The organism is Klenkia sp. PcliD-1-E, assembly GCF_024124375.1.
GTDB lineage: Bacteria > Actinomycetota > Actinomycetes > Mycobacteriales > Geodermatophilaceae > Klenkia.
This window is the reverse complement of record NZ_JAMXRZ010000023.1, coordinates 1-44122: the sequence shown is the minus strand read 5'-3', so window position 1 is coordinate 44122 and position 44122 is coordinate 1. Positions and strand designations below refer to the sequence as shown.

The 44122-nt window shown below is 69.2% G+C and carries 48 protein-coding genes and 1 pseudogene; 31 read left to right on the top strand and 18 right to left on the bottom strand.

The window, feature by feature from the left end; genetic code table 11:
* Positions 1-239: 239 nt before the first annotated feature.
* Positions 240-1133 carry a hypothetical protein gene (locus tag NH342_RS06845; protein ID WP_253013028.1) on the bottom strand — a complete coding sequence of 298 codons (894 nt, stop codon included), beginning with the start codon at positions 1131-1133 and terminating at the stop codon, positions 240-242.
* Positions 1134-1728: 595 nt separating this feature from the next.
* On the opposite strand from NH342_RS06845, the gene NH342_RS06840 reads away from it, so the two are divergent.
* The 6 genes from NH342_RS06840 to NH342_RS06815 all read left to right on the top strand — a co-directional run bounded on the left by NH342_RS06840 (position 1729) and on the right by NH342_RS06815 (position 10539).
* Complete coding sequence (locus tag NH342_RS06840; protein WP_253013027.1) at positions 1729-2811, top strand: conjugal transfer protein; 1083 nt, start codon at positions 1729-1731, stop codon at positions 2809-2811.
* The gene (locus NH342_RS06835) at positions 2811-3224 is read left to right on the top strand and encodes a hypothetical protein (RefSeq protein ID WP_253013025.1); all 414 of its coding nucleotides are present in this window, start codon (positions 2811-2813) and stop codon (positions 3222-3224) included. The genes NH342_RS06840 and NH342_RS06835 overlap by 1 nt, the downstream gene beginning before the upstream one ends.
* 723 nt (positions 3225-3947) lie before the next feature.
* Positions 3948-6467, top strand: a complete 2520-nt coding sequence (locus NH342_RS06830) for an ATP-binding protein (RefSeq protein WP_253013023.1) — start codon at positions 3948-3950, stop codon at positions 6465-6467.
* A 98-nt stretch (positions 6468-6565) separates the two neighbouring features.
* Positions 6566-8806 (top strand): hypothetical protein, encoded by a 2241-nt coding sequence (locus NH342_RS06825; RefSeq protein WP_253013021.1) that lies wholly within the window; start codon positions 6566-6568, stop codon positions 8804-8806.
* A 42-nt stretch (positions 8807-8848) separates the two neighbouring features.
* Positions 8849-9979 (top strand): peptidoglycan DD-metalloendopeptidase family protein, encoded by a 1131-nt coding sequence (locus tag NH342_RS24125; RefSeq protein ID WP_253013019.1) that lies wholly within the window; start codon positions 8849-8851, stop codon positions 9977-9979.
* Positions 9976-10539: a hypothetical protein gene (locus NH342_RS06815; RefSeq protein WP_253013017.1), complete on the top strand. Its 564-nt coding sequence runs from the start codon at positions 9976-9978 to the stop codon at positions 10537-10539. The genes NH342_RS24125 and NH342_RS06815 overlap by 4 nt, the downstream gene beginning before the upstream one ends.
* A gap of 494 nt (positions 10540-11033) precedes the next feature.
* Here NH342_RS06815 and NH342_RS06810 read toward each other — a convergent pair whose 3' ends face one another.
* Both NH342_RS06810 and NH342_RS06805 read right to left on the bottom strand, forming a co-directional pair.
* Positions 11034-12101 carry a BsuBI/PstI family type II restriction endonuclease gene (locus tag NH342_RS06810; RefSeq protein ID WP_253013015.1) on the bottom strand — a complete coding sequence of 356 codons (1068 nt, stop codon included), beginning with the start codon at positions 12099-12101 and terminating at the stop codon, positions 11034-11036.
* A 29-nt stretch (positions 12102-12130) separates the two neighbouring features.
* Positions 12131-13879, bottom strand: a complete 1749-nt coding sequence (locus tag NH342_RS06805) for an Eco57I restriction-modification methylase domain-containing protein (RefSeq protein ID WP_253013013.1) — start codon at positions 13877-13879, stop codon at positions 12131-12133.
* Positions 13880-14836: 957 nt separating this feature from the next.
* On the opposite strand from NH342_RS06805, the gene NH342_RS06800 reads away from it, so the two are divergent.
* From NH342_RS06800 to NH342_RS06775, 6 genes are read left to right on the top strand one after another with little or no spacing between them, the layout of a single operon-like run.
* A complete protein-coding gene (locus tag NH342_RS06800; RefSeq protein WP_253013011.1) occupies positions 14837-16942 on the top strand; it encodes an FtsK/SpoIIIE domain-containing protein in 2106 nt (701 codons plus the stop codon).
* Positions 16939-17238 carry a WhiB family transcriptional regulator gene (locus tag NH342_RS06795; RefSeq protein ID WP_253013008.1) on the top strand — a complete coding sequence of 100 codons (300 nt, stop codon included), beginning with the start codon at positions 16939-16941 and terminating at the stop codon, positions 17236-17238. The genes NH342_RS06800 and NH342_RS06795 overlap by 4 nt, the downstream gene beginning before the upstream one ends.
* A gap of 38 nt (positions 17239-17276) precedes the next feature.
* Positions 17277-17585 carry a hypothetical protein gene (locus NH342_RS06790; RefSeq protein ID WP_253013006.1) on the top strand — a complete coding sequence of 103 codons (309 nt, stop codon included), beginning with the start codon at positions 17277-17279 and terminating at the stop codon, positions 17583-17585.
* On the top strand, positions 17582-17950 hold the full coding sequence (locus NH342_RS06785; protein ID WP_253013004.1) for a hypothetical protein: 369 nt from the start codon (positions 17582-17584) through the stop codon (positions 17948-17950). Before NH342_RS06790 ends, NH342_RS06785 begins: the two co-directional genes overlap by 4 nt.
* Position 17951: 1 nt before the next feature.
* Positions 17952-18377, top strand: coding sequence for a hypothetical protein (locus NH342_RS06780; RefSeq protein WP_253013002.1), 426 nt, complete (start codon positions 17952-17954; stop codon positions 18375-18377).
* Between the two features lie 43 nt (positions 18378-18420).
* The gene (locus NH342_RS06775; protein ID WP_253013000.1) at positions 18421-18738 is read left to right on the top strand and encodes a hypothetical protein; all 318 of its coding nucleotides are present in this window, start codon (positions 18421-18423) and stop codon (positions 18736-18738) included.
* 43 nt (positions 18739-18781) lie between these two features.
* Here the strand turns inward: NH342_RS06775 and NH342_RS06770 are convergent, their stop codons facing one another.
* The gene (locus NH342_RS06770; RefSeq protein WP_253013029.1) at positions 18782-19132 is read right to left on the bottom strand and encodes an Lsr2 family protein; all 351 of its coding nucleotides are present in this window, start codon (positions 19130-19132) and stop codon (positions 18782-18784) included.
* A 227-nt stretch (positions 19133-19359) separates the two neighbouring features.
* Here NH342_RS06770 and NH342_RS06765 point away from each other — a divergent pair, with 227 nt between their 5' ends.
* The 4 genes from NH342_RS06765 to NH342_RS06750 all read left to right on the top strand — a co-directional run bounded on the left by NH342_RS06765 (position 19360) and on the right by NH342_RS06750 (position 20943).
* On the top strand, positions 19360-19857 hold the full coding sequence (locus NH342_RS06765; RefSeq protein WP_253012998.1) for a hypothetical protein: 498 nt from the start codon (positions 19360-19362) through the stop codon (positions 19855-19857).
* 6 nt (positions 19858-19863) lie between these two features.
* A complete protein-coding gene (locus tag NH342_RS06760) occupies positions 19864-20112 on the top strand; it encodes a helix-turn-helix domain-containing protein (RefSeq protein ID WP_253012996.1) in 249 nt (82 codons plus the stop codon).
* A gap of 56 nt (positions 20113-20168) precedes the next feature.
* Positions 20169-20501, top strand: a complete 333-nt coding sequence (locus NH342_RS06755) for a hypothetical protein (RefSeq protein WP_253012994.1) — start codon at positions 20169-20171, stop codon at positions 20499-20501.
* 76 nt (positions 20502-20577) lie between these two features.
* A complete protein-coding gene (locus NH342_RS06750) occupies positions 20578-20943 on the top strand; it encodes a hypothetical protein (protein WP_253012992.1) in 366 nt (121 codons plus the stop codon).
* Positions 20944-21013: 70 nt separating this feature from the next.
* Here the strand turns inward: NH342_RS06750 and NH342_RS06745 are convergent, their stop codons facing one another.
* The 3 genes from NH342_RS06745 to NH342_RS06735 all read right to left on the bottom strand — a co-directional run bounded on the left by NH342_RS06745 (position 21014) and on the right by NH342_RS06735 (position 22182).
* Positions 21014-21202 (bottom strand): hypothetical protein, encoded by a 189-nt coding sequence (locus NH342_RS06745; RefSeq protein ID WP_253012990.1) that lies wholly within the window; start codon positions 21200-21202, stop codon positions 21014-21016.
* Positions 21203-21280: 78 nt separating this feature from the next.
* On the bottom strand, positions 21281-21676 hold the full coding sequence (locus tag NH342_RS06740) for a hypothetical protein (RefSeq protein ID WP_253012988.1): 396 nt from the start codon (positions 21674-21676) through the stop codon (positions 21281-21283).
* A gap of 5 nt (positions 21677-21681) precedes the next feature.
* Positions 21682-22182: a hypothetical protein gene (locus NH342_RS06735; RefSeq protein WP_253012986.1), complete on the bottom strand. Its 501-nt coding sequence runs from the start codon at positions 22180-22182 to the stop codon at positions 21682-21684.
* A gap of 250 nt (positions 22183-22432) precedes the next feature.
* Between NH342_RS06735 and NH342_RS06730 the strand changes: the two genes are divergently transcribed.
* The gene (locus NH342_RS06730; RefSeq protein ID WP_253012984.1) at positions 22433-23014 is read left to right on the top strand and encodes a hypothetical protein; all 582 of its coding nucleotides are present in this window, start codon (positions 22433-22435) and stop codon (positions 23012-23014) included.
* Positions 23015-23069: 55 nt separating this feature from the next.
* On the opposite strand, the gene NH342_RS06725 is transcribed toward NH342_RS06730, so the two are convergent.
* Positions 23070-24077 carry a zinc-binding alcohol dehydrogenase family protein gene (locus tag NH342_RS06725; RefSeq protein WP_024476678.1) on the bottom strand — a complete coding sequence of 336 codons (1008 nt, stop codon included), beginning with the start codon at positions 24075-24077 and terminating at the stop codon, positions 23070-23072.
* A 71-nt stretch (positions 24078-24148) separates the two neighbouring features.
* Here NH342_RS06725 and NH342_RS06720 point away from each other — a divergent pair, with 71 nt between their 5' ends.
* The gene (locus NH342_RS06720; protein WP_024476679.1) at positions 24149-24499 is read left to right on the top strand and encodes a helix-turn-helix domain-containing protein; all 351 of its coding nucleotides are present in this window, start codon (positions 24149-24151) and stop codon (positions 24497-24499) included.
* Positions 24500-25536: 1037 nt separating this feature from the next.
* Here the strand turns inward: NH342_RS06720 and NH342_RS06715 are convergent.
* From NH342_RS06715 to NH342_RS24480, 4 genes and pseudogenes are all read right to left on the bottom strand, one after another.
* Positions 25537-26451 carry an alpha/beta fold hydrolase gene (locus NH342_RS06715; protein WP_253012982.1) on the bottom strand — a complete coding sequence of 305 codons (915 nt, stop codon included), beginning with the start codon at positions 26449-26451 and terminating at the stop codon, positions 25537-25539.
* Positions 26452-26467: 16 nt separating this feature from the next.
* Positions 26468-27190 carry an alpha/beta fold hydrolase gene (locus NH342_RS06710; protein WP_253012980.1) on the bottom strand — a complete coding sequence of 241 codons (723 nt, stop codon included), beginning with the start codon at positions 27188-27190 and terminating at the stop codon, positions 26468-26470.
* 161 nt (positions 27191-27351) lie between these two features.
* Complete coding sequence (locus NH342_RS06705) at positions 27352-27558, bottom strand: IclR family transcriptional regulator C-terminal domain-containing protein (protein WP_256479630.1); 207 nt, start codon at positions 27556-27558, stop codon at positions 27352-27354.
* A gap of 55 nt (positions 27559-27613) precedes the next feature.
* Positions 27614-27706: pseudogene (locus tag NH342_RS24480) on the bottom strand (IclR family transcriptional regulator C-terminal domain-containing protein); the annotation flags it as partial.
* On the opposite strand from NH342_RS24480, the gene NH342_RS06700 reads away from it, so the two are divergent.
* Both NH342_RS06700 and NH342_RS23875 read left to right on the top strand, forming a co-directional pair.
* Positions 27684-28133 carry an aldo/keto reductase gene (locus tag NH342_RS06700; protein ID WP_024476682.1) on the top strand — a complete coding sequence of 150 codons (450 nt, stop codon included), beginning with the start codon at positions 27684-27686 and terminating at the stop codon, positions 28131-28133. The pseudogene NH342_RS24480 and the gene NH342_RS06700 sit on opposite strands and share 23 nt — an antisense overlap.
* Positions 28134-28170: 37 nt before the next feature.
* A complete protein-coding gene (locus NH342_RS23875; RefSeq protein ID WP_120298671.1) occupies positions 28171-28365 on the top strand; it encodes a hypothetical protein in 195 nt (64 codons plus the stop codon).
* Between the two features lie 154 nt (positions 28366-28519).
* Here NH342_RS23875 and NH342_RS24475 read toward each other — a convergent pair whose 3' ends face one another.
* Genes NH342_RS24475 through NH342_RS06685 form a run of 3 tightly spaced genes read right to left on the bottom strand, consistent with a single transcriptional unit; the run spans position 28520 to position 29540 of the window.
* A complete protein-coding gene (locus NH342_RS24475) occupies positions 28520-28945 on the bottom strand; it encodes a hypothetical protein (protein WP_231734932.1) in 426 nt (141 codons plus the stop codon).
* 44 nt (positions 28946-28989) lie between these two features.
* Positions 28990-29307 (bottom strand): type II toxin-antitoxin system RelE/ParE family toxin, encoded by a 318-nt coding sequence (locus NH342_RS06690; protein WP_024476684.1) that lies wholly within the window; start codon positions 29305-29307, stop codon positions 28990-28992.
* Entirely contained in the window at positions 29304-29540 is a 237-nt protein-coding gene (locus NH342_RS06685) for an addiction module protein (RefSeq protein WP_024476685.1), read from the bottom strand. Before NH342_RS06685 ends, NH342_RS06690 begins: the two co-directional genes overlap by 4 nt.
* 127 nt (positions 29541-29667) lie before the next feature.
* Between NH342_RS06685 and NH342_RS06680 the strand changes: the two genes are divergently transcribed.
* From NH342_RS06680 to NH342_RS06670, 3 genes are all read left to right on the top strand, one after another.
* A complete protein-coding gene (locus tag NH342_RS06680) occupies positions 29668-34062 on the top strand; it encodes a PA14 domain-containing protein (protein WP_253012976.1) in 4395 nt (1464 codons plus the stop codon).
* A gap of 14 nt (positions 34063-34076) precedes the next feature.
* Positions 34077-34625 carry a hypothetical protein gene (locus tag NH342_RS06675; RefSeq protein WP_253012974.1) on the top strand — a complete coding sequence of 183 codons (549 nt, stop codon included), beginning with the start codon at positions 34077-34079 and terminating at the stop codon, positions 34623-34625.
* 177 nt (positions 34626-34802) lie between these two features.
* Positions 34803-35111, top strand: a complete 309-nt coding sequence (locus tag NH342_RS06670; protein ID WP_253012972.1) for a hypothetical protein — start codon at positions 34803-34805, stop codon at positions 35109-35111.
* Here NH342_RS06670 and NH342_RS24120 read toward each other — a convergent pair.
* Positions 35082-35852 (bottom strand): DUF4839 domain-containing protein, encoded by a 771-nt coding sequence (locus NH342_RS24120; RefSeq protein WP_253012970.1) that lies wholly within the window; start codon positions 35850-35852, stop codon positions 35082-35084. The genes NH342_RS06670 and NH342_RS24120 overlap by 30 nt on opposite strands.
* Positions 35853-35963: 111 nt before the next feature.
* Entirely contained in the window at positions 35964-37094 is a 1131-nt protein-coding gene (locus NH342_RS06660; RefSeq protein WP_253012968.1) for a hypothetical protein, read from the bottom strand.
* A gap of 156 nt (positions 37095-37250) precedes the next feature.
* Between NH342_RS06660 and NH342_RS06655 the strand changes: the two genes are divergently transcribed.
* Positions 37251-37484 carry a hypothetical protein gene (locus NH342_RS06655; RefSeq protein WP_253012966.1) on the top strand — a complete coding sequence of 78 codons (234 nt, stop codon included), beginning with the start codon at positions 37251-37253 and terminating at the stop codon, positions 37482-37484.
* 220 nt (positions 37485-37704) lie between these two features.
* On the opposite strand, the gene NH342_RS06650 is transcribed toward NH342_RS06655, so the two are convergent.
* Positions 37705-38502, bottom strand: a complete 798-nt coding sequence (locus NH342_RS06650) for a hypothetical protein (protein WP_253012964.1) — start codon at positions 38500-38502, stop codon at positions 37705-37707.
* Between the two features lie 291 nt (positions 38503-38793).
* Here NH342_RS06650 and NH342_RS06645 point away from each other — a divergent pair, with 291 nt between their 5' ends.
* The 7 genes from NH342_RS06645 (at position 38794) to NH342_RS06615 (ending at position 43954) form a co-directional block, all read left to right on the top strand.
* A complete protein-coding gene (locus tag NH342_RS06645) occupies positions 38794-39243 on the top strand; it encodes a hypothetical protein (RefSeq protein ID WP_253012962.1) in 450 nt (149 codons plus the stop codon).
* A gap of 10 nt (positions 39244-39253) precedes the next feature.
* Positions 39254-39745, top strand: a complete 492-nt coding sequence (locus tag NH342_RS06640; RefSeq protein WP_253012960.1) for a hypothetical protein — start codon at positions 39254-39256, stop codon at positions 39743-39745.
* A 173-nt stretch (positions 39746-39918) separates the two neighbouring features.
* Positions 39919-40857 (top strand): DNA-processing protein DprA, encoded by a 939-nt coding sequence (locus NH342_RS06635; RefSeq protein ID WP_253012947.1) that lies wholly within the window; start codon positions 39919-39921, stop codon positions 40855-40857.
* Positions 40858-41164: 307 nt separating this feature from the next.
* Positions 41165-41437 (top strand): hypothetical protein, encoded by a 273-nt coding sequence (locus NH342_RS06630; RefSeq protein WP_253012945.1) that lies wholly within the window; start codon positions 41165-41167, stop codon positions 41435-41437.
* A gap of 239 nt (positions 41438-41676) precedes the next feature.
* A complete protein-coding gene (locus tag NH342_RS06625) occupies positions 41677-42033 on the top strand; it encodes a hypothetical protein (RefSeq protein WP_253012943.1) in 357 nt (118 codons plus the stop codon).
* A gap of 231 nt (positions 42034-42264) precedes the next feature.
* Positions 42265-42699 carry a DUF3846 domain-containing protein gene (locus tag NH342_RS06620; protein WP_253012941.1) on the top strand — a complete coding sequence of 145 codons (435 nt, stop codon included), beginning with the start codon at positions 42265-42267 and terminating at the stop codon, positions 42697-42699.
* 163 nt (positions 42700-42862) lie between these two features.
* Positions 42863-43954: a DUF4192 domain-containing protein gene (locus tag NH342_RS06615; protein ID WP_253012939.1), complete on the top strand. Its 1092-nt coding sequence runs from the start codon at positions 42863-42865 to the stop codon at positions 43952-43954.
* The last annotated feature ends 168 nt before the right edge of the window (positions 43955-44122 follow it).

Sequence of the window (44122 nt, the reverse complement as noted above, 5' to 3'; positions counted from 1 at the left end):
CCGCCACCGTCACCGCCCAGGGCCTCAGCTCACGATCGACACGACGAGCGAGGGACGGGGACCTACCTGGCCATCAGCGGGGACTTCTCGATGGCCACCCGTGGGGACTTTGGCACGGCCACGGACAGGGCGCGCGCCCACCCACCGTAGGAGGTGCAGACCGGCGCCGGGAGGACGTGGCGCAGCCCCGAACGTGACCCAGCTGGGCGGGCGGCGTGGGTCGCTGCTCGTGACCGACGTCAGCGGGAGAGGGCAGCCAGTTCACCGGCCTGGTCACCCGGAGCCGTCGCGGCAGCGGCCCCGACCTCGGCGGCCAGGGGCAGCCCGTGGCGCTCAGCGTGCACCGCGGTGACCAAGCGACGTCGAGCTCGGCTGCAGCGCTGGCGAACGGTGGCGGGGGACAACCCCAGCTGCTCAGCCGCAGCGGCCGTGCCGTTCTGGCCCGGCTGCGGGAGGTACACCTGCACCAGCATCGCGGCGTCTGCCTTCGTGAGTACCTCGGTGTCCAAGCCCCAGGCGATCACCTCGAGCAGGTCGGCATCGGCGCTGATGGAGCCGGCCGGACCGGGGATGTCCTCCACCTGCTCCTGCACGGCGACGGTGAGGTGCTGGGGGTCGACCGGCACCTCCTCGAACGTGTTGCCGCGCAGCTCGGCGGTGAGCTTGTTCAGGGTGTCTAGAGCCAGACCGGAAGCCACGCTGGTCGCCCGCCGGTCGATCGGGTAGCTGGCCAACACCGACCAGAACGTCGCCACGATGACCTGCCTGTGGTCCGCGCCGGCACCGCCGTCCCGGGTCGGCCGGGTGGTTCGGGCGAAGCGGATGAGCTTGGGCAGCATCGCCTGCAGAACGACCCGGCCGGCCATGGTCTGACCGGCGTGGAAGAGCCGAACAAGGGCTCCCAGCATCGCGTCGTCGACCTGGCGGGATCCCTCGTCGATCTGCATGAGCAGTTCCTGCAGCGAACCGGCGTCGGCCAGAGCCGGCTCGCTGATCGCCCAGCGGCGCAGCTGACGAGAGGTCGAGGGCTGAGTGCACAGCCGCGACCACTCCTCGATCAGCTGGCCGTAGATGCTCGAGCTCTCAGCTGTATCGCCGTTGCGGGCGGTGCTGGGGGCGGGAGAGATCGACACGATGGGCTCCAATCCACGTGCGGGTCTGTGGTCCCTCCGAACAATGGGCATGCACCCTTGCCCAACCCCTTGCCCGCAGCCCCACACCGCACCGACTAGGGCGCCTTCACCGCGCCTGCCGCCTTGCCCTTGTTCTGCGGCGCCTGCATAACTGCACGTCAACACGCCGTCGGCCCGTAGAACGCGGTGCTGGAAAAAACTTCGCCACCGCTGTCACACCACCGTGCCACCACTGACCTTCCGCAGGTGTCAGGACCTCCACGGTGGAAGGCAGGGGCATGGATCAGGACTTCGAGACCGGCGCGCGCAGCCTGTCCGAGGCGGCCGCGATGCACGCTCTCGTGCGTTCGACGACGTCGCAGCACAGCTCGGTCGAGGCTGCCCTGCAGGGCTGGCAGCAGGAGCTGCAGGTCCCACTCACCGACCCCAGCCAACCGAAGACCACCGCCTCCCCGAGGCCCATCGAGGGCCCGGGCTCTGCTGCTGGACGTCTGACCCAGACCGCCGGCGGGATGCCCCGCTCGGCCGAGGCTGCTCCACCTCGGCCGAGGGGTGGCACCCGCCGGTGCTCCACCGATCCCTCCTCGAGGCCGGCATGAGCCGCACCCTCCTGGGCCGCCGTGGCGCCGGGGACAAGCAGCCCGTCGACACCGCGGCAGACCCGGCCGTGACCGACGAGCCCTCCATCCCCGACACCGACGTCCGACTGCAGGGTCAGTGGACGGGTGGATCAGCGCTCGCCACGAAGGCAGCCACCGCAGGCCTGTGGGCGTGCCTGGTGTGCGGCCCGATCGGCGCGGCGGTCGGCGTGCTGGCCGTGGCCGGTCAACCGGCAGCGGCTACGCCAGTAGCAGCTGCAGCCACCGACAGCAGCGCCGAGCAGGCGGCGGTGAGCGAGTTCGCGCAGCGCTTCGTCACCACCTGGCTGACCACAGCCCGAGGCAACGAGACCGCGCTGGACACCTTCATCAACACCACCGGACTCCGGCTGGCCCAGGTGCCCTCCACCGTCACCGATCCAGCCACCTCGAGCATCACCCGCACGGCGACCGGCGACTGGGCGGTCACGGTGGCCGCCACGGTCACCGGCCCGTCGGCCGGGGGAGAGGCCCCCACCTCGGGCCGGCAGTTCTTCCTCGTCGCCGTGCACTACGACGGCGGATCGCTGATCGCCCCCACGCTGCCGGCGCCGGTGGCAGCACCCACCCGGGCCCAACCGCCTTCGCTGGACTACCCGTACACCGCAACGCCCAGCGACCCGGTGGCCGTCGCCACCGGCGAGTTCCTCAGTGCCCTCCTAGCCGGCGTCGGTGACGTCACCCGCTACGTCACCCCCGGCGTCGACATCGCCGCCATCCAGCCCGCTCCCTACGTCGCGGTCGACCAGCGCACCGTCCGCGTGGACCAGGAGCTCGGCGAGGACACCCAAACCCCGACGACCGGCGACACCCTGCGCGTGCTCACCACCGCTGACGTCACCTCACCGGCCGGCCAAGTCATCGCCGTCCAGTACGCGCTGACCCTCACCGCCCGCGAGGGCCGCTGGGAAGTCACCGCGATCGACCCCAGCCCTGCCCAGTCCACCTCGGCTCCCCAGCCCTCTGCCACCACGGCGACCTCGACCGCCCCCAACACCAGCTCGGAAGCCCCTCCGGCTGAACTGGAAGGAACCCCCTGATGAACCTCACCCCTTCTCTGGCCCAGCACGGCACGACCGTGCTTGCCGCCGACGGCGACGGTTTCCTGGACCTGATCAACAACGTGACCGCCGACGCCGGCACCACGATCCGCAACGTAGCCATCGTCGCCGCCGCGGCCCTGGTGCTCTGGAAGTCCTGGCAGGCCAAGGCAGCGCTGGGAGCCGTCGTCACCGCAGGCCTCGTCGCTGCGCTCCTGATCTACGTGGTCACCCACGTCGACGACCTCGGGAACCGGGTCAACAACGAGGTCAACAGCAGCAGCGCCGTCCAGATGCCCACCGCGACCATCGACCCGCCCACCGCGACCATCGACCCGCCCACCGCGACCATCGACCCGCCCACCGCTGCCGGCAGCCCGCTCGCCCCCGACACCGTGCCCCTGACCCTCTGATCGGGATGCGGGTGACCCAGAGCCGATGAGCAACCAAGATCAGCAAGTCGTCAAGTGGTACACCCTCGCCCGCAAGTTCCCCCAGCTCATCGGGCGAACCCACGACGGCACGCGACTGCCGGGTGGGCCCTACACCGTCACCCAGATCGTGGCCGCCGGCGGCGTGCTGCTCGTGGCCTCCAAGACCTCGTCCCTGTGGGCGAACTTCGGGCTCCTGGGCAACGCCGCAGTCCTGCTCGGTGTCACCGGAGTCATCGTCTTCGCGCTGGGCAAGATCCCCCTGGGGGCCCGCAACCCGCTAGCGATCCTGGCCGGCGGATGGCGCGCGGTCACCGCTCCCCGCACCGGGCGCATCGGGGGGCGGCCTCTGCGACTTCGGCCCCCGCACCAGGTACGCCACCGGATCACCGTCATGGTTCCCGGCCCGCACCACCCCGCGCCTGTCCCAGCACAGGCCCCCGCGCCGGCGCCTGCCTCAGCTCCGGGCCCCGCGCCGGCATCTGCCCCGGCCCCGGGCCCCGCGCCGGCATCTGCCCCGGCCCCGGGCCGCGCGCCGGCACCTGCCCCGGCGCCGATCCCGGCATCGCCCCCCAGGCGAGCTCCGCAGGAGCCCCCCACCTCGACGCCACCGCAAGCTCCGGCGCGTCCTGCGCTGACCGGATTGCAGTCCCTGCTCGCCCAACCCATTCCCTCGCACCGACCTGAACCCGCCAGGAGACGCTGATGCACTCCCCGATCCACAGCATCGCGAGCAACCTGCGCTGGACCCGGACAGGAACGGTCTGGGCCGACTTCCTCCTCCGCCCCCTGCCCTACGGCTTCCGGCCGACCAAGGACAAATCGGTCGTCCGCAGCTACCACCAGGCCCTGCTCCGCGCACTGCCCGGCGAGTCGCTGCTGCTGGGGGTGTGCGCCAGCCTCGACCCAGCCGCCGTCGTAGACCGAATGATCACCAACGTCGACCTGGATGCCTGCCCGGACTGGGCCGCCGAGTGCGAAGCGACCCTGCACACCCTGGACCAGATCGGACCCGGGGAGCGCATCTTCTGGCTCAGCGTCCCGCTGGGCAACGCCTCACCCTCCGACCGCCTGCGGGCCCCCGTACGGGCTGCGGCAGCCAACCTGCGCGACGCCCTTGCACTGCCCCGCGCCGGGCAACCCACCAAGGAGATCTCCAGCCGGCTCGAGCAGGCCGACAAGATCATGGCCGGGATCCCCGCGCCCTTCCGTCCGCAGCCGGCCACCCCAGCCCAGATGCTCTGGTTGCACCTGCACAGCCAGCAGCGGGGGCTGTTCCTGGACCTGGACCTCCCACAGCCGACCTCCGACTCCACCGAGGCGGTGCTGATGACCGCGGCCGGCGGCGGCCTCCCCGAACCACTGCTCGATGAAGGTGGCCAGACCGACCAGGACCGCCGGACGCTGCGCACTCTGAACCCCCTGGCCAACCGATTCCTCAAGGTCGGGCAGCCCGGAGCTCCCACCTTGGCGCCGGCCTCCTACCAGGCGCTGCTCGTGCTCAGCGACGTCCCGAGCGAGGGCATGTTGTTCCCCGGCTCGGAGTTCGTCGGGCGCATCGACGAGAGCGGCCTGGAGATCGACTGGGCGATGCGGCTGCACGTGCGGTCCTCGGCCGAGGTCTCCAAGGCCAACAGGCGAGCCCTCATCAACCTCAACGACCAGTACGGCCAGCGCGAGGGCGAGATGAGCCACGGGCTCAACACCCTGGACCGGGCCGCGGCCGACCTAACCGAGTACGCAGCAGTGCTCGAGAGCGACAAGCTCGAAGTCGAGGTCCAGGCCACCACCGTCTTCTGCGTCGCCGGACCCAACGGGGAGATCGCCCTGGCCCAGGCCCGGGCGCTGGCGGACTACCTCGGCGGCGCTGGCTACAAGGTCACCCAGCCGGTGGGGGAGCAGGAGAGCCTCTGGTGGGCCATGCAGCCAGGGGTGCCCACCAGCCCGGTGGTCCGCCAGTTCGCCCAGATCGCCACCTCACGCGGACTGGCCGCCACGGTCCCGTTGGCCTCCAGCGCACTGGGGGACAGCACCGGCTCCCTGCTGGCGCTCAACATCTCCACCGGACGCACCGGCGTCGTGCTGCACGACATCGCAGGAGCCTCCGCCCGAGACGTCTCGGGCTCCCTGGCCATCGCCGGCGAACTGGGATCGGGGAAGTCCCTCACCTTGAAGAAGCTCGCCGGCGACGTCGTCGACCGCGGCGGCCGGATCATCGCCGCGGACCGGACGCAGATGGGCGAATACGCCCACTGGGCCACCTCGGTCACCGACGCCGTCGTCATCGACATCAACCGACCCGAGTTCAGCATGGACCCGCTGCGGATCTTCCCCGCCTCCGACGGCGGACGCATCGCCCAGAGCTTCCTGACCCCCCTGCTGAACATCCCCCCGATGAGCGAGCAGGGCGTCCTGCTCTCCGAGGTCACCGACCCGAACTACCTCGAGCAGCACGGGCTGACCTCGCTGGGTGCCCTGCGAGCCCACCTGGAGGGCGGTGGCCTACCGGGGTCCACCGAGCTCGCTCGACGCATGAACGTCTTCGCCCGCCGGGACTTCGGGCAGGCGATCTTCAACGAGAACCTGCCCGCCCCGCCCGAGGCGCCAGCGATCATCGTGCGCACCCACACCCTGGCGTTGCCCACCCGCGATGAGCTGCAGCACCGGCACCTGTTCGAGCAGCTCAAGCTGGAGAAGATGTTCGGCCGGGCGATGTACGCCCTCGTCGCCGCCCTCGCCCGCGGCATCTGCTTCCAGGACCGCAGCACCCTGGGCGCCTTCATCGTCGACGAGGCCCACCACGTCACCGCCAGCCCCGAGGGGGAGAACGAGCTCATCGAGTTCGTCCGCGACGGGCGCAAGCACACCGCCGCGGTGGCCATGGGGTCCCACGACCCAGAGGCCGACTTCGGCAGCCCCACCCTGCGTGGCCTGATCCCCACCCGCATCCTGATGCGCCACCGCGACAAGACCCTGGCCAAGCGCGGGCTCGCCTGGCTGGACCTCGACCCAGACGACGACGAGCTCGTGGCCATGCTCGTCGAAGAGACCTCCCCGGTAGGCCCGCAGGGGGTGCCCGAGGCTCGCCGCGGCGAGGCCTTCATGCGCGACTCCTCCGGCAACGCCGGCCGGATCAAGGTGCTCCCGCCCTCCCTCCCGGCGCGCAACAAAGCTGTCCGCACCTCCCCTCCGGAGCTGAACACCAAGAGCGGACACGCGGCATGACCCCGCGCCCGCTCTGGACACCGTCGGCGGCCGCACGCCCCCGGCCGGCGATGCACCCCGCCGGCCGAATCTCCAGGGCTGCGTCGCGATGGGTGCTGGTGGTGCTGGCAACGGTCTGCTGGTGGGCCTGGCGACTCACCCCAGCCCGCGCGGACGGCGGGGCCCAGGCACCCATCGCCCTGACCTGGATCGAACTCAACGACACCCGCGGCATCTCGGTGTGGAACTACGAGCTGTCCCTGGACCGCGGCGGCATCACCAGCCCGGACAAGCTCATCTGGTCGTTCTTCATCGACATCAGCTGGGGCATCTACCGGCTGTGCGTAGTGATCGCGGTCTGGTTCATCGACTGGGTCCTCGGCTTCGCCTGGCTACCCATCGTCACCACCCCGCTGCTGACCCTCTCCGACGCTCTGCAGACCGTCGTCGACCAGTTCGGCGTGCAGCCGCTCTTCGCCACCGCCGCCGCAGCGCTGGCGGCCACCTGGATGGCCCGAGGCAAATGGGCCCTGGGCATCTTCGAGCTGTTCACCAGCCTGATCATCGCCGCCCTGGCCGTCGGCCTGTTCGCCAACCCTGTCGACAAGGTCGCCGGCGACGACGGTCTACTGATCAGCACCCGCGACACCGGCCTGCAGCTGGCCGCCGGTCTGGCCAACAACGGTGACACCAGCGGGGATTCCACCGAGCTCCGGGAGCAGATCACCGGAACCCTCATCGACACCTTCCTCCGCCTACCCACCGAAATGATCAACTTCGGCACGGTCGTGGACGGAGGGGGCTGCGAAGCCACCTACGACGATGTCCTGCGCAAGGGCCCCTACGGCACCGATGACGACATCCGCGACGCGATGTCCGACTGCGATCTGCGACTGGGCGCGGCAGCGGAGAACCCCGGCCCGGGCCAGCTGCTCAGCACCTTCGTCATCGGCCCGGCCGCCGCATTTCTCATGATCTTCGCGCTCGTGCTGGCCGGAGCGCTGCTGCTCGCAGCGGTCTATGCCCTCTATCAAGCCTTGCGCGGCATCGTCACCGTCGTCTTGGCGATCTTGCCTGGAGGGGCACGAGGGACCTTGTGGCAGACCCTCGCCGAGCTCGCCACGGCCCTGGCGACGGTGGTCTTCACCGTCGTGTTCCTCACCGGCTACATGCTCTTCCTGCAGGGCATCTTCACGGGTAGCAGCGACGGGTCCTTCGGGATAATGGCCACGTTCTTCCTGGTCGACGTGATGATCGTCGTGGGCATCATCATGTTCTGGAAGGGCCGCAAGAAGCTCCGCAGAGGAGCGGACCGCCTGGCTGCCGCGATGGCCAAGCGGCCCGGGACCGGCCCCACCGCGCTGCCCTCTCGCAAGCAGTTCAACCCAACCGACCTCTACTACAAGTCCCGCATGGCGATCGGCGCGGGCCGGCTGGCCGTCGGCGGCGCCTCAGCGATGGGCCGGGGCATCGGGGGCGCCGCGGGTGCTGCGGGCGGGCTGGCCGGCAAGCTCGGCGCAGCGGTGTCGGGATGGCGAGCCCGAACCCACCAGGACGCAGCAGGGGCCTCCAGCCCGAGACAGTTGGCGATCGGGGCATCCCGCTCCTCCGACCAGGACTTCGGGCCCGGCTCGGCTCCGACCGGCTCACCCGGCGGCGGCCCCACTGGCTCACCCGGCGGCGCGCCCACCACCTTGCCCGGCGGCGCCGCGGCCGCCGTGCGCCAGCGCGTAAGCGGGGCGCGGCTGGCGCAGAGCGCCGGGGGCCGGCTGATGGCGTGGGGCGCCCGGGCCGCGGCGGCCTACATGACCGGTGGCACCTCGAGCGCCGTACTGGCCGGCGTTCAGGTCGCTGGAGCAGCTCACCGCATGCTCCCCCCTTCCCCGAGACGAACGGCCCTGGATGGGCGCCTGGTCAGGAAGGCGCTGCCTGCGGGCTCTCCGGGCACCCAGCCGACGTCGGGGCCGCAGGCCCCCTCCAGCGGGCACGGCGGCTCCCCTGCCACCTCCCGCCCCGCAATGAGGTCCCAAGGAGCAACCGGCAGCCCTGCGGGGGGAGTACCCGCGCCCACTGCTGCCCGTGGTCCCCACCGTGCCGACGCCCCGGTGGCCACCGGAGCCAGCTCACCGGCGCCGACGGCCCCCAGCTCGCCCACGCACCGAGCTCCAGGGGCCGGCGGGGTGACCCAAGCGATCGCCGGTGAGGTCATGGACAGCACCTCGGCTCGACCGTCTCGGTCCCCCAGCCCCGGCGCGACCAGCCCCGGCGCGACCAACAACGCCGCGCGCCTGCGCGCCGAGCTCGCCGGCCGGCGAGCAGCCACCACCAGGCACCGGTCGGCACCGAACCCCGGTCGGTGACCCCCGATGCGCAAACGGTGGGTGGCGCTGACCGTCGGTGTTGTGATCGCCGCCGCCGCGGTCGTGGTAGCGCCGCCTCTGCTCGTCGCCGCCCTCGTGGCGTCTGACTCCGGCTCCTCCGGCGGCACCTGCGCCTTGCCCGGAGGAGACCCGGGCGGAGCGTTCCAGGCCGGCTACCTGCAGACCATCGACGCCGACGGGCTCAGCGCCAGCCAGCTCGACATCGCCGCCACGATCGTCTCGGTCGGCGAGCAGATGCAGATCCCCAGCCGCGGCATCATCGTCGCCCTGGCCACCGCCTCCCAGGAGTCTGGCTTCAAGAACTACGCCAACGACGGCAAGGGCGGCGACCTCAAGCCCGACCAGGTCGACGTGGGGCGCTCCATGGACTTCCCGCACGACGCGGTAGGCACCGACCACGGCAGCGTCAACGCCTTCCAGCAGCAGTACCCCTGGTGGGGCACGCTGGAGGAACTGATGGACCCTCCGACCGCAGCGCGGAAGTTCTACGACGCCCTGCTCGCGGTGGACGGCTGGGAGTCGATGCCCGTCACCGTCGCGGCTCAGCGAGTGCAACGCAGCGCCTACCCGCTGGCCTACGCCGACGACGAGGTGCTCGCCACGACCCTCTACGACCGCCTCGCCGGCGCCAGCGGTCACGTCGAGGGCGGGACCGCCGGCGGGACGCCGACGTGCGGGGGTGGTGGCGCCGCCGGCGGGGCGGGGGGTGAGAACTCCACGGGCTCGTGGTCCCTGCCGATCGACCTCGGCTCCTACACCCTGACCTCGGGCTACGGGCCCCGCGTCAGCCCCACCGGAGGGTCGGGCAACTTCCACGCCGGCCTGGACTTCGGTGCCCCCGGTGGCACCCCCATCCATGCCGCCGCCGGCGGCAAGGTGACCTTCGCCGGCTGGAACAACGGCGGGTACGGCAACCTCGTGATCATCCACACCGAGCCCAACATCGACACCTACTACGCCCATCAGGCCAACGGCGTCATCGCCGTTGCCGTGGGCGACACGGTCACCTCAGGGGCCGTCATCGGTGGGGTCGGCAGCACCGGGGACAGCACCGGCAACCACCTGCACTTCGAGGTCCGGATCGACGGAGCGACCGTCGATCCGCTGGTCTACCTCCAGCAGCAGGGCCTGCAGCCAGGCAACCTGCAGTGAGCACGCCGGGCAAGGGTCGTCGCGCACTGCTCCCGGCAGTCGCCGCGATCGCGCTCGCGGTACTGGGCGTCATCCTGCTGCAGCCATCCACCCCGGCATCCACGCCGTCCAGACAGCCCGCCAGCGACCTTGCCCAGACCGCCGGACCACCCTCGACGCAGACGCCTTCACCGTCTACGCCATCACCGGCACCGCCCCCATCGATCGTCGACGGCGGTACCGACGAGGACGGCCATGAGGCCCCTGCATGGAAGCCCGGGCAAGAGCCGTGGCGCGCGATCGCCACCGGGTTCCTCACCGACTTCGGACAGCCGGGCCCGGACTGGGTTGCCCGGATCACCCGCTGGACCGCGCCAGCTCTAGGTACCCAGTACGCCGACGTCGACCTGTCCCGAGTTCCCTCCGCCACCTTCGTCAGCCTCGAGGTCATCGACGCCGGTGAGTCCCTCGTCGACGTCGCCGGCACCTACGGCGACGGCCAGGTGCTGCTGGTGCGGATCGAGAACTCCGCCCAGGCGTGGCAGGTCACCCGGGTAGAGCCGGGTGCCGGACCAGGCTGAATGACCCGTATGGCTACCGATTGGCACGGACGGCGCAACTGGTCACGACGCCGCGGCCGACGGCCATGCCCTGGCCGACATCGCCCAGGCCGCTGGCGTCGCGGGGCCAATCCAATCCCCACCGCGTTGCCACAGGACGATGCCGGCGCCGATGCTGGCCCCCCACGCACCCGTGGCTCGGGACCGGCCGGGCCCGGGCGGAAAGGCCGCGCCCAGCGCCGCGAGTTCGTCGACGTCGTCGGGGCCGGTCACCTCGAGCATGGCGCCCGTGGGGGACGTCTCCCGGACGGGTGGCCTGAGCGGGGCAGGGTGATGTGCCCCTGCCCGCGGTGCGCTGCGTGGGTGGCTGGGGAGGCTTGCGGTCCAGGGAGGAAGCCGGGAATCTGCGCCGGGATGGGAGCGACGTCAGAAGCCCCCGGTCGAGATCGTTGGCGGCCCTGGTCTGTGAGGCCGGCTGCGCCGCACGCCACACCCCGAGCAGGTTCGGTGCCGCCCTATGGGCGGTCAGGTATCTCGTCCCATGCGAGTTCTCGGCTTGGCTCGTTGAGGAACCAGGCGAAGGTGCCGACCGCGAGGTCCTTCAGCCGCCGGCGAGCTGGTGGACTGTTTCGTGAGGTGAACGCGGACAGGAAGCGGCAGCTAGCTGGGTCGATGTACTGCTGCTCGGCCCAGCCGAGCAGGGCCGAGCGACGCGCTTCACTGACCTCCCCGTCCGAGGCCACGGCCTCGACTAGCCAGAACGTGGGGGGCTTGGTTGCGGTGTCGAGCAGGATGGCGTCGGGAAGTACCTCGGAAACGTTGATCGAGATGCCGACGGCGGCCATGCGGGCTGCATCGACGACCCACACCTTCGCGCCTGGTTCGGAGATCGCGACAACCATGGGGGATCCCAGGCGCCGGGGTGCCCATTCCTCGACGACGCCCTTGAGGATGGCGGAGGCATCCCCTGGCTCGAGGTAGCGGACACCGTGTCCGGGGATGGTCACTGGCACCCGTGAGGTGGCGCCGGCGAGATCGTCCTGGTGAGCGATGCGGAGGCGGTCCCCGGCTTCCATGTGGGAGCTGCGCCATGCCTGCACCGCGGCGGCGAGGTCCTCATTGTCGAGTGCGGGGTCGAAGAGGTCGGCGAACTCAGAGTTCAAGGCCCACCGGGCCAATGAGCTCGTCGTCGGGATGTCACGCCGGCGCCGTGCGGCGCCGTACTCAGCCCACTTGGGCCAGGTCTCGTCTCGGAGCGTCTCGCGGGTGTTGGCTGCATACCAGCGGAGGTAGGGCTCTTCCCAGGTCGTCAAGAGCGCGACCACGGCGGCGGTGGACCGCGCCTCGGCACGGGCCCAGGCCTCGCGTTCACTCGGGGTGTCGTAGGCGAGTGCTTCGGTGCTCATCCCGACCACCGTCGCCGGGCGGGCCAGAAAGCCCTCGGGGGTCATCTCCTCGGACTGCTCGTCGACCACCGCACCGACGTAGACCATCGCGGCGACCGCGGAGGCAGCGAGTCGGTTGGATAGAACGGTGTCGAATGCGCCGGGCGGGAAGATCTGCTTGAGCCGCGCTTCGGCCACCTCCGGTGTGATGACCGGACGATCCAACCTCACTGGGGAGCCCGGTAGGCGGCGGCGATGAGTGCGGTCGCAGCCTCGTCGTCAGCTTCGTCGATCTCGGTGAGAAGCGCCGGCCCGGGCAGGGGGACTGAACCCAGCTCATAGGCGCTGACTGCCACGGAACCAGACAAACAGCGCAGGACGCGGTCCAGGGGCTCGCTGGCCAGCAGACGAACCAACGCACGGGCGGTGACCACAGGCTGAGTGCCAGGGACGGGGCGAAGGACATTGACGTGGTTCTCGACCACGACGGCGCCACCCCACGCGGCCAGGGTGTCTGCATCGAGGCGAGCGACGACCAGCCGTCGCGTCTGCTCTGGTGCCGTCGTCCGCTGCACGAGTACGGCCGGCTCGGTCAAGACCATCACCCGATCGTCGTTGCCGCGCGTCGTGAGGTAGCGGAGCTGATCCCGTGCAGGGTCTTGGTGGACGACGCCGCCGTCGATGTCTGCTGCCCACAGGACGGGAATGCGACCAGCACCGGGCTGGGAGCCAAGATCGCTACGACGCCGGTTCCAGACCAACGGACCGGTCGATGTCCGCCAACCACTGGTGGCCAGCGACAGGGGCAGAGTCTGTGCAACAGCAGCGACCTCGGCGTCGATGGAGTGCCGGGGCAGCAGCCACGGGGCTGACGTGCGCGGCGTGGCCACCACCGCCACCTCAGAAGACGGCGGCGCCGCGAAGACAGCCACGGTCGTTGTTTCAGCTCGGAGGCTTCGAACGGTGGTCCGCCGGCCTCGCGACCTAGTGAAGGTCGCCAGGGCGGTTTCCTGCAGCACACCGGCGAACGGTCCAGACCGGTCGGAGACGAACCCGATCTCACGCAATGCAGTCTGCTTCGCGAGCCGACCGCGCAGCGGTTCGAAGTAGCGGCCGGCGAGGAAGGAAGTCGGGGTGAGCGTGGCCAGCACACCGTTGGCGGCAAGGGAGTCCAGGCCGGCGGCCATGAACAGCCCGTACAGGTTCGCGTGGCCGTAGACAGAGTCGGCAAACCGGGCGCGCTCTTCTGGCGACAACCGTGTCCGCCCATACGGGGGGTTCATCACGATCGCCCGAACTGGCTGATCGACGGCGGCGAGACCGTCGCCCACCTGCACCAGCCCGGGCAGCGGGCGTCGGCGAGCACGTTCGGTTCGCGCAAGGACGGGGAGCGCTTCAGCGGCCAGGAGCACCGAGGCTAGCCACGCCGCGCCGGGATCGTTGTCGACGCCTGCGATCACGTTCGGCAGACCGGCCAGAGCCAGTTGAGGGTCGACCACGGAGGCAGCACCCATGTGCTCGCGCAGGGCGGGCAAGAGCAGCGCGCCGGCGCCGCAGGCGGGATCGAGCAGTAACCCGTCCAACGCTTGAGGGCGCTTCCATCCCAGCGCTCGCTTGGTCATGGCCCACAGTTCCTTGGCCAACGCTGGAGGCGTGTAGTGCCGGCCGTGCTGAGACCTATCGACGGTCGGAAGGGATTCAACGTACTGCCGCCCGACCTCCTCAGAGGTGCCGATGACGGGTACGGCGAGGACGGGGGACAGGACCGGGCGAGGCGCTTCCACTGCCCATTCCACGTCCAACCAACTGCCGCTCAAACCCGCGGCCAGCGCCCGATGCTCCCACCACTCACTGAGCCCGAGCAGGACGGCCGAGGCGGCTGCCGGTACCGCTGGCTCACGCAGCTCACGAGCCGCGACGGTGGCGATTACGGCGCGCTGGCCCCGGGCAGCTCGAAGCGGGATCGACGAGGGCATCACCGGCGTCCTCGCTCCGCATCGGCCATGACCGCATCGTCCCACGGGAACCAATGTGTTCCGCCAACCCGGACAGGGCCGCAGCGGCGGCAGCAGTCACCGGCCCCCCGCCGGGTGTTGCGCATCCGCCGCAGGTGCGGCCGGCACCCAGCGGTTGGCGAAGCGTCCGATTCGGATGGCACGGACGCAGTTCGGGCACCGCCACGCCCGGCCCAGGACGGGATTGGGCCAGGGAACGTCCTGCGGCTGAGGCCAGCCCCGCTCGTCGAGCCCGCACGCGATACGGCCCCCAACGCGGGCGTGGGTCACCTTGCACATCTGGCCGCGGCTGCCGCGGAAGTCCAGTGGGCGCCGAATCTCCCAGAACTCCACCGACGTGATCGTCCTTCTGCTGCCTGCCATGCCGCGCTCCCGGTGTCGGGGGTTGATGGGCGCGCAGCGTAGGACGGCCGAGGGGTCAGTGTCTCGGCCTGGAACTCGTCGGGCGGAGCGTCTCGCGGGAAACGGAAAAACGGACCACTCCGAAATCGGCCTCGGTCAGAACCTCTTCGAGAACCATGCCCGAGGCCGATTTTAGGTAGGGGGTCAAGCGACCACTACGGGCAATGACAGCCAGCCGGTGGGCCCCAGTTGGGGGCCACCTTGCCCACACCACTCGTGCCACCACACCCCCAGCGCTCGGCCACCGGGCCACCGGCAGGGACCCCGGAGCGCAACAGCACCCCACCGGCCGGCACCCAACCGGACACCTGCTCCGGCTCCGTGCACCCCATGCCCGGGGGTCTGTCACAGCCAGCGGGCCCCGCTCACCTTCCTCAGGCAGACGAGTCCAAGGAGGTGACGTCGATGCCCCGCAGCGCGATGCCCAACCGATCGACCAGCACGACCGCCCTGGCCGCGCCGGGCACTCAGCTACCGGCCACGGCAGTGCCATGGGGGCGCAACACGCTGATGTGCGTGGCCGCCGGGCTGGCCGGGTTGGCCGTGGCGCTGCTCGACCACAGACCGGTGCTGGGGTGGCTGGTGATGGCGCTGTCGGTGCCGATGGCCCTCGCCTTCGCCTACTTCGGTAGGCGCCGACAGCTGCGCCTGCAGCTGGCTGACCGGGTCCTGGAAGCCACCGCCCCCCTGTTGGGCCTGCGGTCCCTGGACCGGCGAGCGGTGATCCTGCGTCGGTGGGGCAAGGGCTGTCCCGGCGTGCCGGGGGAGGTGCTGCTGCACTACGCCGCCGGCCGGCCCGACTCCGACCTGCAGTGGCGCACCGAGATCCTCGAGGCGGTGCAGCGCCGGCTGCTGGGCACCTACACCGTCGGGATGGTCGACCACCAGCGGTGCGTGATGCGGTTGGAGTGGCAGCCCCCGCTGGAAGCAGCACCTGCTCCTCCGGTGCTGCAGCAGCGCGCCGAGCGCGCGATCGCCGAGCTCATCGGCACCACCGCGGTGGTGACCGACGTCGTCTTCGACGAAGACGACCTGGTGGCCATCGAGGGACACCACCAGGCCGGCGCCAAGCTGGCCGCCTCGGGCTACCGGAACCGGATCGAGCGAGTGGTGTCCACCATGCTCCCCGGCCGGTGGCGGGCTCAGTGGGACCTGGAAGCCGACCGGTTCCGGTTCGAGGTCCGCCCCAGCTTCCCCAGCACCGTCTGGACGACGCCAGCCGCCGCCGACGCCTCCCACGACGTGCTCGGGGCCTACGACTCGGTGGTCATCCCCTACGGCGTCGACGAGGACGGAGAGGTGATGGTCTGGCGGCCAGCGATCGACCCGAACCTGATGCTCGTGGGCTCACCGGGCACCGGCAAGACCGTCGCCGCGCACACGATCCTCACTCAGATTACCGGCTACGGCTGGCCGGTCTGGGTGGTCGACGGGAAGTCGATCGAGTTCCTGGGCTTCCAGGACTGGCCCAACGTCCAGATCGTCGGGACCACCATCCCCCAGCAGATCGCGATCATCCACCGGGCCTGGGAGGTGATGGAGCGTCGGTATGAACTCATCACCTCCGGGCAAGCACGCGAGACCGACTTCGAGCCGCTGGTGCTCTTCCTGGACGAGTGGGCGGACTTCCGCGGCAACCTGATGAGCTGGTACGTCGGCGTCAAGGTCAAGGGCGACCCCACCAAGCCACTGGTGCTGCAGGAGGTCTCCTCCATCGGCCGCAAGGGCCGCACGGCCCGGGTCCACCTGGTCTTTGGCACCCAGCGACCCGACGCCGAGTACTTCGGTGGGGACATGCGCGACAACTTCCGCATGCGCATCTCCATGGGCCGGCTGTCCCCCCAGGGCGCGATGATGATGTGGGAGAACCCGGTCACCGGGACCAGCCTCCCCCGGGGATGCCGGGGTCGGGCGACCACGATCAACGACGACAACCGCGCCGTCGAGATCCAGACCTACCGCACACCCGACCCACGCAAGACCACCCCGGGCAGCTTCGAAGCCGACCTGCTCGACCAGCTCCGCCCGGCCACCGTCGCCCACGAGCGGCTGCTGATCATCGAGCCGACCGGTGAGCACGACCTGGACTCCGGCGACGTCGAGGACCCCACCTACACCGACTTCGCCTGCGCCACGTGGGTCCGCGCGTCCGACCGGCCCGATCTGGACCCGGTGGCCTCCCGCTCGCACGGTGCGGCCGACGGCCGGTCGCTGGCCTCCCCGATGACCGTCTTCGGTCTCACACCCCAGCTAGCCGGCCGGGCTGGTCCTCGTCCGCAACTGCGCCTGGTGACTCCGCCGGCGCCACGGTCGTCGGTTCCAGGCTGGGGGGACGAGGACGACGCAGGTGCCTTCGCCGGCTACGGGTTCCCCACCACTCTCGCGGCCCGCTCCCTGAGCGCCGGGGACATGGTGCTCGTCGAGGAGGACGACCAGCAGTGGGGCGTGCTCGAGGACGACCCGATGGAGGACCTGGAGGACGAGGGCTACCTGGCCCTGTCCTGGCGCAGCGACGACGACGACTGCGGGGTCATCTCCGTCCCCAGCGACGCCAGCATCACCGTCCGCCGCCCCGTGGAGTTCAACGACGACGTCGAGGACGAGGGAGACGGCAACCGATGAGGACCCGCAGCTCACCGCATGGGCTGACCATCCCGCAGTTCCAGGGCCGCGCGCTGTGCGCCCAGACCGATCCCGACGCGTTCTTCCCCGCCAAGGGAGGCAGCACTGCGGCGGCCAAACGGGTCTGCGGCAGCTGCGACATCCAGGCCGCCTGCCTGGAGTGGGCCCTGGCCACCGGAGAGCGACACGGCATCTGGAGCGGGCTCAGCGACACCGAACGCCGACGTCTGACCCGCGCGGCTGGTCAGTCACCGCCGCGCCCCCGCGCACCAGCAGCCACCGCCTCGGCGGCCTGAGCGCCGAGCCCCCCACCAGTCCAACCCCGGGAGAGCCCATGACCACCCCTCGCACCGCCAGCAGCCCCGCCGACGACGACTCGCTGATCCTGCTCGTGCTGGCCTGCTTCGCCGGCCCCGCCGTGCTCGCCTACTTCTGGAAGCAGGCCCTGGCCTGGCTGCTGGACCACCAGGTCCTCCTCCCCGCAGCCAGCAACCCGCTGGTGGCCCTGCCCGCCAGCGACGGCGCCGGCCCGGACCTCCCGCGGCTCCTACTGGTCGGCGCCATCGCACTGGGCCTCCTCGCGTACCTGGGGCACCGGATGCGTGGCGCGATCCAGGCCCGACGACAGCGGAACCTGCAGTGAGCGCCCATCCGCGGCCGCCGGCGCCCATGCGGCCCATCTCCCGCGTCTTCCGCGCCCGCCAGATCACCGCCGACATCGCCCGCGACGGTGCCGCCGCGTGCGACGACCGCGGACCCTGGTGGAGCACCATCGAAGCTGCACACGCTGCAGCGACCAGCCCTGAGGCGGCCGAGCAGGCAGCCGCCCCCGCGGTCGCTCTGTGCAGCACGTGCCCCGAGGGCGGGCCCGACGGCCGCTGCGCGCTGCGCGCCTCGCTGGACAGCTACGACGGCCTGGCCGCCGGCGAAGCGTGGGTCGACGGGCGCCCACGGTCGGTCGCAGGCCGCCCGCGACGTCGCGGGGGCAGCTGGAAGCGGGCCAGTTGACGTGGCCCACGCAGCTCACCCGCCGACGGGCAAGCCCTCGCCGACGGGGATCGACTACGCGCACACCCGCCAGGCCGAGATCCGGCGCGCGCAGAAGGCCCGCCTGCTGGCGAGCTGGTGCTACGACCGCGGCATCGGCCCAGGGATCGGTGTGGCCGACGGCGCGGTGCAACGGGTGGCTGCTCGAGCAGCCGGCGTCAGCCCACCCCACCAGAACGGCGCGCACTCACCGCCCTGGACCAGCGTTGCCCACCTGCTCGAGCAGCGAGCGTTGTGGGACCAGCGACACGAGCGCGTGCCGCCGCCGCCGGCGCCCTGCATCACCTGCGCCGTCGACCCCGAACTGTGCACCCGCTGCCGGCCTCTGCAGCTGATGCTTGACGACGTCGCGGACCGAGTACCCCAGCCCGAACGCAACTCGCGCTGAGCCGGCGTCCACGGGCTGCTCCCCGCTGCTGGAGACTGCGCCGATGACCACATCTCCGGGTGGGCCCGACGACGCGGCTGGAGATCGCCTCACGGCCTCCAGCAGCTGGCCCTACCCCCACCTCGACCGCGCCACCGCGGCGCTGAGGGCGGAGCTACGCGACCAGACGGTGACCCTCAACGCCGGCCGTTCAACGGTCATCGTGGTCGACCAGGACAGCCTGACCGTCGACGGGCCCTCAGCAGAGCTGGACGCGCGCGGGCGCACATGGTTCGTCTACACCGCAACTGCCAGGACTCGTGTTCTCCGAAACGCGACCCCGGGCGCCGAAAGCCCCGAATCGGTGACGATCGATCCGTAGGTCTCGGCCCCCGGTCTCATGTAAGACCGAGGGCCGCCGCCGGTCAGTGAGCGGCGTCGTAAGCCTCGATCACGCTGGTCTTGATCCGACCTCGCTCGGACACCTCGTGCCCGTTGGCCTTGGCCCATTCGCGGATCGCGGCCAGGTCCTGACGCCCACCACCAGTGGGGCGCCGGCCCGACGAGCTCGACCCGCCTCCACGCTGGGCTGCGACCTTACGCCCAGCGTCGGTGTACCGAGCGAAAGCCTGACGCAGGTCAGCTGCGTTGTTGGTTGAAAGGTCGATCTCGTACGCGGTTCCATCCAGGCCGAAGGAAATCGTCTCTCCTGCGCCATCTTCGAGCACTTCGTGGGTCAGGTCGTCCTCGAGCATGATCTGCATCTTTCGAGCCATCAGTGTTCCCATCGGTTGCCGAATAGTTCGAATGCATTGAAGCACCACGATTAAAGCCGTAAGCCTCCGGGTTTCGATACCGAATGGCCATGGAGGGGATCTCGCATTCCCTCATCGCGCAGTTGTCGGGGGACTTCGGTTCACCCCGGCGGGGGATTGGTCACCACATCACCGCAGACGTGCTGGCACGCTGATCACCACCACCAGCAGCCCTTGGAGGAGCACCGGTGCTGTTCAGCCCCCGCGCAGTCGACCTGGATCCGGTCGACCTGGAATCCGCGCTGCTGCGCGGCGCCCTTGGGGAGTTCACCGCCGAGGCCGCCGTGTTGCTGCTGGCCAACGCCGGGCACTGGTTACCTCAGCTCGCCGCCGGCGACCTCATCCACGTCGAGACCGACGAGGACGACACCGCGCCCCCCACCGGCCAGGTCCCGGGCATCGCCTGGGCCGCGGTCACCTGGAACGCCATCAATGAAGCCCTGGCCGCCGGGCGCATCCAGGGCAGCAACGGGCAGGTCCGACTGCTGCACGCGGCCGCGAGCCTGGCCGACAGCCGGCCGCTCGACCTCGGCGACACCGCCTCGGGGCTGGACCGCCAGCACCTGCAGCTGCTACTGGCCGCGATCTCCCACGCCGGCGGTAGCCACGAACAGCGCGACGTCGACGCCGGTGGACAGCCGGGCGAGCCCCTGCCGCCGCTGGTTCCCTGGCCGGCCCGCACCTGACCGCCCGTGCCCTACCCGCCCCGGCCTCAGCTGCGCCCTCTTCCCCAGTTCGCCGGCACTGCACGCAACGGGACCAAGGTCAGCGCCGAACTGATCGCTCAGCTCGAGGACTACGTGGCCACCTCCTACATGGAAGGGCGGTCCCTGCGCGAGATCGCCGAGCTGGTCGACCGGTCCCCGACGGCGGTCCGCCGGATGCTCGACAATCGCCACGTCGTGCGACGTCCGCCTGGCGCCGCGCACCTGAACACCTGACCCACCCCGGGCACCGCAACCTGTTCCGTTCGAACATGTGTGCGATCTTTGGACAGGTGGGCACCAACCGCCGCTACCCCGACGCGGGCGCACGTGCCGCCCAGCAACGCCGGCTGCAGGAGGCCTGCGGCCGCGGCACACTGCAGACGCTCACGGAGGAGCAGCTGCAGCTCACCGCCCGGGTCGTGTCGATCGCCCCGGAACGCGGGCCGATGTGGGCTTTGGCCTGGCTTCGGTTCGGTGACACCGACATCCGCGCCACCGTGGTGGTCAAGCGCTGGACCGCCGACGCGGTCGGCGTCGAGCTCGAGGTGGGGGAGGAGCGGCTGCGCTGCTGGGTCTGGCAGGGAGCGGTCGAGCATGTCGATGGACCTACCGCACCACCCTAGTTTCGAGGGAGAGGCGGTCCGGCTCAGCTGCCCACCCTGGGCACCCAAGATGCCCGGGTAGGGGAAGGTGACACGTGTGCAGGTAGCGACGCTGACACTGACCGAGACGCGCGAGGTCATCGCCCTGACCGAAGAGCTGCTAACCCGCACCTCCGGCGAGACCGACCGCATGGACCTGCACCAGCAGCTCGCCACCCTCTACAGCCGCATGCTCAGCGCCCAGACCCGCGAGCTGGCCCAGGACGCCGGCCTGACCCGGCTCACCCGCCTCCCGCACGGGCGGTGCTGCTTGCTGACCCCCAACCTGCTCGACCCGGCCGTGCGCGACCTCCGTCGTCTGATCGCCCTCGGTGACGTCGACGAGGACCTGCGCGCCCGGTGCGTGACCGCCCTGGAAAACCTGCACCGTGTACCGCCGGCCGGGCTCTCGAGCACGCAGTAGCCCTGCGCATCTCGGCTCAGGCCGCAGAGCCCCGCGGGTCGATGGCCCACGGGGCTCTGCGGGCCGGGGGCTACTTGGTCTCGGTCGGCTGGCCCAGCTCACGCCGGAGAGCCAGCCCGGTGCGCAGCACCGGCAGGATGGCCATCGCGGTGGCCCGACGGGTGCAGTCCTTGGTAACCAGCGCGACGACGGCGATGGCAGCGATCAGCACGAAGCGAGCCAGGGCCAGGACGGCGAAGATGACGAGGGCAGCGGACACGGTTCCTCCCTGGGAGGATTCGTGTCGGGTGCCTCAACTCCGACGTGGCGAGCGGTCCCGCCTCAGGCGATCAGATGCTCAGGATTCTACCTGGCTGCCGGGGGCGCGGCCGGCCGGACGGCGGGATGGCTTGCCCCGCGTGCGGTAGAGCGCGATCAGCTCGCGACACAGGGCCCCGGTGATCCAGAGCCCGTTGTGGCCCTTCCAGCAGTTCAGCACGGTCCCCTGGTCGTCGGCAGGCCGCTCGTCATCGATCAGGACCCACAGTTCGAGTCCGGCGTCCCGGGTGTCGGGGCGGCCCGGGACCGTCGCCGGTACCCAGGCTCGCAGTCCTACGCCGGCATCGGTCTCCAGGAGCCGGCCGAGCACGCCGTCGCAGTCGGGGCAGGCGACCGTTGCGATCGCTCGGTCGGTGCGGTCTCCGCGGGGATCGCCATCGAAGTACGGGCCGAGCGTGGTGTCCCAGAAGTCCATTCCTTTCAGCTCCGGACGCGGATGTCGAGCATCCGCAGCGTGCTGTCGACGTCGGATTCCCTGTTCACCAGGCTGTTGATTAGGCGCGCCAGCGGCAGTTCGTTCTGGTCGACCACCCACTCGTCGACGTCGTCACCGTTGGGGGCCATCAGGGGGCTGGGGCGTGGCAGGTAGTGCCGGCCGCCGTCGGCGACGGCGAGGAGCTGCCGGTGTACCGGGCGGCCCCGCCACAAGACCTCGGCGTACATCCCGCGCACGGTGCGGTCGGGGAGCGTCGACCAGCGTGCCCAGACGCCGGTCCAGGGGTCCTTATGGTGCTCGGCGCCCCAGGCGACCGATACATCCAGGTTGCTGCGCAGATAGGCGACGGAGTCGTGCCCGCTCAACCACACCTGCAGCTGGTCTCCAGGAGCGGTCTTGATCTGCGTCAGGGTGGGCGGGCTGAGCTGCGACCAGCCTGACGCGGGGGTGGTCGCGATGGTCGTCAACAGCTCGGTGAGGTCCACGGGACAAGTCTCCCAGTGCAGCCTCGACGCACACAGCGAACTGCCAGGTTTTTGGTTGCAAGCAACCAGATTGTGTGACACACGAGGTTGGTGTGACGCACGTGGCGCGTTCTGAAAGTTACCGACCAGTTTTGGTTTGACCCGTGTGAGGCTCCCGCGGGCTCGAAATCGTCACGGGTCTTTCTCAGCTCGACACCAGGTGGGTCTCATGCATGCACGGTCACACTTCACCGCTGTTCGCCAATGGCGGATGAGGGGATCCGTGGCGGCGATCGCCGCGGCGGCGCTGATCGGCGCAGGTCTGGCCGTCACCCCGGCGACCCCTGCTGCGGCCGCTCCCGCGCAGGGTGTCTACCCGCGGGACCTGCCCGCGCTGTCCAGCGAGGCCCCGGCCGACGCCGTCTCGGCGGACCCGGAGGCGGCCGGGGACTTCGCACCGCTGGCCGACGCCGCGTCGGCTGAGTCGTCCTACGACCCGGACACCTCGGAGGTGGCCGACCGCAGCGAGTTCACCACCACCTACGACAACACCAACGGCACCCAGACGATCACGCAGTCGACCGAGCCGATGAACGTCGAGGACGAGGACGGGAACTGGCAGCCCATCGAGGTCGACCTGACCGACGGCGACGAGGGCCGGGCCGAGACCGACCAGCACCCGCTGAGCCCCTCGTTCGCCGAGGACGCGGGCGACCCCGACCTGCTGCAGGTCGCTGTCGACGACCACACCGCTTCGCTGGGGCTGGTCCAGCCCGCCGACGACAGCGAGGTCGAGGTCGACGGCTCCACCGCCGAGTACGCCGACATCGCGCCCAACACCGACCTGGCCTAGCCGAGGTTCTGCAAACGCACTCGCCTGTGAACATGCGCGTGCGCGCGGTTTCAGTCTACTCCCATCTGTGGACGGTGACCTTGCCGACTGTGCGGCCGTTCTCGACCAACTCGTGCGCCTCGCGGAGTGTGGTCGGTGAGATCGGCGCGAGTGTCGTTGTGGCCGTGGTGCGGATGCGGCCCTGATCTACAAGGTCAGCGACAGTGTTCAGGAGCTGGTGCTGTTCAATCATGTCCGGGGTCTGCCTGAGCGGGCGGGTGAACATCAGTTCCCAGTGCCAAGCGATGCTCTTGCCCTTGAGCGGGAACACGTCGCGCGGACCGTCGTCAATGGCGACAATATGCCCGAACGCTCGAACGATCCGCGCATAGGTTTCGATCTGCCCCGCGGAATGCGCGGTGAACAGCCAGTCCACGCCATCCTGCGCGACGGCGAGCACCTGCTCAGCCAGGTCGTCGCGGTGGTTCACCACATGCTCCGCGCCCAGGTTGCGCACCCAGGCGGAGCGTTCATCGTCGGAGGCGGTGGCGATCACGGTGACGTTCGGCAGGAGCGCGTCGGCCAGTGCCAGCATGATCGATCCGACTCCGCCGGTCGCGCCGATCACCAGCAGGGTGCCGGTCGAGTCCTCGGTAAGGGCGAGCCGCTCGAACAGGGTCTCCCAGGCGGTGATCGCCGTCAGCGGCAGCGCAGCAGCGTCGGCAAACGACAGCACCTGCGGCTTGCGCCCCGTAATCCGCTCATCCACAACATGCAGGCGCTGGTTCGTACCTGGCCGGTCGATGCTGCCCGCGTAGTACACCTCGTCACCCGGAGCGAACAGCGTCACCGCTGAGCCGACCTCGCGCACCGTACCGGCGGCGTCGAAGCCGAGCACCTTGAACCCGTTCGCAGGAGCGCCTTCCCGCAGTTTCACATCGACCGGGTTCACCGAGACCGCCTCGACCTCGACCAACAAGTCATGCGGTCCAAGTTCGGGCACCTCGACCTCGCGGGCGGTCAGCGCCTCGGGGTCGGTGGCGGGGAGGTTCTTCTCGTATCCGATCGCAGTCGTAGCCGTCATGCCAATTATGGTTCCCCAGACCTACTGGTTACCGTCAAGGCAACCTAGTACCCATCGGATACCATGAACGTATGAGTCAGACCGTGGATGAGTGCGACCGGAACGACGTGTACGCGGCCATGTGTCCGTGCCGCGACATGCTCGACCTGCTCGCCAACAAGTGGAGCGCCCTGGCCATCGGTGCGCTCGAAGACGGGCCGCAACGCAACGGGCAACTCAAACGACGCTTGGAAGGCGTCAGCCCCAAGGTGCTGTCCCAGACCCTCAAGCGTCTCGAAGACCACGGCCTGCTCACTCGCACCGTCTACCCCGAGGTTCCCGCTCGCGTGGAGTACGAACTTACTGACCTCGGACACAGCGCAGCCGCCCCGTTGAAGCATCTGCGCGACTGGGTTGAACACAACGTCGGAACCGACCAGTAGCGACCCCCTCGGCGCTACATCGAGCCAGGAGTCCCGGCCTCCGCGTAATACCGCGTCAACACAGACGAGGCGTCGCGGTCGCCGTCACCGGACACGACAGAGTTCAGCAGGTACCGGTACCCGTCACCGGTCGTCATCACCCTAATTGATAACGTCACACCTAGAAGGTGCGAAGTAACCGACGCGCGAGCACAGGAGCGCTTCTGTCATTTCGAAGGCGAGACTTCGCGCGATTGGGATTCGCCGGGCCATCCTTCTTCTCTTTCGTCGAACGTCACCGCAACACCGTGTCGCTGGGGTTCGTGAAATCTTCTTCCGGAAGCGAAACCCAGGTACTGCGCCATGAGGAACTCGCCGCAGCGATGCACAGGCGTTCGACAGTTCGGTCGCACGAACCGATCGTTTGTTAACGGACGGCACTGTACGTCGATCGAAAGTCGCGCCGACACCCCCTGCGAATTCGCGTCGCGGGATAGTTTGCCAGGATCCGGCGATCAGCGTGGTGCGCATCAAGGAGGTGCGCAGCGGCCTCAGCACGAGGAGCCTGCCCGCGAGGCCGACCACCCCGCCCCTAGGAACGGTAGGAGTGCGACGTCGGGGCGAGCTGGGGGCCACCCCCCGAGACCGAAAGTAGCACCGCAGCGACGATAAGCGCCACGCCAACCAGGGTGGTCGTCAGCTCCCCGACCAACGAACCGATCCATCCGCGTTCCTGGAGGTCTCGGAACATCCTTATGCTCAGCCCGAACGTTCCGTTCGAGCTGCGAACCGATCGTCTCGATGCGTCGTGGCAGACGCCTCAGCTGTCCACCGATGACCTGGAGTTGCACGCGGCCGTCGGCGAACATCTCCCTTGAGTCCATCGCCAGACGTATGAAATGAGGAGTTCGAGCAAGGGCCCGATCGACCAAGTCGTAGTCGGCAACGAGCTGGCACAGCGTTCCCTCGAGTGACACGAAGGAAACGACTGGCGTTCTCCTCCGCTGTTGGGGACGTCGGGTCGGCTGAAATAATGGCCGGGACGATACGGTGGCGAGTCAGAGCGCCGTGATCCACCGCGCGATCTCGTCAGCGAGCTCGTCGCTATTGTCTTCGACCATCAGCGAGTGGCCGTTCCCAGCGAGAAGAGGCAGTTCGGACGACCAGAAGGTGACGGCGGCGCCCTGATCGGTGAGCCAGGCCACGATGTCCTGATCCAGCTGCGAGGGGTGGTCGGTATCGGCTCCACCCGTGAAGACGAGAATCGGCTTGTTCGTGAACGCGTCGGTCGGCCCGATCCTCATTTGGCTCCCACCGATGTTCAGACGCTGATAAAGCATCCGGGCCGGGATCGGCCGAAGGGTGCGGCGGAACACCTCGATGCACTCGCGGGGGAACCGCCGGCTGGGTCCGATGGCCTTGTCGTTCACGAAGGCGCTTGTGGGTTCCCAGAAACCCATCTTCGGGATGGTCCAGTCGATGGCCGCTCCACGGATGGAGACCTCCTGGTCGGACTCCCTCACGATCTCGGGCACCGCCTGTATATTTCCAGGCGGGCCCGGAGCGACGGCTACGAGCCCGTCGATGAGATCGCCATGCGTCTCTAGGAGGCGGAAGCCAATCGGACCTGCCATCGAGTGCACGACCAGCACGACGTTCCGGCCGAGACCAGAGAGGAACACGCCCATCCCTCGGCACACGCTCTCATAGTCCAGCCGCGCAGACGCCGCACGATCATCGACGTGTTGGGCCGCCTCATAGGACAACCCCAGCCAGTCCACCACCAGCACACCGTAGCCATGCGATACCAATCGTGCCGCCCAGCCCTGTCGGCCGTCGGGCGTCTCGAGATAGTACTCGTTCGAGGCACCACCCCCGTGCACGAGGACGATCCACCGAGCAGGCGCACCCGACGGCGCCAGTTCGGTGTACGAGATCGGCGCGACGTCGTCTGGGCGTGAAATCGAATCCATAGCTTCCCCAGGCCTGTTAGGCAATGACGGCGTCGAGGGCCCGTGCGAGCCTCTCCGGATGCGTGAGCATCACCAAATGGCTTCCGTCGATCTCGATCGTGCGCGGACTATCAAGCCGCCCGGCCGCGGCCTGGTAGATCTCAGCGGGAACGGCCTGGTCCTGAGCGAGGAACACATAACTTGACGGGATGCTGCTCGCCCAGAACCGGTCGAGGCGGATCGGCTCATCGGACCAGCCTGCCGGCGATGGGACGAGCCTCGGCTCGAGCGCGGCGAGCTGCTGCTGCTCGAACGGGGACATGTCCTGCATAGACGCGGCCCAGAGCTCAGGCGGCATGACGATGGTGTTGTCGTCGGACTGACTCGCAAGCGCCTTCGTCGCTGCGACCAACGGATCGGGGAGCACGTCGTTAATGGTCTCGCCGTCGCGCAGCACCCAGGCGTCGACGAAGACGACCCGGCCGATGCGCTCGGGCATCGCCTCAGCGACGAGTTGGATGAGCGGACCTCCGCCGCTATGACCGACGAGCACGATGTCGAGCTGGGTGAGCTCTCTTACCTGATCGATCAGATCGCGCGCCATCATGCTCATCGTGACGCCGGAGCGGTCCACGTCACCGTCTTCGAGACCGCGCAGCGTCGGCGCGATCACCTCGTGCCCCATTCTGCGCAATTCGTCGGCGACGCCGTCCCACACCCAGCCGCCTACCCATCCGCCGTGCACCAGTACGATCTGCATTGATCATCCTCTTCGCATATTTATCTGCTGAGCAGAACTTGTTCCTAACTAGAAGACACAATAGCTTGCGCGGCGCCAACAGTCAAGCATGGCTCGAGCTCTCTTCAGAACGCGCCGAACGACCCCTGCACCAGGTCGCAGGGGAAAGAGACGACGAGCCTTCAGGAGGTCAGGTCGGCCAGACGTACGGCTGCCTCATCGAGGAGTGCGACGAGGGTCTTCACCTTGCGGGGAGGCAAGCGGAACACCGGGGCAGATGCGTTGATCGCCAACCGCAGCCCGCTCGCCGAGGGAACGGCCACGGCCACCGAGGCCACGCCCTCCTCGCTCTCCTCCCGGTTCGTTGCATAGCCCCTGCTTCGCGACAAGATCCAGTTGTGCGAGGAGCTCGGTCTTGGTACGGATCGACTGCGGAGTCACCTGTGAGAGTTGCTCGTCGGGGTAGAGACGGTCCAATTGTTCTCGCGGGAGCTGCGCCAGGAGAACCTTTCCCGTGGAGGTGCAATGGGCCGGCATCTCCTTGCCCAACCGTGAAGCGACTCGCACCGCCGTCGTCGGTTCCGCGACCGGGGTCGTGCCCGACGTGAACCAGATCCAGCTCAGCCCCGACATCGCCCGTACCGTTCCTCGACGCGCGCACGAGGTGCTCGGTATCGTGACCGAGAGCTGGAGCCCGCTCGGCCGCGGGCCCGAGCTGCGGGAGAACCCGACGATCGTGCAGATCGCGGCGGACGTCGGACGAACGGCGGCACAGGTGGTGCTCCGCTGGCACGTGCAGCAGGGCCTCGTGCCGGTGCCGAGATCGTCAGACCCCAAACGCCTGGTCGAGAACCTCTCGGTCTTCGACTTCCGCCTTAGCACCGACCAGATGGCCACGCTTGCGTCCCTCGACAACGGCGAAGCCGCCGCGCGGGACTCTGACCTGCCCGAGAACGGTCATTAGTCCACCAAGAACACCAAAATCGTCACCGATCTGGTAAATTCAGCGCGCTCTGGAGACGCAGCAGAACGCCTCGCGCGGCTCCTGGACATTCGACTACACGCAGGACCGGCTCTCCGCCATCATGCGCTGCACACACGACCGCTGCCTCGAGACCGCCGACGAATACGGCTCGCCAGGCTTGCCCGGTGGACTTCGGCGACTGCGCGAAGCAACTGACCGGCGGCGAAGGTGATGGCTCGAACGTAGGCGCGATCTGCCTTGCTCGCCTCACCTTCGGCTCGCTCGACAGCCGCGTCCAAACCATCGCGAAGTCGCGTGCACTGCAGATGGCGGCGAGGGAGAGAGTAAGTTCTGCAGTGTGCCCGATCGGGAACAGGGGGTGGGCTTTAGTACCCCTGCCCGAATTCGCGAAGTCTGGGCCACAGATCGCCGCCGACGACGCCGAAGACCCCTACGTCCGCCAGCATGCCGCCGAAGCCCTGCTTGAGATCAACGAAGACCGGAAAGTCAACGGCCGCTACCTCGCCGTCAAGACCCGACAGAACCTCGCCCGCCTCACCGACTTCGCCGAACACACCCGTCGGTTTCCCTGCCTCTTCCGCCTCGATCAACGCCACCTGTGCACCCCTATCAGCGGGAGCGAGGGTCTCGGGAAGCTTCTCAAGCCGACGGGCAACTCGCTCGGCAGTGCTTGCGAATCGGCGGTACGGACGACCCAACTGTTCGCTCGTGTTGGGGTCCTGGCCGTGCCCCATGAGACGGCGGAGCTGCTCCTCGCTGACCTCACCACCGGGTTCGACGGCGCCAGAAATGTACGCGAGACCCGATCCGAGCCATGAGCCCGGCGGCGTGCTGTTCAGTCGTTCAGCCGGTGGAGCCAGTAGCCGGGTTCGCGGCGCTCGTGGGCGTAGGCGAGGATCAGGATCGTGTCCGGCTCCACCGTGTAGACGATGCGGTACGGGTATCCGCGAACGGCCTTGCTGCGGATCACGGTGCCATCGTCAGCGGTCGTGAATGGTGGGGCGGCGTTCGGCCATTGGTCGAGGTCTTTCCGGGCTTGCCTTGCTCGGTCGATGAGCGCAAGGCCGATCCCTGGCTCCTGGTCTTCGTACCAGCGCACGGCGGCGTCGAACTCCGCGACGGCCTCGGGGTGCTCTCGCTGGGCCAAGGTCATGCGGTGAGCAAGGCGCGCAAACGCTCGTAGTGCTCGTCGGCATCCACCAGATCGACCGCACCCTCACGCACCTCGGCCAGTCGCCGGGTAGCCTCGGCACGCCAGGCTGCATCGACCTCGCTCTCGTCGTCTGCATCATGGAGGCTTTCGAGCAGGGCGTTAGCGACGACCGCGCGCTGATCGGCGTCGAGCGCGAGGCCGTCTCGGATCAGAGTTGCGGTGTCGGGTGTCATGTATTCAAGTGTACGTCGAACGGCCGACAATCGCGCTGGGCGTCTGTGGCTCGGGTTGCGGGGCTGCTGTGAACGTCACGCCGACGCGACGTGCTGCTGATGCTCATAGGCCGCGTGCTGGCCCGTCATGTCGCGGGTCGTTGCGCCGCGGGGGTCTGTCGGGCTGAACCTGACCTACAACTCCCAGCAGACCACTCCCACCGGCCTGACCGCCTCCTACTACGACGACCCCTCGCACGCCGGGCTCATCGACGACAACACCCAGAAGCCGGTCCTGGTGCGCAACGAGCCCCAGGTCAACATGGACTGGGGCACCGCGTCTCCCTTCCCGCCCATCCTGGGTACCGACTGGTTCCTGACCCGTTGGCAGGGCTACTTCGTCCCCCCGGTCACCGGTACCTACCAGTTCGCCGGAACGCACGACGACACCGGCTGGGTCGTCATCAACGGCACCGTGGTCTACGACAACACCGCCTCGACCTCGACGGTGAACTGGGCGACCGCGAAGGCCAAGAGCATCGACCTGGTCGCCGGCCAGATGGTGCCGATCGTCGTGGAGTCCGAGGAGATGACCGGCTCGGCGTCGATGAAGCTCTACGTCCGCACCACCGCCGGCGGCACCGTGCCCGAACAGATCGTGCCCAGCTCCTGGCTCACCACCACCGACAGCCCGGCTCTTCCCCAAGGCTGGACTTTGTCCGCCGACCTCGACGGCAGCGGCGCGGTCTACACCGACGCCCTCATCGCCGACCAGACCGTCGTGCTCACCGACGCATCCGGCGCCAAGCACACCTGGACCAAGACCAACGGCAGCTACGCACCGCCAGCGGACGAGACCGGCGTCCTCAGCATCGACTCCGGCGGCCGCGTCACCCTCACCGAGGGCGGGCAGGTCTACACCTTCCGCACCGACGGCAAGCTGGACACCCTCACCTCGACCCTGGACTCCCGCAAGCCCGCCGCCTTGCAGAACGTCTACTCCGGCACCCCGTCCCGACTCAGCCAGATCGTCGACCCCGTCTCCGGGCGCAGCGCCACGCTGACCTACAACCGGTCCGGCGAGAACTGCTACAACGGCGCCAACATCCCCTCGGGATTCGACGCCACTCCTCCCGGGCGAATGCTGTGCCGCATCACGTACTGGGACGGGACCGAAACCCGCTACTGGTACTCCAACGGCCGGCTGGCTCGCGTCGAGAACCCCGGCGGTGCGGTCACCGACTACGCCTACGACGCCAACGGTCTCCTCACCGGCGCCCGCGACGCGTTGGGTGCGGACTGGGTTGCCTCCAACCCGAGCGCCAACGCTTCCTCCGACGCCACCACCACGATCACCTACACCACGACGCGCGGTAAGCCGGCGGCGCAGACCGTGACCGGCCCCAAGCCCACCTCCAACCAGGACCGGCCGCAGCGGACCTACCGGTACGACGCGGCCAACCGCACCACCTACGTCGACGCCGCCGGGCTCAACCCCTCCTCCGGCTTCTTCAGCAAGGTCGTTTACGACGACGCAGACCGGTTGCTGTCCACCACAGATGCGACCGGCCGAGTCACCAGCCAGACGTGGAACGTGCAGGATCTGCAGCTGACCTCCACGGATGCCGCCGGGCGAGTCTCGAGCACCGTGTACGACGCCCGCAACCGGCCCACCATCACCTACGGGCCCGCCTCGGCCTCCTGCTTCAACGGGCAGACCCCGACGGCAGCATGCGCATCGACGATCCCCCAGACCACGACGGGCTACGACGAGGGCATTGCCGGCCTGGGCGTCGCGCTGTACGACAACACCACCCTGACGGGGGCGCCGAAGGTCTATCAGACTGGGCTCGGCACCACCGACGGTCGCCTCCGCGGTGACTGGGCCAGTGGCGCCGCTCCGGCCACCGGCATTCCTGCAGGTACCTTCGGGGCCCGCGCCACCGGGGACATCGTCTTCCCGACCGCCGGTTCGTACACCCTCGAGCTCGAGGTCGACGACGGTGCACGGCTGTGGATCGACGACACCCTGGTCGTCGACTCCTGGACTGCTGGCTCGCTCCGCGCGGTGTCGGGCAGCTTCGCCAACCCCACCGCCGGCTCCTTGCACCGCATCCGAGTCGACTACTACAACAACGGCGGCGCCGGCACCCTGCATTTGAACTGGCGCAAGCCCGACACCACCTACGAGCCCGTTCCTGGCCAGTACCTCAAGCCCAATTACGGGCTCGTCACCTCGACCACCACGGCCGAGTCTGCCGGCATCCCCGACCGGACCACGACCACCGGCTACACCGCCAGCAACCTCGATGCCGCCTTCGGTCTCGCCACGAGTCGGACCGTGGGTGGGCTCACGAGCAGCACCGGCTATGAGGCCCTTGGAACCGGATACCTCCGGCCCACCACGAAGACGAAGCCCACCGGCGCAACCGTCACCTACACGGCCTACGGCGATGCCGAGCAACGCGACAACCCCTGCACCTCGGCTAACGACCCGGCCAACCAGGCTGGTCTCCCCAAGATCACTACATCGGCTGCCCCTGCTACCGGTCCTGCTCGCACCGACGAGCAGATCTACGACGCCGCAGGACGCGTGGTCGCTCGCGCCACCACGTCCGGCAGCTCGGAATGCACCACCTACGACGGCCGTGGCCGCACGGTCACCCAGACCTTCCCCGCCGGTTCAGCAGGTGGCGCCCGCACCGTCCAGTACAGCTACGCGGAGAGTGGTAACCCACTGGTCAGCACTGTTACCGACAACAACGGGACCATCCGCACGCAGGTCGACCTGCTCGGCCGGGTGATCAAGTACACCGATGCCAACGGCATCACCACCGACATGACCTATGACAGAGCCGGTCGCCTGACCACCCAAACGGTCACCCCGCCCACCACTGCCGACCCGGCCCAGCAGACCACCTACACCTACGACGACGCCGGTCGCACTCTCACCGTCGCGATGGATGGCACCACGCTGGCCACCACCACCTACAACACCGCCGGTGAGATCGACTCCGTCAGCTACTCCAATGGGAGCTCGCTCTCGGCCGTCACGCGAGACAGCTCTGGAGCGACCATCTCGGTCACGTGGCACACGGCAGACAACACCGACGTGGTGTCTGCGGTAACCCGCAGTCGGGCGGGCACCATCGTCGATGAATCGCTCGGTGGGGTCGACGCACAGCCAGCAGGCAACAATTTTGCCTACGACGCTGTCGGACGGCTCGTCGATGCATGGGTGACCGGCCATCACTACAGCTATGACTTCACCGCGGCAGCCGACAGCTCGTGCCCCACAAGCACACAGGCTAATGCCGGGTCCAACGGCAATCGAGTAAAGATGACTGATGTCACCAGCGCAGGGACCGCAGTCACCGGGTACTGCTACGACGCAGCCGACCGATTGATCGCCACTCTCGGCGCCACAACCATCAGCGGGATTACCTACGACTCGAGCGGCAACACCACCGCTTACAGCCAGGGTGGCGTTTCCACCCAACTCCAGTGGGATGGCTCCGGTCGAAACATTGGAATTCAGACCGGCGGTACCGACCCGGCCAATGTCGCCTACCTTCGCGACGCCACCAACCGGATCATCCGACGAACCACGACCAGCGGTGACCCCGTCGGGGAGGTTCGCTACGGATACACCGCAGGCAGTGACAGCGCCGACTTGGCCCTGAGCTCAAGTCAGAGGGTCCTGACTCGCACCATCACCCTGCCCGGAGGCGCGGTCTACACCTGGACGCCCACCGCCTCCGCGCGCACCTGGGACCACCCCACCGTTCGGGGAGACCTCAGCCTCACGACCGACTCGAACGGTAAGCAGGCGGGCGCTCTCCGCACCTACGGCCCGTTCGGGGAATCCCTCACAGCGGCCGGGGACGGAATGGCAAACAACCAGCCGGGTGAGATGGACTTCGGTTGGTTGGGCCAGTACCGCAGGCCCGTGGAGCACGCTGGCTCTCTCCTGGTCGTACAGATGGGCGCCCGACCGTTTTCGCCCCTGCTCGGACGATTCCTCAGCGTCGACCCCGTTGAGGGCGGAAGCGCCAACGATTACGACTACAGCAACGCCGACCCCATCAACCAGATGGACCTGGATGGAAAGAGTCCGTGGTCCTGGGTCACCAGCCACGTCACTCGCGCATACCACGCAGTCCAACGAAACTGGGGCACCATCACGAGGGTTGCCACCTATGTGGGGTTGGGGGCATGCGTTGTCATGAGTGCTGGAGCCTGCATGGGCGCCGGAATTCTCCTGGCAGCTGCAAGTGCGACATCCTTCTCGCGTAGCGGCCAGGCCAGCTTCAACTGGGGAACATTCGGACGCGGCGCAGCTATCGCTGTTGCCGGCGGCGTCGCAGGGCGAGCGCTAAGCGGCGCATGGAGAAACAGCGCCTTCGCCAGCATCGGTCGACACGCCGCAAACGGAATTGCCAGGGTAGGCCGTTACGGTCAGATCGGCACCAACATGCTCGCTAACGCGTCACTTGCCATCATGGGCTACAGCGACGGCTGGCGAGTTCAGCGACGCCGATGACGATTGGATTAGAAATGCCGGTAACGATCCGGGCTAATTTGGGCTTGAGAGTTTTCATGGGCCTTATTATTGCCTTCCAGTTACTGATCAACACCGCTATTCTTCCCGCCTTCTCCACAGCACCATCCGCGTTCCTCTATGGCTCAATGTTCGGAGCGTTAGCGATACCGGCGTGGCTGGTGGCAACCTCGAAAATCAGCGCTGACCGTGACTCAGTTCAACTCATCAATATGTGGTCGACCAAGCGCATACCGATGGACACCGTCCGATGGATCGCAGTAGACAACGGCTTTGAGGTGGTGTTGAACTCGGGAAAGCGTGAGGGGTCAACGGCTGTTGCCCAATCGCTGATCGGCGCAATAGGGAAATACCCTAGTGCGCGGCGTGCGCGAACGCGTATCGAAGAGTCCCTGGGCCGTCAGTTCGACGATCCGTCACAATGGTGCCCGGATACAAGTACCGTCGAAACGCGGCCTCGAGTAGCTGCAATTGGGTGGGGCGCCGCCTACGCTCTCGGGGCGGGACTGTTAACCCTCCTGATATTCCTCGCTACCCACTCATGATCGCTCATCAAGTGGAATAAAGTGTCGAATGCCTGCACAAGTGCCGCCAGGTGTGCATCTGAAGGCATTTCGAGCGCAGGGGGCCGGACTGGGCATCTTGGCTTGCGGCGTGGATATACCTCCGACTTAGGCCCCACTCAATGCCCTCGTGCACGACTTATCGGTCATCATCGTTTAGTGACTGCACCTGACGGGGTCGACGAGCTCGATGACCTGCGTGCAGCAGCGGGACGGCGTAGGGCGGTCCGCCGGCGGGTTGCCGATGCGGTGGTCGACCATGGGACGACGTCGCGGCAGGCTCTCGAGCTGCGCGAGGTGCTGCGGGCGATCAACGCCGAGTGGGCCGAGTTGATCCGGCGGGCTGCGGCTGGCACCCACACGAAGGCCGATGTCGCCCGGGCCGCCGGTGTCGCGGCGCCCTCCCTGTACTACTGGCTCGACCGGCCCGGCGACGAGTCAGCGAAAGCTGGTCTGGACCGGCTGTAGGCGGAACAGGCACCCGTAGGTTGCGTCGTACTCGTCGACCTCGGCGGTGACGTCCAGCAGGGTCCCGGCGGTGATGGAGTTCGGTCCGTCGCCGGTGATGTTCAGGTCGTTGGTGGTGTTGACGTCGCGGAACTGGAAGGCCGGGCCGACCGTGCTGTTCGGTCCCTCGTCGCCGGGGGCGAGGAGGATGTCGTACCTGGTGCTGGCGCCGTCGTGGTTGGCGATGTTGGCCACGCTGGCAGGGAAGGCGATCGTGCGGCCCTGGTAGGTCTGCGCGAAGGTCGCGACCTGCGGACTGCAGTAGTCGGTCACGGCCAGGACGGCGGCGAGGTCGGAGTTGTTCTCGGCGGTCAGGACGGTCTCCTCCGAGGGGGCTGCGCTCGAGGTGGCCGGTGGTGCTGCGGGGGAGGTTGTCGTGGTGCTGGTGGAGGTGGTGCCTGCTGCCTGCTGTGCCGTGGTCTCCTCGTCGCCCCCGCCGCCGGCGAGGATGCTGACCGCCACGATGGCCCCGATCACGACGGCTGCCCCAGCCCCGATGAGGGCGTAGCGGCGGACGTCGATCCCACGCTTGGCCCGCCCGAGGGTGATCTCGGTACGAAGAAGACCTTCAGACTGGGACACGACCTCCCAGCCCTGGGCTTCCCAGTTCGCGATGGTCTTGGCCACGGTGCCCCGTACGGCCTGCACCGTCTTCGTCTCGTATCGGACCGCGCTGCGCCTGCTGTTCTCGTCCCCGCTCACGCCAGCACCCTGGCATCTGGGGGTCTTGGGGTCCTGACCGCCACGCGGATCACCAGCTCAAGGGGCTGGTGGTGCGACGCGCTCGGGGGCGGGCGGGGTCGGCTGTGTGCCCTAGTAGAACCGGGGCGCGGCCGGGGAGTTGTCCAGTGCGGCGTGAACGGTCCTCAGCGCGGGCCGGGCGAAGGGGTTGGGATCCACTACGGCCAGCTGGTAGGTCTCGGGCCTCAGGTCGACCTCGGCTGCCTCGTCCTCGGTGCGTTGTGCAGCTGACCGGGCGCGCAGGAAGCCCTGACGGCGGTGCGGCATGGGGTCGTGCACGGTGATCAGGCCGAACTCTTCCAGCTCGTGAACCGACTCGTAGGCCTCGGGGCTCAAGCCGTAGACGGCGGCTCGGGTGGTTCTGGGGATGCCGACGCCCGGGACGCCGGCGGGCACCGCGGTGATGGCGAGCATGTGGTGGATGACCATGAGCGTGGCGATCTCGGCGGGGGTGAGCACCAGATGCCAGCCCTGTCGGATGAACTCGCTGGGCAGCTCGAGGTAGTCATCGTGGTCGTTCGGGATCCGGTAGTGCGCTTCGGAGCCATCGTCGGAGAGCAGCTTGAACCCCTCGTAGCGGGCGCGCTGGTCGTTGGTGAGCTCCAGCAGCCGTGCGCGTTCGAGGTCGTCGAGGTCGCGGACCAGTCGGGCCCGGCGGGCGGCCAGGTTCGGGTGCCAGCGCCCGCAGATGGTGGCCCAGGAGGCCCGGCTGTCGATGGCCACCGCGTTTGCGCGGTTGTTGGAGACCCGGCGTCGACCCCGCCGGCGCGTGGGGTCGGCCTGGTGGGCGTAGACCATGCCGAGGAAGGTCGGCAGCGCCTTGGATCGATCGATGGTCATCCGGGTCATCGGGGGGCGGGTCTGACGATCGCGCTGGCGGCGCTCCTCCCTGGACATCCCGTCCAGGGATGGGCCTCCGAGCTCGGGAGGAAGGTCCCGGCGGTTCCGGAGTGCGACGAAGCCGTACCGGAGTTGCAGGGGCGGGAAGCTCGGCGTCTCGGTCTCCGTGCTGGCGGTCCTGAGTTCGGTGTCGTAGGCAGCGCAGGCACGGTTGATCGCCTGCTCGGCCGCCTCGAGCTTTTCGCGGCGCGCCTGCCGATCCGCCGCAGACCTCGTGCGTCGCTGCTCCCACCACTCGGCCTTCTCCAGCTGCGCCTTCGCGGCGGGGCTGACAGCGGACAAGTCGAACGCGATCTTGGCCATCTTGTAACGCACCTCCGGGTCACGTACTCCCGGCCGTCACACACTGTTCAGCGGGTAGCGGGGTCAGTATCAGCCGCGAGTGCATACCCAGCAAGCCGCGAGTACGTTAATGAGCGCCAGGTGGACCGGGGTGGTTGAGCCGCAGAACCTGGCCTCATGACCGCACCTCAGTTCCCCCACCTTCCCTCCGGCCGGCCGCCTGCCGCTCGCCCCTCGCGCCTCACACAGCTCCTGCTGCTGGTGGCCGCCGTGCTCATCGCCCTCTTCGGGGAGCCGGCCCCGAGCCTCGCCGCGGCGGTGATCGTGACCGCGCTGTCCGTCTCGAGCGAGGACGGCCGGCAGCTGGCCATCCAATGGCTCGCAGGCTGGCTCAACCGTGACCAGTCCTGACCGTCGGGGAGACGGTCGACGTCGCTGGGCAACCTGGTCGACGGGCGAGCTGCCGGTCCCGGCTGCCGGCTGCACGCAGCCGCGCCAGCGTGGTCCTCCCCCGTGATCCCCGCCCGCCTCCGGAACCACCCTTCGGCGGGTCGGGGATCCGATCGTGGCTACCGGATACCAACCGTTGTGCAGCACCGATCGTGGGTCCGCAGAGCGGACGGGATGCAGTCTAGGAAGCTGCCGGCGGGATCTGTCGGGCGCTGTGGTGCGCCGGCTGGAGTTCCGCCGCCGGTGACACGGGGCCGAGCTGTTGGTCCAGCCAGCCGGCGGCCCGGGGAAGCTCGACCAGTACCCCGCCGGCTACGTGCTCAAGCAGGCTCCACTCGTGGCTACCCAGCCGGCCCGACTGCGTCAGCACGAAGGTGGCTCCTTCACGCGGCGGCAGCTGCGCCGGGAGCAGCTCGAGGGCTTCGAGGGTGACCACCACGACCGGGGTGTGCACCCATCCGGCCAGGACGTCATCGACGTCGCTCCAGCGCACCTGAGGGACCACCGGAGCCCAGGCCCCGTGCAACCCGACGGGCTGCACGAGCCCAGACGGCCGGCGCCAGGTCCAGAGCGCTTGCGCGTATCCGGGCAGGTGCTGGGTCGCGGCCCTCTCGATCGAGCCCGTCAGGTGGTGCGCTGCGCTGCCGGACCAGCCGGGGGAGTCGGCCGTGTCGTGTTGGTAGGCGTGGACGGCCTTGATCACCTCGACCGCGGTCCACGGGGTCAGCACGGGCCGGAAGCTGTACTCCAGGAGCTGCACGGGTGCGCGGCCGCGGCCCCGGCTCACGCGCCATCGGGCCGCGGCCAGGTTCTCCTCGAGCAGCAGCTGGCCGGCCTCGCGAGGAGAGGCCGCTGTCGCGCGCGTCGAGCCGGCGGGGCTGAACGCGGCGGTGGTGGGGCTGATCAGCTGCCGGTACTGGATGGCGGCGGTCACCAGGAGGTCCAGGTGGTCGGCGCCGATCAACGGGGTGCGGTCCATGACGGTCACGTCCTGAGCGCGGCGTGCGGCTGGTCAGGCCGCGGTGGGTGGTGAGCCGACCATACGTCGATGCTGCGAATCGTCAAATGCCAGGCACAGAACCGCCGAGCCACCGGCACCCCATGCCGGTTGGCTCGGCGGTTTCTTCCTCCTGACCTGGGGTTTCTGTCGGTGGCAGCGCCTAGAATGGGACCTACCAACACGGGGCCTGACCAGCCCTCCGAGCACACGACGTGGAGTTCTGATGCCTGCTACTTCCTCCCCCGCGGCAACGATCGAGGGCGGCCACCGGTGAGCGCCTGGATCGTCAGCCGGGCGCACATCGACGTCCTGGTGCAGGGCTTGTGCGAGAGCGAGCACGTCACGCACCTGGGCCCCGACGAGGTGGGCCGGTCGCTGTGGCAGGAGTGCCTGCGCAGCGTGGCCTACCGCTACCCCGCGGACGGGGACGGGAACCGGCCGGGGCCGGTGGACTTCCGGGACGACGACGTCGAGACGTACACCTACCGGCGCCCGTCGGTGCGGATCTCGTTGACAGGACTGCACCACGCGATCGCCTGCTACGCCTACCAGTCCTGCGAGCACCAGGGCTGGCAGAACAGCGACGCGGAGCGGTGGACCAGCGGTCTGCGCGCGGTCCTGGCCAAGCACCCCGAGGTCTGCACCGACCCGCCCTCCGGAGAGCACCCGTGGGGCTACGAGGAGACCGACGTGCACCAGGCGTCGGTCCCGGTCGGCTGAGCAGGTCGAGGTGAGCACTCGCTACGAGTTCATCCGGGCGCGCGGGGCGGCGGTGGGGATGTGGACGGCGGCCGACGCCGCCGAGCAGACCGGGGAGCGCCTGGCGTCCGAGGACGTGGCGTTGACCCTCGCTGGAGATGAGGTCACGGTGCTGGTCGGCACCCACGACGAGCTGCGGGCGCTGCTCGCGCGGATCACCGAGGCCGTGGTCGTCGACGTCGAACGGTTGGCCGTGGAGATGCGCGCGCGGGGCGAGCAGGCGCCGGGGGATCTGCGCACCCTTCCTCCCGGCGAGGGGGGCCAGCACCTGACCTGCCCTGACTGCGGGAACGAGCTCGACGTGAGCCTCACGGAGATCGACTACCGGCGTGGGGCGAGGTGGAACCACGACGGGACCGTGAACATCCGCAAGTCCAACGAGGTCGAGACCATCGACGTCGATCTGTCCTGTCCCAAGGGGCACGGGTCGTTCGAGATGCCAGACGTAGCGGACTACGAGTAGGACCGGAGCCCGGCCCCGACGTCCTCCCGAGCAGGGGGCGCTCGGGGCCGGCTCCCCGGCACCCCATGCCGGCTGCAACGGTGCCGACCGCCCTCGGATTGTCGCCGTAGCTGCCTAAGGTGATGTCACCAACCCGGGCCTGACCAGCCCACCGTCACCGAGGAGATCTCGACATGTCCGAGCACCGTCGCTTCATCGCGCCCGCTCCCGCCGACCCCGGCACCACCCTCCCCGAGCTGGAGCAGCTGCGCGAGGCCCGCGCGTGGCTGATTGCGGCCCAGATGGGCGTGGTGTCCCACGTCCTGGTCGACCACCTGGCCGACGTCGGGCCGCTGGCTGCCCAGCGTGAGCTGATGGCCGGCCAGGCCCCCCACGAGGTCGCCGCGCTGATGCACGGCCAGGCCGACGCCGGCCAGCCCCTGATGGCCGGGGAGCGCACGGGGGCACGGCTGGTGATCCCCGAGGACGAGGAGTGGCCGGCCGCTCTGCGCAGCACCGGGCTTCTGGCTCCTCTGGGCCTGTGGGTGCGGGGGCCGGCTCGCCTGGACGACGTCCTGCAGCGCGCCGTGACCGTCATCGGAGCGCGGGCCAGCACCGCCTACGGCGAGCACGTGGCCGGCGATCTCGGCGCCGGCCTGACCGACCGCGGGTGGACGGTGGTCAGCGGGGGAGGGCTGGGCATCGACGCCGCCGCGCACCGCGGCGCGCTGACCGGCAGCCCGGGCACCACCGTCATGGTCGCTCGAGGTGGGCTCGACCGTCCCTACCCGCACTCCAACGCCGACCTGTTCGGGCACATCGTCGACCGCGGCGGTCTGCTGGTGTCCGAGTTCGGCCCGGGGGCCGCGCCGACGGCCTGGCGATCGCTGCGCGGCTCTCAGCTGCTGGCCATGCTCTCGGCGGCCGTGGTCGTCGTCGAGGCCCTGGTCCGATCCGGGACGCGGCCGACGGTCACGGCGGCCCTGGAGATCCCGCGGCCTGTCTTCGCTGTTCCTGGCCCGGTCACCTCGGCGTTCTCCGTCGGGTGCCACCAGCTGATCAGCAGCGGAGAGGCGCGCCTGGTGACCGGCTCTGCCGACTTGCTGGCCAACCTCGACGACCAGCTCGAATGAGGCGCCGCCCGGGCCCGGGCGCCAACCCCGGGCCCGGCCGCACGCTGGGGGGTTGTCGGTGGCGGCATCTAGCGTCAGCAACACCGCAGGGTCTGACCAGCCAACAAGAGAGGACAACGGCCATGGGAGACGCCGATACGAGCGAGCGGTGTCCCCGCTGCCGGCAGCCCCTCACCGGCGCAGCATGGGGCTCTGACCGAGCATGCCTGGAGTGCTGGGAGAGCCACTACCTGCTGCCCGAGACCGCCGAGGACCGCGCCGACGCCTGGCGTGATGAGGCAAACGACCAGATCGCCGGAGCCTGGTCGTGAACCCCCTCGACCGATTCGCCGTCGACCTCAAGTACGTCGACCTGGACGAGCGCCGCCTGCAGCAGGTGTGGGTGGGCGCCCACGCCACCTCGGCCGGCACGCCATGCCCCAACACCGGGCCCCTCCTGCTCGAGCTGCCCGGCCCGATCTGCGACCTGTGCGGCCACCAGCTGACCCAGGAGAACCAGCCGCTCACCGAGGTCTACCCCCTGACCTCAGCCGACCCAGCCCACGACCTCGGGACCACGACCCCGTTCCCCAGCCGCTGAACTGCCGGTACTGGGCCGAGCTGGTCATCACCGAGCGCCTGGTCGACGTCTGGGGACGCTCAGCCCTGCACGTCGGCATCGGTCGACCAACCGGTGTGCGTTCGGTCCTGCACGGCGGCTCCTGGCCCCTCGAGCAGCCCGTGCGAGTCCGAGAAGCGTGGCTCGGTCCCAGCTACGCCGCAGCGGCCGCAGCGGCCGAACAGGTCGCCACCTACGGAGCCTCCTGGAAGAGCTGGGGCGTGACCGAGCCGGCCTACGGCCAGCGACACCCGGCCAGCGTGCGCCGGTGGCTGCTCGAGCAGTGGCGCAGGCACGCCACCGACCGTGAACGCGCTACCGAACCGGCGACCTGGCCAGAGCCGGGGCCGGCCGGCCTCCGCGCGGAGCCAGACGACGACCGCTACTGGCAGGACCACGACGGCTGGCAGGCCGTCCCGCTCGCCGACCGAGCCGTCATGCACTGCGTGCACTGCGCCGGCGCGCTGACCTACGGCTACGACGGCCCCGGCACTGGGTGGGTGCACCAGCAGACCCACCACAACGCGTGCCCACCGCAGAGCACCAGCGGTGCAGCTCGCGAGGTACTCCCAGCATGACGCCCGGCACGGTCCAGACCACGCCCAGCGTGCACCTCGAGGCCGCCGACTCGACGACCGTGCGCGCGGTCGTCTTCGAGGGCAGCTGACAGCACCGGCAAGAGGTGCCCGGCACCCCATGCCGGTGGCACCAGGGGCCTGGGCTTGCCGAAGTGTCGGGGGGTGGCCCTACGTTCTGATCACCAACCGCCACGGGGCCTGACCAGCCCCACGGAACGCCGGAGAACAGCCATGCCCTCTGCCCCCTCGCCCGCCGCACCGGTGAGCGTCCTCATCGTGACCGTCGATGGCCAGGCCACCCCGGCCACGTGGGCGCCCAGCGCCGCTGACGGCCTTCTGGTGCCCCTGCAGCAGGTGGTCGGGGGTGACGTCGACGTGGTGCAGCTGCACCCCCTGCTGAGCATGTGGGTCCACGGCGAGGGGCTGTTCTCGCTCCCGTTCAACCCGCTGGCCTCCCTGGTGGCCGCCGGGATGGGGTTCAAGGCGCAGCCGTACTGCGGCACGGCGGTCTTCACCGGCGGCGTCGACGAGGACGGCGCTGACCTGACGCTGTCCCGGAAGCTGGCCGGCACGATCGTCGAGATGGGCGAGGAGCTGCGGGCCGCCCCCGAGATGCTGGCCGGCTACGTGCGCGCAGCAGAGCCGTTCCTCGCCCACTACCGCTGACCTGCCACCCTGCAGCTTGGTAACAAACCAATAACGGTTGCGTCTTTTCGCCCCTGGATTATTGGTCTGCAATGCCCCAAAATTTGGGTAGCTACCGACCACCCGAGGCCTAACCAGCCCCGCGAATCCGGATCGCCGGCCACGGCACCGGGAAGGATCAAAAATGCTCACGCCAGCCACCCGCATAACCAGCACACGCGAATTGCTCGGCGCCGTGCCGACCCTGATCGGGTTTCGGCCCACGCAATCGCTGGTGTTGCTCGGCTTCATGCAATCCACCTCGCGTCTAGGCCCGACCCTCCGGGTCGACCTGCCGGCCAGCCAGGACGTGGTCACCGAACTCGCCACACGCCTCCGGCACTACGAAGTCGGGTCCGTCGTGGCAATCGTCTACAGCGATGACGTCGACACGGATGCAGAACCGTCGGCCCTGGCCGCCGCCATCGCCCGCACCTTCATCACCGTGGGGCTCACCGTGCTCGACGTCTGGCACGTGGGCCCGACCCTCTTCCGCTGCCTCACCCCTGCCGGTGACCGGCAGCCGGGTACCGCCGGACTCGTCGACGATCTCGACCACGACCCCCTCGTCACCGAGATGGTCGGACGCGGCACCCCACTGGCCACCGGCACCCGGGAGGACGTCCTGACGTGCCTCACTCCTCAGCCCGCCGCCGAGCGAGCCACCCGAGCCCGTGCGGTGCGCATGGCCGCGCAGGACCTGGCCGACCACACGGTCACCCTGAGCCAGGCCTTCCAGGCCTGGAAAGCTGAAACGGCCCCGGCAGCGACCGGGACCTCCGCGCCAGCACCCTCCGAGGAGACCGTGGGTCTGCTGCTGGCCGCGCTGGCCGTTGACGTGTTCCGGGACGCCGTCCTGATGGACATCCTCAGCCACGGCGACCCCCGAGCCAGCGAGCTACTGACCGCCGAGAGCACCACCGCCCACCTGCACGCCGTCCTCGACGGGGTGTTCTCCGACCCCGCTGCACGCCCGGACCCCGAGGCAACCAGCCCGCGCCGGCGACTGCTCGAGCACCTCGCCCAGCTGGCCCCCGACCAGGTGCGGGCACACCCCCTGGCCGTGCTGGCCCTCACCACGTGGTGGCACAACGAACTCATGATGGCGGCCACGGCAGCCAGGGACGCGCTCACCGTAGATCCGGCCTGCAGGTTGGCGGTCCTGATATCGACCGCCATTGACGCCGCGTGTTTGCCGGCGTGGGTGAAAGCTTCCGTGAGAAAGCGGCATGCGTAGGTAGTTCACCCCTGCGCAGCGGGGGTGATTATGCCGCTTGCAAAAGCGGCCAAGCCCCCTGCCGTCGAATCGAAAGGCGCAGCCTTTCGATTATTTCCGCAATGCAATTCGGCTTGCCGAATTGCCCGTCAGTGCGGGGCGCGCAGCGCCCCGCACCAGCGCCGCAGG

What these genes read in the sequence shown, in the direction of transcription:
- NH342_RS06660 (WP_253012968.1), bottom strand. Translation starts at nt 37,094, where the DNA reads ATGGCCAAGATCGCGTTCGACTTGTCCGCTGTCAGCCCCGCCGCGAAG.
- NH342_RS06725 (WP_024476678.1), bottom strand. Translation starts at nt 24,077, where the DNA reads ATGACGGCTACGACTGCGATCGGATACGAGAAGAACCTCCCCGCCACC.
- NH342_RS06740 (WP_253012988.1), bottom strand. Translation starts at nt 21,676, where the DNA reads ATGGACTTCTGGGACACCACGCTCGGCCCGTACTTCGATGGCGATCCC.
- NH342_RS06730 (WP_253012984.1), top strand. Translation starts at nt 22,433, where the DNA reads ATGAGGGGATCCGTGGCGGCGATCGCCGCGGCGGCGCTGATCGGCGCA.
- NH342_RS06690 (WP_024476684.1), bottom strand. Translation starts at nt 29,307, where the DNA reads ATGACCTTGGCCCAGCGAGAGCACCCCGAGGCCGTCGCGGAGTTCGAC.
- NH342_RS06710 (WP_253012980.1), bottom strand. Translation starts at nt 27,190, where the DNA reads ATGCAGATCGTACTGGTGCACGGCGGATGGGTAGGCGGCTGGGTGTGG.
- NH342_RS06715 (WP_253012982.1), bottom strand. Translation starts at nt 26,451, where the DNA reads ATGGATTCGATTTCACGCCCAGACGACGTCGCGCCGATCTCGTACACC.
- NH342_RS06615 (WP_253012939.1), top strand. Translation starts at nt 42,863, where the DNA reads ATGCTCACGCCAGCCACCCGCATAACCAGCACACGCGAATTGCTCGGC.
- NH342_RS06650 (WP_253012964.1), bottom strand. Translation starts at nt 38,502, where the DNA reads ATGGACCGCACCCCGTTGATCGGCGCCGACCACCTGGACCTCCTGGTG.
- NH342_RS06680 (WP_253012976.1), top strand. Translation starts at nt 29,668, where the DNA reads ATGTCGCGGGTCGTTGCGCCGCGGGGGTCTGTCGGGCTGAACCTGACC.
- NH342_RS06770 (WP_253013029.1), bottom strand. Translation starts at nt 19,132, where the DNA reads ATGGCTCGAAAGATGCAGATCATGCTCGAGGACGACCTGACCCACGAA.
- NH342_RS06655 (WP_253012966.1), top strand. Translation starts at nt 37,251, where the DNA reads ATGACCGCACCTCAGTTCCCCCACCTTCCCTCCGGCCGGCCGCCTGCC.
- NH342_RS06620 (WP_253012941.1), top strand. Translation starts at nt 42,265, where the DNA reads ATGCCCTCTGCCCCCTCGCCCGCCGCACCGGTGAGCGTCCTCATCGTG.
- NH342_RS06775 (WP_253013000.1), top strand. Translation starts at nt 18,421, where the DNA reads ATGACCACATCTCCGGGTGGGCCCGACGACGCGGCTGGAGATCGCCTC.
- NH342_RS06805 (WP_253013013.1), bottom strand. Translation starts at nt 13,879, where the DNA reads ATGCCCTCGTCGATCCCGCTTCGAGCTGCCCGGGGCCAGCGCGCCGTA.
- NH342_RS06840 (WP_253013027.1), top strand. Translation starts at nt 1,729, where the DNA reads ATGAGCCGCACCCTCCTGGGCCGCCGTGGCGCCGGGGACAAGCAGCCC.
- NH342_RS06685 (WP_024476685.1), bottom strand. Translation starts at nt 29,540, where the DNA reads ATGACACCCGACACCGCAACTCTGATCCGAGACGGCCTCGCGCTCGAC.
- NH342_RS06635 (WP_253012947.1), top strand. Translation starts at nt 39,919, where the DNA reads ATGTCCGAGCACCGTCGCTTCATCGCGCCCGCTCCCGCCGACCCCGGC.
- NH342_RS06790 (WP_253013006.1), top strand. Translation starts at nt 17,277, where the DNA reads ATGACCACCCCTCGCACCGCCAGCAGCCCCGCCGACGACGACTCGCTG.
- NH342_RS06835 (WP_253013025.1), top strand. Translation starts at nt 2,811, where the DNA reads ATGAACCTCACCCCTTCTCTGGCCCAGCACGGCACGACCGTGCTTGCC.
- NH342_RS06720 (WP_024476679.1), top strand. Translation starts at nt 24,149, where the DNA reads ATGAGTCAGACCGTGGATGAGTGCGACCGGAACGACGTGTACGCGGCC.
- NH342_RS06675 (WP_253012974.1), top strand. Translation starts at nt 34,077, where the DNA reads ATGCCGGTAACGATCCGGGCTAATTTGGGCTTGAGAGTTTTCATGGGC.
- NH342_RS06830 (WP_253013023.1), top strand. Translation starts at nt 3,948, where the DNA reads ATGCACTCCCCGATCCACAGCATCGCGAGCAACCTGCGCTGGACCCGG.
- NH342_RS06795 (WP_253013008.1), top strand. Translation starts at nt 16,939, where the DNA reads ATGAGGACCCGCAGCTCACCGCATGGGCTGACCATCCCGCAGTTCCAG.